General features: G+C 64.9%; 49 protein-coding genes, 1 tRNA gene and 2 pseudogenes (1 of these 52 running past the window's edge). 30 read left to right on the forward strand and 22 right to left on the reverse strand.

Features of this window, described 5'->3' with window-relative positions:
- Positions 1–102: 102 nt before the first annotated feature.
- The 3 genes from AC066S_RS20135 to AC066S_RS20145 form a co-directional block, all read right to left on the reverse strand.
- Positions 103–3,165, reverse strand: coding sequence for an efflux RND transporter permease subunit (locus tag AC066S_RS20135; protein ID WP_478270442.1), 3,063 nt, complete (start codon positions 3,163–3,165; stop codon positions 103–105).
- Positions 3,166–3,243: 78 nt separating this feature from the next.
- Positions 3,244–4,359, reverse strand: a complete 1,116-nt coding sequence (locus AC066S_RS20140) for an efflux RND transporter periplasmic adaptor subunit (RefSeq protein WP_235885074.1) — start codon at positions 4,357–4,359, stop codon at positions 3,244–3,246.
- Complete coding sequence (locus tag AC066S_RS20145; protein WP_478270443.1) at positions 4,356–5,876, reverse strand: efflux transporter outer membrane subunit; 1,521 nt, start codon at positions 5,874–5,876, stop codon at positions 4,356–4,358. Before AC066S_RS20145 ends, AC066S_RS20140 begins: the two co-directional genes overlap by 4 nt.
- A 167-nt stretch (positions 5,877–6,043) precedes the next feature.
- Here AC066S_RS20145 and AC066S_RS20150 point away from each other — a divergent pair, with 167 nt between their 5' ends.
- From AC066S_RS20150 to AC066S_RS20160, 3 genes are all read left to right on the forward strand, one after another.
- Entirely contained in the window at positions 6,044–6,751 is a 708-nt protein-coding gene (locus AC066S_RS20150; RefSeq protein WP_478270444.1) for a TetR/AcrR family transcriptional regulator, read from the forward strand.
- 219 nt (positions 6,752–6,970) lie between these two features.
- Entirely contained in the window at positions 6,971–7,786 is an 816-nt protein-coding gene (locus tag AC066S_RS20155) for a helix-turn-helix domain-containing protein (RefSeq protein WP_126257877.1), read from the forward strand.
- A gap of 114 nt (positions 7,787–7,900) precedes the next feature.
- The gene (locus AC066S_RS20160; RefSeq protein WP_478270445.1) at positions 7,901–8,878 is read left to right on the forward strand and encodes a Bug family tripartite tricarboxylate transporter substrate binding protein; all 978 of its coding nucleotides are present in this window, start codon (positions 7,901–7,903) and stop codon (positions 8,876–8,878) included.
- Positions 8,879–8,918: 40 nt separating this feature from the next.
- Here the strand turns inward: AC066S_RS20160 and AC066S_RS20165 are convergent, their stop codons facing one another.
- Positions 8,919–9,626 carry a GntR family transcriptional regulator gene (locus tag AC066S_RS20165; protein WP_126257875.1) on the reverse strand — a complete coding sequence of 236 codons (708 nt, stop codon included), beginning with the start codon at positions 9,624–9,626 and terminating at the stop codon, positions 8,919–8,921.
- 267 nt (positions 9,627–9,893) lie between these two features.
- Between AC066S_RS20165 and AC066S_RS20170 the strand changes: the two genes are divergently transcribed.
- From AC066S_RS20170 to AC066S_RS20195, 6 genes are all read left to right on the forward strand, one after another.
- Entirely contained in the window at positions 9,894–10,880 is a 987-nt protein-coding gene (locus AC066S_RS20170; RefSeq protein ID WP_126257874.1) for an ABC transporter ATP-binding protein, read from the forward strand.
- Between the two features lie 45 nt (positions 10,881–10,925).
- Positions 10,926–12,215, forward strand: coding sequence for an ABC transporter substrate-binding protein (locus tag AC066S_RS20175; protein ID WP_135169260.1), 1,290 nt, complete (start codon positions 10,926–10,928; stop codon positions 12,213–12,215).
- Between the two features lie 5 nt (positions 12,216–12,220).
- Positions 12,221–13,174 carry an ABC transporter permease gene (locus AC066S_RS20180; protein WP_126257872.1) on the forward strand — a complete coding sequence of 318 codons (954 nt, stop codon included), beginning with the start codon at positions 12,221–12,223 and terminating at the stop codon, positions 13,172–13,174.
- A gap of 3 nt (positions 13,175–13,177) precedes the next feature.
- Complete coding sequence (locus AC066S_RS20185; RefSeq protein ID WP_028141148.1) at positions 13,178–14,056, forward strand: ABC transporter permease; 879 nt, start codon at positions 13,178–13,180, stop codon at positions 14,054–14,056.
- Between the two features lie 20 nt (positions 14,057–14,076).
- The gene (locus tag AC066S_RS20190) at positions 14,077–14,808 is read left to right on the forward strand and encodes an aspartate/glutamate racemase family protein (protein WP_478270576.1); all 732 of its coding nucleotides are present in this window, start codon (positions 14,077–14,079) and stop codon (positions 14,806–14,808) included.
- Positions 14,809–14,986: 178 nt separating this feature from the next.
- Entirely contained in the window at positions 14,987–15,481 is a 495-nt protein-coding gene (locus tag AC066S_RS20195) for a hypothetical protein (RefSeq protein ID WP_478270446.1), read from the forward strand.
- Positions 15,482–15,667: 186 nt separating this feature from the next.
- Here the strand turns inward: AC066S_RS20195 and AC066S_RS20200 are convergent, their stop codons facing one another.
- From AC066S_RS20200 to AC066S_RS20220, 5 genes are all read right to left on the reverse strand, one after another.
- Positions 15,668–16,024 (reverse strand): hypothetical protein, encoded by a 357-nt coding sequence (locus tag AC066S_RS20200; RefSeq protein WP_478270447.1) that lies wholly within the window; start codon positions 16,022–16,024, stop codon positions 15,668–15,670.
- 104 nt (positions 16,025–16,128) lie between these two features.
- Positions 16,129–16,446, reverse strand: a complete 318-nt coding sequence (locus AC066S_RS20205; protein WP_126257868.1) for a hypothetical protein — start codon at positions 16,444–16,446, stop codon at positions 16,129–16,131.
- Positions 16,447–16,586: 140 nt separating this feature from the next.
- A complete protein-coding gene (locus AC066S_RS20210; RefSeq protein ID WP_478270448.1) occupies positions 16,587–18,278 on the reverse strand; it encodes a PAS-domain containing protein in 1,692 nt (563 codons plus the stop codon).
- A gap of 113 nt (positions 18,279–18,391) precedes the next feature.
- Positions 18,392–18,922 carry a gamma carbonic anhydrase family protein gene (locus tag AC066S_RS20215; RefSeq protein WP_135169254.1) on the reverse strand — a complete coding sequence of 177 codons (531 nt, stop codon included), beginning with the start codon at positions 18,920–18,922 and terminating at the stop codon, positions 18,392–18,394.
- An 85-nt stretch (positions 18,923–19,007) separates the two neighbouring features.
- The gene (locus AC066S_RS20220) at positions 19,008–19,337 is read right to left on the reverse strand and encodes a DUF6949 family protein (RefSeq protein ID WP_126257865.1); all 330 of its coding nucleotides are present in this window, start codon (positions 19,335–19,337) and stop codon (positions 19,008–19,010) included.
- Positions 19,338–19,559: 222 nt separating this feature from the next.
- Here AC066S_RS20220 and AC066S_RS20225 point away from each other — a divergent pair, with 222 nt between their 5' ends.
- The 4 genes from AC066S_RS20225 (at position 19,560) to AC066S_RS20240 (ending at position 26,260) form a co-directional block, all read left to right on the forward strand.
- A complete protein-coding gene (locus AC066S_RS20225) occupies positions 19,560–20,267 on the forward strand; it encodes a hypothetical protein (protein ID WP_126257864.1) in 708 nt (235 codons plus the stop codon).
- 315 nt (positions 20,268–20,582) lie between these two features.
- On the forward strand, positions 20,583–22,406 hold the full coding sequence (locus tag AC066S_RS20230; RefSeq protein WP_478270449.1) for a caspase family protein: 1,824 nt from the start codon (positions 20,583–20,585) through the stop codon (positions 22,404–22,406).
- Between the two features lie 96 nt (positions 22,407–22,502).
- Entirely contained in the window at positions 22,503–24,329 is a 1,827-nt protein-coding gene (locus tag AC066S_RS20235) for a caspase family protein (RefSeq protein ID WP_478270450.1), read from the forward strand.
- A 116-nt stretch (positions 24,330–24,445) separates the two neighbouring features.
- Positions 24,446–26,260 carry a caspase family protein gene (locus AC066S_RS20240; protein WP_478270451.1) on the forward strand — a complete coding sequence of 605 codons (1,815 nt, stop codon included), beginning with the start codon at positions 24,446–24,448 and terminating at the stop codon, positions 26,258–26,260.
- Positions 26,261–26,342: 82 nt separating this feature from the next.
- On the opposite strand, the pseudogene AC066S_RS20245 reads toward AC066S_RS20240, so the two are convergent.
- The 3 genes and pseudogenes from AC066S_RS20245 to AC066S_RS20255 form a co-directional block, all read right to left on the reverse strand.
- Positions 26,343–26,432 (reverse strand): annotated as a pseudogene (locus tag AC066S_RS20245) (DUF3126 family protein); the annotation flags it as partial.
- A 26-nt stretch (positions 26,433–26,458) separates the two neighbouring features.
- Positions 26,459–27,127, reverse strand: coding sequence for a substrate-binding periplasmic protein (locus AC066S_RS20250; RefSeq protein ID WP_478270452.1), 669 nt, complete (start codon positions 27,125–27,127; stop codon positions 26,459–26,461).
- Between the two features lie 265 nt (positions 27,128–27,392).
- Complete coding sequence (locus tag AC066S_RS20255; RefSeq protein ID WP_135169248.1) at positions 27,393–28,247, reverse strand: AraC family transcriptional regulator; 855 nt, start codon at positions 28,245–28,247, stop codon at positions 27,393–27,395.
- 240 nt (positions 28,248–28,487) lie between these two features.
- On the opposite strand from AC066S_RS20255, the gene AC066S_RS20260 reads away from it, so the two are divergent.
- The 3 genes from AC066S_RS20260 to AC066S_RS20270 are packed head-to-tail and all read left to right on the forward strand — an operon-like array spanning position 28,488 to position 32,235.
- Entirely contained in the window at positions 28,488–30,614 is a 2,127-nt protein-coding gene (locus AC066S_RS20260; protein WP_478270453.1) for a molybdopterin-containing oxidoreductase family protein, read from the forward strand.
- 2 nt (positions 30,615–30,616) lie between these two features.
- Positions 30,617–30,922, forward strand: a complete 306-nt coding sequence (locus AC066S_RS20265) for a ferredoxin family protein (protein WP_091889461.1) — start codon at positions 30,617–30,619, stop codon at positions 30,920–30,922.
- On the forward strand, positions 30,919–32,235 hold the full coding sequence (locus AC066S_RS20270; RefSeq protein WP_478270454.1) for an FAD-dependent oxidoreductase: 1,317 nt from the start codon (positions 30,919–30,921) through the stop codon (positions 32,233–32,235). The genes AC066S_RS20265 and AC066S_RS20270 overlap by 4 nt, the downstream gene beginning before the upstream one ends.
- A 27-nt stretch (positions 32,236–32,262) precedes the next feature.
- Here AC066S_RS20270 and AC066S_RS20275 read toward each other — a convergent pair whose 3' ends face one another.
- Together AC066S_RS20275 and cysE are read right to left on the reverse strand one after the other, a co-directional pair.
- A complete protein-coding gene (locus AC066S_RS20275) occupies positions 32,263–32,481 on the reverse strand; it encodes a DUF3126 family protein (protein ID WP_007602550.1) in 219 nt (72 codons plus the stop codon).
- Positions 32,482–32,613: 132 nt separating this feature from the next.
- The gene (gene cysE, locus AC066S_RS20280) at positions 32,614–33,438 is read right to left on the reverse strand and encodes a serine O-acetyltransferase (RefSeq protein ID WP_135163171.1); all 825 of its coding nucleotides are present in this window, start codon (positions 33,436–33,438) and stop codon (positions 32,614–32,616) included.
- A 285-nt stretch (positions 33,439–33,723) separates the two neighbouring features.
- Here cysE and AC066S_RS20285 point away from each other — a divergent pair, with 285 nt between their 5' ends.
- Positions 33,724–35,079 carry a hypothetical protein gene (locus AC066S_RS20285; RefSeq protein ID WP_478270455.1) on the forward strand — a complete coding sequence of 452 codons (1,356 nt, stop codon included), beginning with the start codon at positions 33,724–33,726 and terminating at the stop codon, positions 35,077–35,079.
- Positions 35,080–35,568: 489 nt separating this feature from the next.
- Here the strand turns inward: AC066S_RS20285 and AC066S_RS20290 are convergent, their stop codons facing one another.
- Positions 35,569–36,666, reverse strand: coding sequence for a helix-turn-helix transcriptional regulator (locus AC066S_RS20290; RefSeq protein WP_126257856.1), 1,098 nt, complete (start codon positions 36,664–36,666; stop codon positions 35,569–35,571).
- Between the two features lie 245 nt (positions 36,667–36,911).
- A complete protein-coding gene (locus tag AC066S_RS20295) occupies positions 36,912–37,325 on the reverse strand; it encodes a hypothetical protein (RefSeq protein WP_126257855.1) in 414 nt (137 codons plus the stop codon).
- A 107-nt stretch (positions 37,326–37,432) separates the two neighbouring features.
- Here AC066S_RS20295 and AC066S_RS20300 point away from each other — a divergent pair, with 107 nt between their 5' ends.
- Positions 37,433–38,368, forward strand: a complete 936-nt coding sequence (locus tag AC066S_RS20300) for a LysR family transcriptional regulator (protein ID WP_126257854.1) — start codon at positions 37,433–37,435, stop codon at positions 38,366–38,368.
- A 6-nt stretch (positions 38,369–38,374) separates the two neighbouring features.
- On the opposite strand, the pseudogene AC066S_RS20305 reads toward AC066S_RS20300, so the two are convergent.
- From AC066S_RS20305 to AC066S_RS20320, 4 genes and pseudogenes are all read right to left on the reverse strand, one after another.
- Positions 38,375–38,538: pseudogene (locus AC066S_RS20305) on the reverse strand (alpha/beta fold hydrolase); the annotation flags it as partial.
- 16 nt (positions 38,539–38,554) lie between these two features.
- The gene (locus AC066S_RS20310; protein WP_126257853.1) at positions 38,555–39,193 is read right to left on the reverse strand and encodes a cation efflux transmembrane domain-containing protein; all 639 of its coding nucleotides are present in this window, start codon (positions 39,191–39,193) and stop codon (positions 38,555–38,557) included.
- 99 nt (positions 39,194–39,292) lie between these two features.
- A complete protein-coding gene (locus AC066S_RS20315) occupies positions 39,293–40,048 on the reverse strand; it encodes an alpha/beta fold hydrolase (protein ID WP_126257852.1) in 756 nt (251 codons plus the stop codon).
- A gap of 37 nt (positions 40,049–40,085) precedes the next feature.
- On the reverse strand, positions 40,086–41,222 hold the full coding sequence (locus AC066S_RS20320; protein ID WP_126257851.1) for a hypothetical protein: 1,137 nt from the start codon (positions 41,220–41,222) through the stop codon (positions 40,086–40,088).
- A gap of 308 nt (positions 41,223–41,530) precedes the next feature.
- Between AC066S_RS20320 and AC066S_RS20325 the strand changes: the two genes are divergently transcribed.
- Together AC066S_RS20325 and AC066S_RS20330 are read left to right on the forward strand one after the other, a co-directional pair.
- Positions 41,531–41,776, forward strand: a complete 246-nt coding sequence (locus tag AC066S_RS20325; RefSeq protein WP_007602543.1) for a zinc-finger domain-containing protein — start codon at positions 41,531–41,533, stop codon at positions 41,774–41,776.
- 19 nt (positions 41,777–41,795) lie between these two features.
- Positions 41,796–42,998: an FAD-dependent monooxygenase gene (locus tag AC066S_RS20330; RefSeq protein ID WP_135169243.1), complete on the forward strand. Its 1,203-nt coding sequence runs from the start codon at positions 41,796–41,798 to the stop codon at positions 42,996–42,998.
- An 18-nt stretch (positions 42,999–43,016) separates the two neighbouring features.
- Here the strand turns inward: AC066S_RS20330 and AC066S_RS20335 are convergent, their stop codons facing one another.
- Positions 43,017–43,451: a twin-arginine translocation pathway signal gene (locus AC066S_RS20335; protein WP_135169242.1), complete on the reverse strand. Its 435-nt coding sequence runs from the start codon at positions 43,449–43,451 to the stop codon at positions 43,017–43,019.
- Positions 43,452–43,623: 172 nt separating this feature from the next.
- Between AC066S_RS20335 and AC066S_RS20340 the strand changes: the two genes are divergently transcribed.
- The 3 genes from AC066S_RS20340 to AC066S_RS20350 all read left to right on the forward strand — a co-directional run bounded on the left by AC066S_RS20340 (position 43,624) and on the right by AC066S_RS20350 (position 46,907).
- Positions 43,624–43,712 (forward strand) — tRNA-Leu (locus AC066S_RS20340).
- Between the two features lie 276 nt (positions 43,713–43,988).
- Positions 43,989–45,449 (forward strand): hypothetical protein, encoded by a 1,461-nt coding sequence (locus AC066S_RS20345; protein ID WP_478270456.1) that lies wholly within the window; start codon positions 43,989–43,991, stop codon positions 45,447–45,449.
- Between the two features lie 207 nt (positions 45,450–45,656).
- Entirely contained in the window at positions 45,657–46,907 is a 1,251-nt protein-coding gene (locus tag AC066S_RS20350) for a multidrug effflux MFS transporter (protein ID WP_478270457.1), read from the forward strand.
- A 279-nt stretch (positions 46,908–47,186) separates the two neighbouring features.
- Here AC066S_RS20350 and AC066S_RS20355 read toward each other — a convergent pair whose 3' ends face one another.
- Positions 47,187–48,794 (reverse strand): ABC transporter substrate-binding protein, encoded by a 1,608-nt coding sequence (locus AC066S_RS20355; RefSeq protein ID WP_126257846.1) that lies wholly within the window; start codon positions 48,792–48,794, stop codon positions 47,187–47,189.
- A 269-nt stretch (positions 48,795–49,063) separates the two neighbouring features.
- Here AC066S_RS20355 and AC066S_RS20360 point away from each other — a divergent pair, with 269 nt between their 5' ends.
- The 7 genes from AC066S_RS20360 to AC066S_RS20390 all read left to right on the forward strand — a co-directional run.
- Entirely contained in the window at positions 49,064–50,194 is a 1,131-nt protein-coding gene (locus AC066S_RS20360) for a M20/M25/M40 family metallo-hydrolase (RefSeq protein ID WP_126257845.1), read from the forward strand.
- A gap of 242 nt (positions 50,195–50,436) precedes the next feature.
- Positions 50,437–51,378 (forward strand): ABC transporter permease, encoded by a 942-nt coding sequence (locus AC066S_RS20365; RefSeq protein WP_164718637.1) that lies wholly within the window; start codon positions 50,437–50,439, stop codon positions 51,376–51,378.
- 21 nt (positions 51,379–51,399) lie between these two features.
- Positions 51,400–52,287: an ABC transporter permease gene (locus AC066S_RS20370; RefSeq protein ID WP_478270458.1), complete on the forward strand. Its 888-nt coding sequence runs from the start codon at positions 51,400–51,402 to the stop codon at positions 52,285–52,287.
- Between the two features lie 135 nt (positions 52,288–52,422).
- Entirely contained in the window at positions 52,423–54,072 is a 1,650-nt protein-coding gene (locus AC066S_RS20375; RefSeq protein WP_126257843.1) for an ABC transporter ATP-binding protein, read from the forward strand.
- A 283-nt stretch (positions 54,073–54,355) separates the two neighbouring features.
- Positions 54,356–55,861, forward strand: a complete 1,506-nt coding sequence (locus AC066S_RS20380) for a M81 family metallopeptidase (protein WP_126257842.1) — start codon at positions 54,356–54,358, stop codon at positions 55,859–55,861.
- 13 nt (positions 55,862–55,874) lie between these two features.
- On the forward strand, positions 55,875–57,047 hold the full coding sequence (locus tag AC066S_RS20385) for a M20 aminoacylase family protein (RefSeq protein ID WP_126257841.1): 1,173 nt from the start codon (positions 55,875–55,877) through the stop codon (positions 57,045–57,047).
- Positions 57,040–57,671, forward strand: partial view of an amidase gene (locus AC066S_RS20390; RefSeq protein WP_478270459.1) — the 5' end (the start) only. The gene runs 790 nt beyond the window's last position; 632 of the gene's 1,422 nt are visible here — the first part of the coding sequence; the start codon lies at positions 57,040–57,042; the stop codon falls past the right edge of the window. The genes AC066S_RS20385 and AC066S_RS20390 overlap by 8 nt, the downstream gene beginning before the upstream one ends.

Consider the following 57,671-nt stretch of genomic DNA (forward strand, 5'->3'; position numbering starts at 1 on the left):
GACAACAGGTTACGCGACCCGGTCACATCCCCACCCCTCCCCGTCCCAGACCGGTTCGCGCGCGGCCAGCCATCCCCCAATGGCTGGCCGCAACTTTTTGGGCTATGCCGGCGCGGCCTCGGCGGCAGCCGGAGCCGCAGCCGACCGCGCGATCAGGGCGTAAGCAACGGGCACCACGAACAGCGTGAACAGCGTGCCGATCGACAAGCCGGTCGCGATGACGAGCCCCATGTTGTAGCGCGACACCGCGCCCGCCCCGCTCGCGGTGATCAGCGGAACGACGCCCAGCACCATCGCCGCGGTGGTCATCAGGATCGGCCGCAGCCGGATCGTCGCGGCCTCGATGATCGCGTCCGTCGCCGGCTTGCCCTCCAGGCGCAATTCGTTGGCCACCTCGACCATCAGGATGCCGTGCTTGCTGACGAGGCCCATCAGGGTGAGCAGCCCGACCTGGGTGTAGATGTTGAGGCTGGCACCGCCGATGCCGAGGCTGATGAAGATCAGGGCGCCGGCCAGCGACATCGGCACCGAGATCAGGATGACGATGGGATCGAGGAAGCTGTTGAACAGCGCGGCGAGCGCCAGGAAGATGATGATGACGGCGAAAGCGAACGTCGTGACGAAGCCGCCCGATTCCTGTTCGAGCTGGCGCGAGGCGCCGCCGTAGTCGATCGTATAGCCGACCGGCAGGGACTTCGCGATATCCTTGAGCGTGGCGAGCGCGCTGCCCATCGACACCGTCGGCATCGCGACGCCCGAGATCGTCGCCGCATTGATCTGCTGGAAGTGGTTGCGCGACTGCGGAACGGTCCTGTTCTCGAGATGCGCGACGGTCGACAGCGGCACCATCGAATTGTCGCTCGCCTTGATGTAATAGCCGAGCAGCTGATCGGCGTTGAGCCGCTCGTTCTGGCGGACTTGCGGAATCACCTTGTAGGAGCGGCCGTCCAGGCTGAAATAGTCGAGATAATTGCCGCCCAGCATGGTGGCGAGCGACCCGCCGAGGTCGCTCATCTTGAGGCCGAGGTCGCCGGCCTTGTCGCGGTCGAAGGTGACCATTGTCTGCGGCTTGTCGACCTTGAGATCGGTATCGAGGAAGATGAACTGGCCGCTCTTCAGCGCCTGCAACATGAAATTGCGCGAGACTGTGTCCAGTTCGTCGTAGGAGCCGGTGGTGCCGATCACGAACTGGATCGGAAGGCCGTTGCTGCCGGGCAGCGGCGACGGCTGGAAAGCGACCGTGCGCGTGCCGGCGATGGTGTTGAGCAGGTTCTGGAAGTCGGGCTGAAGCGTCTTCGTCGTCAGCGCGCGCTGCTCCCACGGCTTCAGCACCCAGCCGCTGATCACCTGCGTCGAGGTGTCTATCTGGAACACGGTGGCGGTCTCCGGCCGCTTGGCGATGAGGTCGTAAAGCTGCCGGCCATAGAACTGCCGTTGCTCCAGCGTCGCCGACGGCGCTGCGGTCGTCAGGGAGAGGATGACGCCCTGATCCTCGTCCGGTGCGAGCTCGCTGGTCGAGGTCGCATAGAGCCAGGGAATGCCGGCGAGCAGCAGCAGCGCGAACACGGCCACGACCGGCTTCATCGCGAACACGGCCTCCAGCCGACGCCGATAGGCGCTGGAGAGCCACTCCAGCACGTGATCGATCCGTCGCACCAGGCGCGCTTCCCAATGGGTCGCGTCGCGCTCGGTCCGGCGCAACAGCCAGGCGCAGTTCATCGGCGACAGCGTCAGCGCGATCACCGCGGATACGGTGACGGCACCGGCGAGCGTGAAGGCGAATTCGGTGAACAGCGCACCGGTAAGGCCGCCCTGAAAGCCCACGGGCACGTAGACCGCGATCAGCACGATGGTCATGGCGATGATCGGGCTCGCCAGCGCGCGGGCGGACTGGATCGCCGCCTCGACCGGCGACACGCCTTCGTCGATCAGCCGGTGCACGCTCTCCACCACGATGATGGCGTCGTCGACGACGAGACCGATCGCCAGCACCAACGCCAGCAAAGTCAAGAGGTTGATGGAGAAGCCCATCAGCAGCATCAGGCCGAACGTGCCGATCAGCGACAACGGGATGGCGATGACGGGGATCAGCACGGAGCGCCACGAGCCCAGAAACAGGAAGACCACGGCGATCACGATCACCACCGCTTCCAGCAGGGAGTGGATGACTTCGCTGATCGAGGAATTGACGAAGTCGGTGGAGTCGTAGAGCACCTCGCCGACCAGGCCGTTCGGCAGCTGCGCCTTGATATCGGGCAGGATCGCCTTCACACCGTTGATGACGTCGAGCAGATTGGCGGTCGGGGCCGCCTGGATGCCGATATAGACCGCGGTCTTGCCGTTGAAGCGCGTCTCGCTGTCGTAATCGTCGTTTCCGAGCGTGACGTTGGCGACGTCGCGCAGCCGGATGATCGCGCCGTTGACGGTCTTGACCACGAGGTTGCGGTACTGCTCCAGCGAATGCAGGTTGGTCGAGGCGGCGAGATCGACCTGCACCAGCCGACCCTTGGTGGCGCCGAGGCCGGAGATGTAATCGTTGCCGGACAGCGCGGTTGAGACGTCGCTCGCGGTGAGGCCATAGGCGGCCAGCTTGTCGGGATCGAGCCAGGCGCGGAGCGCGAACTTCTTGGCGCCGAGGAGCTCGGCGGTCTGCACGCCGGTGACGGCCTGGAGCCGCGGCTGCACCACGCGCGTCAGATAGTCGGTGATCTGGTTCGGCGCCAGCACGTCGCTGGCGAAGCCGATATACATCGCATCGATGGTCTGGCCGACCTTGAGCGTCAGCGTGGGCTGCTGCGTGCCGGTCGGAAACTGGTTCAGCACCGAGTTGACCTTGGCGTTGATCTCCGTCATCGCCTTGCCGGAATCGTAGTTCAGGCGCAGATTGACCGTGATGGTGCTGGAGCCCGTGACGCTATTCGACGTCATGTAGTCGATGCCGTTGGCCTGGGCGATGGCATTTTCCAGCGGCGTCGTGATGAAGCCGGCGATGATGTCGGAATCGGCGCCGGCATAGGTCGTCGACACCGTGACGATGGCGTTCTGGGTACGCGGATATTGCAGGATCGACAGCGTCGTCATCGAGCGCAGGCCGAGCACCAGAATGAGGGCGCTGACGACCAGCGCCAGGACCGGCCGGCGGATGAAGATATCGGTGAAGCGCATCTTGTCCTGAACTCGTTTCTCGCCACTCGTTGTTGCGGTATCGGCCGCGCCGTCGCCAAGCCTACTGATCGACCAAGTCTACTGATCGACGATGTTCGGCGCGGCTTCCGCCTGAGGCACGTGTGAATTGTCGATCTTCACCGGACTGCCGTTGCGCAGCTTCAGCTGGCCGGCGATGACCACGGTCTCGCCCGGCTTGATCCCATCGTTGACCGCGACGCGATCGCCCTTCGCGGGCCTCGTCTTGACGAACATCTGCCGCGCGGTGCCCTGCCCGTCATGGAGTTCGTCGACGAGGTAGACCAGATCGCCGTAGGAATTGCTGACGATCGCCGTCAGCGGCACGGTGACGACCTGCTCGGGCTTGCCGACCGCGATCTCGACCTTTGCGAACATGCCCGGCAGCAGCCGGGCCTCGCCGTTGCGCAAGGTGGCGCGAACCTGGACGTTGCGGCTGGCGGAATCCACCTTGGCATTGATCGCGGTGATCTGCCCGGTGAAGCGCTCGGCCGGGAAGGCATCGACTGCGACCGACACGTCTTGCCCGATGCGGATCGAGGCCAGCGCCTGCTGCGGCAGGTAGAAGTCGACATAGATCGGATCGAGACTCTGCAGCGTGACGATGCTGGTGCCGGCGGAGAGATACTGGCCGAGATCGACGGCGCGGATGCCGAGGCGCCCCGAGAACGGCGCCTTCAGCGACTTCTGCTCGAGGAGAGCCTTCTGCTGCTCCACCAGGGCCTGGGCGTTCTTCAGGTTCGCCTTGTCGCTGTCGACCGTCGCCTGGCTCACCGCATTGAACTTGATCTGCTCCTCGTCGCGCTTGAGCACGATGGCGTAGTTCTCGGCCGTGGCCTGCAACGAGCGGAGCTTGGCGACGTCGTCGGTCGCCACCAGCGACAACAGGGTCTGTCCCGCCGCGACGCTGTCGCCGGAGGTGAATTCGATGCTCTGCACGATACCGGCGACCTGCAGCGCGAGATCGGCGCCGTTCACCGCGCGCAGCGAGCCGACCGCGCTCAGGCTCGACTGCCAGGGCGCGTTGGCGGCCATCACGGTGGAGACGGTCTGCGGCGGATTGGCCATCGCGCCGATCGCCTTCCTGATCATGATCTCCTTGAAGGTCTGGAATCCGTACAGGCCGCCGAACAGGATCGCCATCCCGCACAGCATGATTGTCATCCGCTTCATCATCGCAACGCGTCCTCGGTCTTCTTGTCGGTGCCGGCGAAGTACCCGGCATTGGCGCGCGGCAGCGCGTCCGGTGTCTCGTCCATGCGATTCCACCATCCGCCGCCGAGCGCCTGGAACAGCGCGGCGGTGTCGGTGAAGCGGGTGGCCTGCGCCTTGATGCGCGACACCCGCGAATTCAGGTAGGATTGCTGAGCGTTGATGACGTTGGCGTAGGGCACCGCCCCGGTCTTGAACTGCTCGACCGCCATCGCCAGGCTGTCCGCCGTCGCCTTCTCGGCCGCGGCCTGCGCCTTCAGCGTCGCCGCGTCGTACTGGATGGCGCGCAGCGAATCCGCGACGTTCTGGAACGCGGTCACGACCGTGCTCTTGTACAGCGCGAGATCCTGCTCGAACGCCGCCACATCGGCCTCCTTGGTGTGGTACAGCGTGCCGCCGTCGAAAATCTTCTGGCTGACGCTGGAGGCGGCGCTCCAGACGATCGTGTCGGGCGAGAACAGCCGCTCGGGGCCGCTGGCGCCGTAGCTGCCGGAGAGCGTGAGCTGCGGCAGCAGGTTGGCGATGCCGACGCCGACTGTCGCCGTCGCCTGATGCAAGGTCGCCTCGGCTTGGCGGATGTCGGGGCGCTGCCGCACCAGCGCCGAGGGCAGCGACACCGGAAGCCGTGGCGGCAGGCGCAGCTCGGCGAGCCTGAGATGCTCGCCACGATCCTGGCTCGGCAGCCGCCCGAGATAGGCCATCAGCTGATTGCGTTGCTGCGCCAGCTGCTTCTGGAGCGGCGCCAGCGTCGCCCTCGACTGTGCCAGCGTGGCTTCCTGCGACAGCACGTCGGACTTCGAGATCGCGCCGATTTCGAACTGGTGCTGGATGCGTGCGAGCTGGTCCGACTCCGCCTTGATGATCTCCTCGGTCGCGAGGATTTGATCGCGCAGCGAGGCATCCGTGATCGCGGCCGTCACCACGTTGGCGGTCAGCGCCAGATACGTCGCTTCGAGCTTGAACCCCTGATAGTCGGCCTGGGCTTGCAGCGCCTCGACCTGCCGTCGCGTGCCGCCCCAGAGGTCGAGCGCGTAAGACACGCTTACGGACGCGTTGTACAGCGTATAGGTCGAGCCTTGCGCGGGCCATTGTCCCGACTGCGCCGTCGTCACCCGGTCGCGCTCCGCCGAGGCGCTGCCGCTGACCTGGGGAAACAGGCCGCCCTGCTGCGCCAACGCGTTTTCCCGTGCGTAGCGCAACGCGAACTGCGCCGCCTGCACGTCGGGATGGTTGCGGATGGCCTCTTCGACGAAGGCGTTGAGCTGCCGCGAGCGGAATAGCGCCCACCAGGCGCCGGGAATGTCCCTGCCTGTTTCGAAGCCCTGAGAATTGCCGCCGGGCACCGGCGCACTCGTGGTGGCGGCGGGACGCTGCTCGCGCGTGTAGCCGTGCACCAGGGGGCCGGCCGGCGACCCGAAGTCCGGGCCGACGGCGCAGGACGCCAGCAGAACGCCGCAGAGCGAGACGCCGGTCCAGGCCACGGCCCGCGCCGGGCGCCGCCCTCCCGCGATGAAGGGGACGAGTCCGGATCTGCCAGAAAGAGGAGCTGCCAAAGAACTAAACCGTTTAGTTTTTTCCCGAATGGCTGTATGCTGCGCGTTGGAACCAAAAGTCAAGTCGTAGAGTTACCGGGTTCATGACAACAACAGTGCATAAGACGCAGACGCGAGAGACCAGAGAGCCGGCCGATGCAAGTCAGAAGCCGCGCGCTCTCGCGAAGCACCGCCAGATTCTCGACAGCGCCCGCGTCCTCTTTCTCGATCAGGGCTTCGACGCCACCAGCATGGACGCGATCGCACGCGAGGCCGGCGTGTCGAAGGCGACGCTCTACGTCCATTTCGACGACAAGGACGATCTGCTGCTGGCGCTGGTGAGCGAGGAGTGCAAGCGCTTCGGGCCGAAGACGCTATGGCGCGACCACGGCGGCAGGATCGATCTCCGGGCGGAGCTCCACGCCATTGGCACGACGTTCCTCGAAGCCTTTCTCGACCAGCGCGGGCTTGCCGTGCACAGACTCGTGATGTCCTGCGCCTCGCGCCATCCGCGCGTGGCGGAAGTTTTCATGAAGTCGGGACCGGAGCGCTGCGACACCGAAATGGCCGCCTTCCTGCGTGCAGCGCAGGCCCAGGGCCTTCTCGACATTCCCGACATCGGCATGGCCGCGACGCAATTTCTCAGCCTGATTCAGGGCAAGGAGATCCTGAAATGGACGCTCTCGATGAAGGCGCCGAGCCCGGCCCGCCATCGTGCGCTGATCGAGAATGGTATCAACGTGTTTCTCGCGGCCTATGAGCGACGTCCCACCGCCGTGAAGCAGACGCGGCGAAGGCCGGCGAAGGCACCTGCACGCCGCTAGGAACGAGACAACAGGTTTACGCGACCCGGTCACATCCGCACCCCTCCCCGTCCCAGACCGGTTCGCGCGCGACCAGCCATCCCCCAAAGCCAGCCGCAACTTCTTTGGCGCCTTGTCACGCAGGATAGGAGTGGCCGCCTCACCAGCCGGAACGGCGCTGTTGACTAGTCCGCCGGTTGCTTCATTGGGTAATGGCACAGGCAATCACGAGGAACTGCCATGACGTCGTTCCGCCCCGTCATCGCGTTGTCCAGGGGTCTCGAAGTCCTGCGGGTGATCAACCAGGAACGGCAGTCGACCGTCGGCTCGCTGCACAAGGCGACAGGGCTGAACAAGGCAACGATCGTCCGCATGCTCGAGACGCTGGAGCATGAAGGCTATGTGATGCGTCGTACCGAGCCGGCCAGCTACGCGCCCACGGGACGGGCGCTGCTGCTCAGCGCGGGCTATGACGAGCCCACCTGGATCGGCGGCATCGCCGAACCCATCCTCAACAAATTCCGCAAGCAGATCCACTGGCCCTCAGACATTGCCGTGCTCGATCAGGAATCCATGGTCATCGCCCACACGACGCGGGTGGACGGGTCGCTGCTGTTCAGCCGGCCGCCGGGTTTCCGCTTTCCTGTTCTGGGCACCTCGATGGGGCGCGCCTATCTCGCCTTCTGCGAGCCAGCCGAGCAGGAACGCATCGCCGCACGTCTTGCCCTCAGCCCAGAGCCCTGGAACGATCTGGCGCGCAACCCCGACAAGCTCGCCAAGACGCTGCGCACGATCCGCAAAGCCGGATTTGCGGTCATGGACGACAGCTACAGCCGCAGCATCTTCGGCGGCGCGGTCTGGGCGCTTGGCGTTCCCGTTGCGCTTCCGAACCGGCTGTTCGGCAGCATGAACGTGATGATGCTGCGCGAAGCGGTCACTCCCGAGGACGGCATACGCCGCTTCGTGCCTCAAATGAAGAAAGTCGCCTCCGCACTGGCGGAGGCGCTCGGCGCCAAGCTCGCCGCACCAGGCACGTCATCCCTCCGCCGCAAGTAGCCATTTCATACAGTGAAACGATATTTTGATTTCTTGACGCACTCTCCACCCCATGTGACACCTCGGTCCGGCGGCTGCGCTGCCCAATGACACAGGGAAAAGGGGGAAGCCGAAGTGTGGACATCCACGAGAATTCTGGCGGCCGCAATTGCATGCCTGACGCTGGCTGCCACTGAGACGGCTTGGGCCGACGCCTGGCCGACCCGGGCGATCAGGATCGTCGTCTCCACGCCGCCAGGCGGCATCACCGATGCCTTCGCCCGCGCCTACGGCGATTACATCTTGCAGAAGCTTGGGCAGCCCGTGATCGTCGAGAACAAGACCGGGGCCAGCGGCGCGCTGGCGGCGCAATTGGTGAAGGACTCGCCACCGGACGGCTACACGCTGATGTACACGATCTCGTCCACCCTGCTCGGTAACCGGTTGCTGCTGAAATCGCTGGCCTATGATCCCGACAAGGATTTCACCATCGTCGCGCTCACGCCTTCGGGCCATCTGCCGCTGGTGGTCCATTCTGCCACCAATGCAAAGACGATCGAAGAGTTCGTCGCTTATGCGCGGCACAACAAGGTCACGGCCGGCTCATACGGGATCGGCTCGTTCGCGCACATTGCGATCGCCGAACTCAACCGCCAATTCGGTCTCGACATTTCCATCGTGCATTACCGCGGCGAAGCGCCGATGTGGCAGGATTTTGCCGCCGGGGTGATCCAGGCGGCCGTCGGGAGCTATCAGGCCGCGCTTCCGGTGCTCGATACCGGCGTCGGCCGCCCGATCGCCGTGCCGACACCGGTGCGCATGAAGAAGCTGCCCGAGACCCGGACGTTCGCCGAGCAAGGCGTCACTGGGAATGTCTTCCAGCTCACGAGCTTTACCGCGCTGGTGGCGCCTGCGGCGATGCCAGCAGACCGGATCGACCTGCTCGCCAAGCTGATGGTCGAAGGCGGCAAGACGGAGCGCGTGCAGAAGCTGCTCGATGCCTTCGGGGTCGACTCCCCGGCAATGGATCGCGCATCCTCGATTGCGCTCTACCAAAAGGAAGGGCCGGTCTGGCTCGACTCGATCAAGACTCTCGGGTTGGAGCCGCAATAGATTCCCGCACCGTCACTCCCGCGGCCTGCGCCGTTGTCGCTCACGCACCGAGCACGTCCGCGAGCCGCAGCTCGTCGGGCACGGGGTCCTTCAGAAACAGCTCGGCTTCGATCTCGTCCAGATGCGACAGCATCTGCGCGCGCGCGGCCTGCTTGTCGCGTTTGCGAATCGCGGCGACGATGCCGGCGTGATGCTCGGTGCCGCAGGCCGGCGTGTCGTGGCGGCGGTAGAGCAGGATGATGAGCGAGGAGCGCGCGATCAGCTCCTTCAGGAAGCCGAGATAGATGCTGTGGCCGCTCATCTCCGCGACCAGACGGTGAAACTCTCCGGAGAGCCGGACCGAGGCTCGGGCATCGCCGCGCAGCTCGGCCTCGCGTTCCTCGGCAAGATGCTGCTGGAGGCGATCGATCCAGTCCGGCGTCACCGCATCGATGGCGTGATCGACGATGGTGGGCTCGATCAGGCGGCGCGCCTCGAACACTTCGCGGGCATCGGCCGGCGTCGGCCGCGCGACGAAGGCGCCACGGTTCTTCTCGATGTTGACGATGCCCTCATGCGCGAGCTGCTGAAGCGCGGTGCGGACCAGCGTGCGGCTTGCGCCGTAGATCTCGCCGATCTCGTCCTCGCCGAGCTTGGTGCCCGGCAGCAGACGATGCTCGAGGATCGCGGCGGTCACACCCTCCCGGATGCGGCTGACGCGATCGTTCGCATCGGGCGCGTCGGATTTGCGGCGGGGCTTGGCGGCCATGAGTCCGAGATTGGGCTTGAGTGCTCGATCGACGACATTCGCTTTCGAATGTTAGTCGACGAGCTGTATGCAATCACAGGCGAAAGTTTATACAATCCTCGCCCGTTTTGTGTGCAGACGGCTGCACACAGAGCGGGCGGGACCGAGGCGCCGGATTCGATCTAACGATCTGACTCCGCTGCACAGTTTCGCAATTCGACCGGCAAGGCGGCGGTTGGCACGGACCTTGCGGAGAGAGCGGCAGCACCGCCCCTCCTTGGACACGCCATGGCCACTCCCGCCGCTCTCGAACTGGTCGCCGTCACCAAGCGCTATGACACGACGCTGGCGGTCGACACCGTCAATTTGAAGATCCCGGCCGGCACCTATTGCTGCCTGCTCGGTCCGTCCGGCTGCGGCAAGACCTCGACCTTGCGCATGATCGCGGGCCACGAGGCCGTCAGCGAGGGCGACATCATCCTGGGTAGCCAGAACGTCACCGACCTGCCGCCGGCCGAGCGCGGCACCGCGATGATGTTTCAGTCCTACGCGCTGTTTCCGCATCTCTCCGTGCTCGACAACGTCGCCTTCGCCCTGAAGATGCGCGGCATCGACAAGACGACGCGCCACAGGCGCGCCGGCGAATTGCTGGAGCTGGTGGCGATGAGCCAATATGCGGGCCGGCTGCCGGCGCAGCTCTCCGGCGGCCAGCAGCAGCGCGTCGCGCTGGCCCGCGCGCTGATCACCGAGCCGCAGATTCTCTTGCTCGACGAGCCGCTTTCCGCCCTCGATCCGTTCCTGAGGGTCAGGATGCGCGGCGAGCTGAAGCGATTGCAGCGCGAGCTCGGCATCAGCTTCATCCAGGTCACCCACGGCCAGGAAGAGGCGATGGCGCTGGCCGACCACATCGTGGTGATGAACCACGGCCGGATCGAGCAGCAGGGCACGGCCCGCGACATCTTCCACCATCCCCGCACCGAATTCGTGGCGCGCTTCATCGGCGGCCACAACGTGCTCAGCGACGCCGGCAAGCTCATCGCCGTGCGCGCCGATCAGCTCGGCATCGCGCCGTTTGCTGACGGCGCCTTCGGCGCGCCGGCGCTGCTGACCCAGACCGAGTACCAGGGCTCCTACATCGCCGTCTCGCTCACGCTCGACGACGGCACCGCCCTGTTCTCCCACGTTCCCGAAGCCACTTTCGACGTCCACCCGTTCCGTCCGGGCGATCGCGTGCTGGCGACCTGGGATCCCGCCAAGGCGCAACGCCTGCAATAGCGCCCTTCATCTTGGAACATGTGCAACACTAGAGGAGTGAGGGAAATGACCGAGACGACCAGGAAGACCGGCCTCAACCGCCGTACGCTGCTCAAGGGCACCGCAAGTCTTGCCGGCCTCGCCGCCGGCTCCGGCGCCATCACCGGCTTTCCCTATGTGAAGTCGGCCGATGCCAAGGTGCTGCGCTATCTCGGCACCGCCGTGAACGAGGGCGACGACATCGCCAAGCAGTGCCTGAAGGACACCGGAATCAAGATCGAATACATCACCGCGACCACCGACGACGTCACCAAGCGCGTGATGACCCAGCCGAACTCCTTCGACGTGCTGGACACCGAATATTTCTCGCTGAAGAAGATAGTGCCGTCGGGCAACATCCTTGCGCTCGACGCCAGGAAGATCAAACAGTTCGACAACATCACGCCCGTCTTCACCAAGGGCGAGACGCCCGGCGGCAAGAAGATCGGCGGCCAGGGCACGGCACCCTGGAAGGTGCTTTACCTCGAAGGCAAGGACTCCAAGAAGTTCGCGACGTCGGCGACCGAATTCGTGACGCTGATCCCGACCGTCTACAATGCCGACACGCTCGGCATCCGGCCCGACCTGATCAAGCGGCCGATCAGTTCCTGGTCCGAGCTGCTCAACCCCGAATTCAAGGGCAAGGCCTCGATCCTCAACATCCCTTCGATCGGCATCATGGATGCCGCGATGGTCGTTGAAGCCTCCGGCAAGTACAAATATGCCGACAAGGGCAACATGACCAAGGACGAGATCGATCTCACCATGAAGGTGATGACCGAGGCCAAGAAGGCCGGCCAGTTCCGCGCGTTCTGGAAGGACTTCAACGAAAGCGTCAACCTGATGGCTTCGGGTGAGACCGTGATCCAGTCGATGTGGTCGCCGGCGGTCACCAAGGTGCGCTCGATGGGAATTCCCTGCACGTTCCAGCCGCTCAAGGAAGGCTATCGCTCCTGGGCCTCCGGCTTCTGCGTCTCCAAGGGCGTCTCGGGTCCCAAGCTCGAATGGGCCTATGAGTTCGTGAACTGGTTCCTGTCCGGCTATGCCGGCGCCTATCTCAATCGCCAGGGTTACTACTCCGCCGTGCTCTCCACCGCGAAGGCGCATATGGAGCCCTACGAGTGGGCCTATTGGATGGAGGGCAAGCCGGCCGAGAAGGACATCAAGGCGCCCGACGGCTCGCTGCTCGAGAAGGCAGGCGCGGTGCGCGACGGCGGCTCCTACGAGGACCGCATGGGCGGCGTCGCCTGCTGGAACGCCGTGATGGACGAGAACGACTACATGGTCCGCAAGTGGAACGAGTTCATCGCGGCGTAACTGACATGTCGGAAGAAGTCCTGCAACAGGCAGCCCCGGGCTTGATCCCGGGGTCAGGCACAGCGCGCGCCGCCAAGCCGACGCGCCTGTCGCCGTCCTTCATCTCCTGGCTTCAGGCCGGGCCGATGATGCTGGTGTTTCTCGCCTTCTTCCTCATTCCGCTCGTCTTCGTCGTCATCGTCTCGTTCTGGGACTACAACGAGTACCAGCTGCTGCCGGCTTTCTCCGGCCGCGGCTACACCGACACGTTCGAGGGCTGCATTGCGCAGCTGCCCGATCTCTGCACCATCGGCAAGACCTATCTGAAGACGCTGAAGCTCTGCTTCATGGTGTGGGCGATCACGCTGTTCATCGGCTTCTGGGTTGCCTATTTCCTCGCCTTCCACGTCAAGTCCAAGACCTGGCAGATGGGCTTGTCGCTGCTCTGCACGATCCCGTTCTGGACCTCCAACGTGATCCGCATGATCGCCTGGATTCCGCTGCTCGGGCGCAACGGCCTCGTCAACTCGGGCCTGATGAAGACGGGCCTGATCAACCATCCGATCGAATGGCTGCTGTTCTCCGAATTCTCCGTCGTGCTGGCGCTGGTCCACCTCTTCACCTTCTTCATGGTGGTGCCGATCTTCAACTCCATGGTGCGCATCGACAAATCGCTGATCGAGGCCGCCTATGACGCCGGCGCCACCGGCTTCCAGACGCTGGTCAACGTCATCATACCGCTCGCCAAGCCGGGCATCGTGATCGGCTCGATCTTCGTCATCACCATCGTGATGGGCGACTTCATCACCATCGGCGTGATGGGCGGCCAGCAGATCGCCGCGGCCGGCAAGATCATCGAGACGCGGGTCAACGCACTGCAGTTCCCGGCCGCCGCCGCCAATGCCGTGATCCTGCTCGCGATCACCTTCCTGATCATCACCATGATGTCGCGCATCGTCGACATCAAGAAGGAGCTGTAGAGCATGAAGGAAGGACGCCCGCGCTCTTTCTACGTGCTCGCGATCTTCTTCGCGGCCTACGTGCTGTTCCTCTACGGCCCGATGATCGCGATCTACGTGCTGTCGTTCCAGGGGCCGCAGGGCGGCCTCACCTTCCCGATGAACGGCGTGTCGACCTTCTGGATCGCAAAGCTGTTCCAGGGCACCGGCATCGTCGATCTCGGCGCGGCCTTCCGCCGCTCGCTGCTGCTCGGCATCATCGTGATGATCGTCACCGTCGTGCTGTCGGTCGCCGCCGGCATGGCCTTCCGCAGGAAGTTCAGGGCGCAGAGCATCCTGTTCTACTCGGCGATCGCGAGCCTGATCGTTCCCTCGATCATCACCTCGCTCGGCATCTCCCTCGAATTCCGCATCATCGACGACCTGATCAAGGCGCACTGGAACGAGAATTTCGAAACCTCGATGGGCCTGCTCACCTCTGGACTCGGCGCGCACCTGACCTGGACGCTGCCGTTCGGCCTGCTCATCATGTTCGCGATCTTCAACCGCTTCGACCCGCGCCTCGAGGAAGCCGCGCGCGATCTCGGCGCCACGCCATGGCAGACGTTCCGCCATGTCGTGCTGCCGATCATCCTGCCGTCCGTGATCGGCATCGGCCTGTTCGGCTTCACCCTGTCCTGGGACGAGCTCGCGCGCTCCAGCCAGGCGATCGGGGCGGTGAACACGTTGCCGCTCGATCTCCAGGGCCTCACCACCACGGTGACGAACCCCGACATCTATGCGCTCGGCACCGTGATTTCGGCCGTCTCGTTCACGGTGATCACCCTTGCGCTCGGCACCATCCACATGCTCAACAAGCGGCAGGCGGCCAAGGGCTCGGACGCCGGCAAAGGGCTCGTCTGACAAAGGACTTGTCTGATCCGATGCGGCTGCACGTCGTCAATCCCAACACCACCGCGTCGATGACGGCGAAGATCGCCGCTGCGGCGCGCAGCGTCGCCCTGCCCGGCACGGTGATCGACGCGCGGCAGCCGACGATGGGCCCGGTCTCGATCGAGGGATTTTACGACGAAGCCTTCGCCGTGCCCGGCATGCTCGGCTGCATCCGTGAGGCCGACCGCGACGGTGCGGACGCGCACATCATCGCCTGCTTCGACGACACCGGCCTCGATGCCGCCCGCGCCGTCGCCAAAGCGCCGGTGATCGGAATCGGCGAGGCCGGCTTCCACATGGCGAGCCTGATCGCGGCGCGCTTTGCCGTGGTGACGACGCTCGGTGTCTCCATCGTGCCGATCGAGCACAATTTGCGGAAATACGGCCTCGCCGATCGCTGCGCCCGCGTCCGCGCCGCCGAGGTGCCGGTGCTGGCGCTCGAGGCGCGCAACACGGACGCGCTCGCGAAGATCTCCGCGGAGATCGCGGCCGCGGTCCGTGACGACCGCGCTGACGCCATCGTGCTCGGCTGCGCCGGCATGGCCGATCTCGCCGCCGAGCTCGCCGCCACCCACGGCCTGCCCGTGATCGACGGCGTCGCGGCGGCGGTGACGCTGGCGGAATCACTGGTGCGGCTTGGCCTGAAGACCTCCCGCCTCGGCCCCTACGCGGCACCGCGGCCGAAGACCTATTCCGGACCGTTTTCGCCGTTTCAGCCTTGATTCCCAAGCCGGAGCGAAGCCTCCGAGGCCCCAAGGCCTGCTGATTGCTGGTTTTTTGGCCTTTAGCCTCTTTTTGGACCCATTCCTTGCCGACACGTAACGTTTTCGGGACGCCCCGGCCGCCTCAGCGCTGCCGGTCTTCGCCACTCACCAAGTTTCAATTTGGGTTTTGTCAGCGATGATCGATCTCGCCCAGGACACACCGTCCAATCCGCTTTTTCGTCTCGGCGCCCAGCCCATCGCGCTGACCGCCGCCGCGCTCCTGCTCCTGATCGCCGGCGTCACCTCGATCGCGATCTGGCGTGCCTATACCGGCGCCGCACCTGAGACCGACCGGGTGGTGGCATCGCGGCAGCTTCAGGCGCGGACCGCCCAGGCCTCCGAGCAGCTGGTCGAGAAGACCAAGGGGCTGGAAGCGACCCAGCAGGAATCGATCGACCAGCTCCAGGTGGTGCAGGATCAGCTCCAGACGATGAAGCGGCTGATGGCGGCGCAGCAGGCCGACACCAAGCGTCTTGCCGAGCAGGTGGCATCGCTGAACGAGTCCATCGACGGCCTGCGGCAGTCATTCGCCAGCGCGCGAGCCACCGACGTCGAAGCGCCCGCGGTTACCCGCAGGAAACCGGCGCGGCACCGCGTCCAAGCCAGCGCGCGCAAGCGCTCGCGCGGCTGAGCCGCCACAACGCGACTAATTTTCTCGACTTGTGAACTGGATCACATTCGCCGGTATGATTCCGCGCGATGCTCCCGGCTACCGGATGGCGTGAGCCGATTTCAATGTCCGGGGCTGGCAAGGTCGTTGACGGTATACTGCGTCAACGGCCTTGTTTTTTGGTCGGTCAGTCTCTCGTCGAGGACGCTATTCGCAGACATCCACACGGCGGATACGCCAGCCCGCGGGCGTCATGACGCGCTTCCGCGCGACGTAGCAGCCGCCATAACCATCGTTGTAGCCGTAGCCGGTACCATAATAGTAGGAATCGCCGTAATAGGGGTAGCCGTAGCCGTAATAGCCGCCGTAGAAACCGGCGCCGGCAATGCCCGCCCCGATTGCCACTCCAGGCCAGAAGCCGCCGCCGCGCCAATGGCCGCCATGGCCCCAGCCGCCGCCATGACCCCAGCCGCCATGTCCGAATCCCCGCGCCTGGGCCGCCTGCGGCACTGACAGCCCGACCGCCGCGACGGTCATCGCCGCCATCATCATCCTGCGTAACATCACTCGATCCTCCGCGTGGACACGCTCCACGCTTCAAAGCGGGATCAAGCTAACGTCACTTCGGCATTCCGGACAGCCACGCTGCCTCACTTCCGCGCGAGCCCTCAGCAGCCGCGGCAGATGCTCTTGAGCTTCTTGTCGAGCATCCGATTCTCGGCATTCACGGCTGCATCAGCCGCGCCGCTTGTGCCGGAGCCGGTGGTTACTCCTGCGCCCGGCCCTGACGACTGAGCCGTGCCGAGGCTGTTGGTGCCGGGCGGCGGGGCCGGCGAATTGGCGACACCTCCGGCCGATCCTGCCGCGCCGCCGCTCGACCCGGCAGAGCCGCCGGTGGCCTGCGCGAAGGCCACGGCCGGCATCGCCGCGAGCGCGAAGATCAGGATCAGGGTTCTTGTCGAGACGGCTACAGGCGATGCTGCCATCGAGAATTCTCCTTTACCGGTCAACCGCCGCGGCGGAGTCCAGTTCCGGAACAAATGCCGTCACATCAGCTTGAGCGGGCATGATCGGGGCGCGCCAATCCGCGGACGCCATGCAGCGCTCCGGCGGGGTGCGCCGATGCTTATGCCGCCGCCGCCGTCTCGGTCCGGTCCTCGACCATGGTCACGAACATGTGGGAGTCTTCGCTGGCGCTGCCCACCTGGATCCGGCGAGCGCAGATGACGCGGCGCCCTCGCGCGGGATTGTCGATGGTGTCGACGATCGGCTCGAGCTGCTGCTTCTGCGCGAGGAGCTGCTGGTCGCGCCGCTCGATCAGTTCAGCCGCCTCCGCGGAGAACAATTCCCGCGCGGTCTTGCCGATGATCTCGCCGCGCGTCATGCCGATCATCTTCTCGGCGGCCTTGTTGACGAAGACGTAGCGCAGATTGCGCGCGTCCTTGGCGATGATGCCCTCGGCCACGTTCTCGATGATGGTGGCGAGGAAGCGCTCCATCCGCTCCAGAATGCGCTCGCGCTGACGCTGTTCGGTGACGTCCTCCTGCACCGAAACCCAGCCGCCGCCGTCCATCGGACGCTCGTAAATCTTGATGGTGCGTCCGTCGTTGAGGGATATCTCGTAGACCGTCGGCTCGCGCCTGGCGATCCTGCCGAGAACCGCTGCGAGATATTTCGCGACGTCGCCATCGAACAGCCCGCTCTTGACCCGGTGCTGGAGGATTTCCTCGAGGGTGGATCCGGCCTGGATCGTCTCCGGCAGATTGTAGATCCGCCGGTAGTTCGAGTTCATCGCCACCACATTGGCCTTGCCGTCGAGCATGATCAGGCCCTGCGGCATGCTGTTGATCGCCGCCGAGAGCTGCCACTTCTTGGCCTGGTACTTGTCGTTGAACTTGTCGCGCTCGGTCATCGCGGCGTCGCGCGCCTGGGCGGTGCCGAGCTCGAGCTCCTCGAGCTCGAAGATGCGTGCGACGGCGTCGCGGAAGTTCTGCACGGCGCGCGCAAGACGTCCGATCTCGTCGTGACGGCCGAAATGCGGCACCTCGCTCTTGACGTCGCCTTCCGCGATCCGGTCGGTCGCCTGCGTGATCTCGGCCAGGGCGCCGACGACCGAACTGCGCATGACGACGACGTTGAGCGCCGCCAGCATCAGGGCGGCAAGTCCGAGCGCGAACAGATAGGCCGCCGCATAGCGGTTGTCGTCGGCGAGCTCGTCCGCCTCGCGGGCGCGCTGCTGGTAGATGCGCTCGAGCGCCTCGATATCGCTGTTGAGCTTGCTGCGCACGTTCCGGTTGGCGTCGTTGTCGCCCCATTCGCGCGCCGCTGCCGGGCTGATCTCCACGCCGCGCCGGACCAGCTCCTGGCGGAAGTCGATGAACTGGATGATGCGCTGGCGGAAGCCCGCGAACAGCTGGGCGTCGTCCTTGCCGACGTTCTTCTCCATGCTCTTCAGGGCCTCGGCGAGCTCGCGGTTGCGCCGGACCAGCCCATCCGCGAACTGCTTCGCCGCGCTGCGATCGGCCGACATGTAGATGCCGCGCGAATCCATCACGATGGCGTAGATCAGCGCATTGATCCGCCCGACGCCGATCGCCGCCGCGGCGGACGAGGCGTGCATGTGACGATAGGTCGTCTGCAACCGCACGGACTGGACCGACATCACCAGGAGGAAGGTGGTGACGATCGCAAGGAAGGCGGCAATGCTGTAGACCTTCTCGGCGACCGTCAGCGTGTCGGCTCCGCGCGCGAGTCTTACGAACTTCTTCAATAGATTGGTTCCGGCGCCAAAGCCGGATTCCAGCGCCGTCGCATCCATGGCGCCGCTCCTCCTGGTTGAAAACGCTGAACGATAAGCGTGATCGCGCTAGCGGAGGATTAAAGTCCCAGCCTGTATTTTTACGGTGCGGAACCGTGCCGCGCGGGCTTCTCTTAACCGATCCGCTTCAGGCCTTTCGTGAAGCGCGGACCGTTGGCCACGTAGAATTTCGCCGCGCCCCCCATCTTCTGCACCTGGGCGTCGTCGAGCGTGCGGAGCACGCGGGCCGGCGCGCCGATGATCAGCGAGCGTTCGGGAAATTCCTTGCCCTCGGTGATGACCGAACCGGCACCCACGATGCTGTTACGGCCGATCCTGGCGCCGTTCATCACGATCGAGCCCATGCCGATAAGCGCGCCGTCCTCGATGGTGCAGCCATGCAGGATGACGTTGTGGCCGACCGTGCAGTTCCGGCCGACGACGAGCGGAAAGCCGAGATCGGTGTGGCAGGTCGAGCCATCCTGCACATTGGCGCCCTCGCCGATCTCGATCCACTCATTGTCGCCGCGCAGCACGGCGCCGAACCAGACGCTCGCGCCCGGTTTCAGGCGCACCCGGCCGATCACGGTCGCGGTCTCCGCGATGAAATAATTGCCGTCGGCGGGAAGATCGGGCGCCTGCCCGTCGAGCTCGTAGATCGCCATGAAGGTCTCCTGTCACGTCGACCTCAGCCATAGCGAAACGGCGGCGAAGAGGCAAAGGAACCGGCGCGGGCGATCCGGCCGGGCGTCAGCCCAGAACGCCGGCCGCGCGCAAGGTCATCAGGAAGAAGGTGCCGCTCATCATGCTCCAGAACCCGGCGATGAGGGTTGCCATCATCACGAACTCGGCGCGGCGGCTTTCCAGCCGCCGGCCGCGCAGCGTGTTGCGCATGATGATGAAGGGGGCGGCGAACACCAGGAACGGCACCGCCGCGAAGGTCTTCGGCGCCACGCCGTCCTGCAACAGGCCGAAGCCGGCGGGGCGCTGCGCCAGCGCCTGGTATCCGTTCACGAGCGCGCCCGCGAGCGCGAACCCAATGCAGATCGAGAAGAAAGTGTTGAGAGCTTCAGGTGTCATCGGAACGGTCCGCCCTTACGCAACGCCACCGCCTTCCTGTGACAAAGAGTGCCGGTTAACGCTACATTATCCTTAAGGGAAGGTTAACGCCGCCGCCTGTTCCGCGCAGGGCCGTCCCCGCTCCGCCGCAGCCGGGAACGCTGCGCGAAATCGCGGCCGCGTGGCATATTCGCCGCTGATTCGTCGGCCACCGGCCGACGTCCGGATCTCTTGCGCTAGCTCATGACGGTGTTTTCGGAAGCCCCCTTCAGGTCCCCCCGCACGCGCACCCGGGCGCATGTCGTCCCGATCGTGCTCGGCGGCATTGCCGCGGCCGGCGCGGTCGCGCTGGTCGCCTATTTGCTGTGGCCGACCTGGGGCCCGCGCGGCGCGAACGCCCCGGACAAGCTGCCGGTGAGCGTCGGCGGCACGCTGTTCAACCTGCCCGTGAACGCAATCCGCATGAAGATCCAGCGGCACTCCGGACCGCAGGAGCGCATCGATCTCGACTTCCTCTATCCCTCGCTGGAGCCGCCGGGCGCACCCAAGCACGTCACTGCCGACACGGTGGAAGCGGCGGTGCAATCGATCGACCGCATCTTCCTGTCGATCGCGGCCCATCACGATGCGCTCTCGCCCGAGCAGCGAACAGCAACGATCTATCCGCGTTACCTCGACAAGGCCGCCGCCCAGCCCGCGGACGGCCTCACCATGCGGATGTTCCGCAACGACACGCCTTACGGCAGCGAGGACCTCTATTCCGCGGCAAGCCCCGCACTCACTGCGCGCTGCACGCGCGATGGGGCGACGCCGGGCATGTGCCTGTCGGAGCGCCGCGTCGGCGGCGCCGACCTCACCTTCCGCTTTCCGCGCAGCTGGCTGTCGCAATGGCACGACGTGGCGGACGCGATGGACCGGTTGACCGTGCAGTTGCGCGGGCCGAAGGGGTGAGCGAGGCTCGCTGCTCTGCCGTGGGATCGGCTGGGCTGGTGCCCCCAAAACAAAAACTGCGAAAACAACCCCATGCACAGTAGCCAAGCATCGGCAGCATCTCGCATTTTCGTATTTTTCGAAATGCCGTTGACCCGTCGGGCAAATCAGGAGCGCAATGGGGTCAAAAGGAGGTCGACCTAACGCGGTTGCGCATCTTCCGCCGGGACCGGAATTGCCCGGATCGCCGCACCGATGTGTGACTGATATCACTGATCATAGATTGCACTTGGTCATACTGCGAGTAATCTGACGCTATTGCATTCGGGGGCTGGAATGCGGCTTCGGCTATTTGTTTTGTTGATTGTTGCGAGCTGGTTCGGGACCGGCGCTGCGCTGGCCGAAAAGCGCGTCGCGCTCGTCATGGGCAACTCGGCCTACAAGAACGTGGCGAGGCTGGCGAACCCCGCGAACGATGCCGCCTTGGTCGGCGGCATGTTCAGGAAGGCGGGGTTCGATACCGTCGACGTCAAGCTCGACCTGAACGTCGTCGACATGCGCAAGGCGCTGCGCGAATTCGGCGGCAAGGCCCGCGAGGCCGATGTCGCGGTCATCTACTACGCCGGCCACGGCATCGAGCTTGACGGCACCAATTATCTGATCCCGACCGACGCCGCCCTGGAGACCGATACCGACGTTCTGGACGAGGCGTTTCCGCTCGACAGGGTGCTGTTTGCTATCGAGCCGGCCAAGCAGCTCCGGCTCGTCATTCTGGACGCCTGCCGCGACAATCCGTTCGCCAAGACGATGAAGCGCACGATTGCCTCACGTGCCATCGGACGCGGCCTTGCCAAGGTCGAGCCGGCCAGCCCGAACACGATGATCGCCTTTGCAGCGAAGGCGGGCTCCACCGCCTCGGACGGCGATGCCAGGAACAGCCCATTCGCCACCGCTCTGGTCGAACGCCTGCCGATGCCGGGCCTCGATCTGCGCAAGGCGTTCGGCTTCGTGCGCGACGACGTGCTCAAGACCACCGGCTACAAGCAGGAGCCCTATGTTTACGGTTCGCTCGGTGGCGATGACGTTTCGCTCGTCCCTGCCAAACCGGCTGCCGCCGGGCCGCAAGCCAACCCGGACAGCGAAATCCGACGCGATTACGAATTGGCGCTCCAGCTTGGCACGCGCGATGTGTGGACCGCTTTTCTCAATCGCTATCCGAGCGGGTTCTATACCGATCTGGCAAAGGCACAGCTAAACCGGATTGCTGCCGAGGATGCGCGCGCTGTGGCCGCCGAGAAGGCCAGGCAGGCCGAGGACGAGAAGGCAAGGCTCGCGGCCGAGCGGGCCAAGAAAGCCGAGCAGGAGAAAGCCGCGGCGGCCGCCAAGGCCGCTGAGGATGCCAAGAAAGCGGCGGAGAAGGCCAAGCAGATCGAAGAGGCCAAGGCGGCCGCCGCCGAACAGCGGCGGAAGGACGTCGAAGCCGCAATGGCGAAAGCTCTCGCCGACAAGCAGGCCGCCGAGAAGGCGCTTGCCGACAAGGCCGCTAACGAGCTGGCTGCAAAGCAAGCAAATGATGAGGCGCAGGCCGAGCAGAGAGTCGCAGCGGTAACCCCAGCTCAATCATCGCCCAGTCTCTTGCCGCAGGAGACCGCAAAGCTGGTTCAGTCCGAGCTGCGCCGCGTGGGTTGTCTGGCGGCATCGGCAGACGGCGAGTGGAATGCGTCGTCACAACGTTCGCTGACGCTGTTCAACCAATATGCGGGAACGAAGCTCGACCCCAAGCTCGCGAGCTTCGAGGCGCTCGACGCCATCAAGGCCAGGCCGGGCCGTGTCTGTCCACTGGTGTGCGATCACGGCTTCAAGGCCGATGGCGACGCTTGCGTGAAGATCGCCTGCCGTGCCGGCTATCGCGTCAACGACGACAACGAGTGCCAGAAGGCGCCGGACAAGAAGCCGGTCCCGAGCCGCGAGGATGCCAAGAAGAAAGAATTGGAGCGGAAGCAAACTGAAGTTACACCCACGAAGCCGCAGGCGTCTGGCCAAATCATTTGCAGTACATCAGGCTGTCGGCCGGTGAGGCCCGGCTGTCGCATCTCAATCCAGAAGTATGGCTCCGCAGTCTCCATGGTAGGAGGGGGGCAAGCGGAAGTGTGCGACTAAGCGGCGGCAGAGAGGCAGTGTGATAAACATCACTGAGCGCAGATTGCGTTTGGCCATCCTGCGAGTAATCTGACGCTATTGCATTCGGGGGCTGGAATGCGGCTTCGGCTGTTTGTTTTATTGATTGTTGCGAGTTGGTTCGGGACCGGCGCTGCGCTGGCCGAGAAGCGCGTCGCGCTCGTCATGGGCAACTCTGCCTACAAGAACGTGGCGAGGCTGGCGAACCCCGCGAACGATGCCGCCTTGGTCGGCGGCATGTTCAGGAAGGCCGGGTTCGATACGGTCGACATCAAGCTCGATCTCAACGTCGCCGAGATGCGCAAGACGCTGCGCGATTTTGGTGGCAAAGCCCGCGAGGCCGACGTTGCGGTGGTCTACTATGCCGGTCACGGCATCGAACTCGACGGGACCAACTACCTGATCCCAACCGATGCGACGCTCGAGACCGACAGCGACGTCCTCGACGAAACGATTGCGCTGGACCGCGCCATGTTCGCAGTCGAGCCCGCAAAGCAGCTCCGCCTGATCATCCTCGACGCCTGCCGCGACAATCCGTTCGCCAAGACGATGAAGCGCACGATTGCCTCACGTGCCATCGGACGCGGCCTTGCCAAGGTCGAGCCGACCAGCCCGAACACGATGATCGCCTTTGCAGCGAAGGCGGGCTCCACCGCCTCGGACGGCGATAAGAACAGCCCGTTTGCCACAGCTCTGGTCGAACGCCTGCCCACGCCGGGGCTCGACCTGGGCAAGGCCTTTCGATTCGTTCGCGATGATGTGCTCAAGACCACCGGCAACAAGCAGGAGCCTTTCGTGTACGGCTCGCTCGGCGGTGACGACGTGGCCCTGGTTCCGGCCAAGCCGGTCGCGACCGGGCCGCAAGCGAATCCCCAAGATGCAGTTCGCCGCGATTACGAGCTGGCGCTGCAGGCTGGTGATCGCGACGCATGGGAAGCGTTCCTCCAGGCCTATCCCGAGGGTTTTTACGCGAACCTTGCGCGGGTGCAATTGAAGAAGATCGGGGCCGAAGATGCCCGCGCCCTCGCAGCAGAGAAAGCCAAGCAGGCTGAAGACGAGAAGGCGCGGCTCGTGACAGAGCGCGCCAAGAAGGCTGAGCAGGACAAGGCTGCAGCCGCCGCGAAGGCTGCCGAAGATGCCCGCATTGCGGCCGAGAGGGCCAAGCAGGTCGAGGAGGCCAAGGCGGCGGCCGCCGAGCAGCGCAGGAAGGATGCAGAAGCAGCCGTCGCCAAGGCGCTGGCCGACAAGCAGGCTGCCGAAAAGGCGCTGGCCGAGAAGATTGCAAACGACAAGGCAGCTGCCGATTTGGCGAAACAGGCGGCTGAGAAGGCCCAGCGTGACGGTGAGCAGAAGGTCGCGGCCGTGGCCCCGACCCAGTCGCCGCCCTCTCTCTCGCCGCAGGAGACCGCCAAACTGGTGCAGTCAGAACTGCGCCGCGTGGGCTGTCTCGCGAGCAATGCGGACGGTGACTGGAATGCGTCATCGCAGCGCTCGCTGGCCCTGTTCAACAAGCATGCCGGCACGAAGTTCGACGCCAAGCTCGCGAGCTTCGAGGCGCTCGATGCCATCAAGGCCAAGCCGGGGCGGGTCTGCCCGTTGGTGTGCGACCGCGGCTTCAGGGCCGATGGCGATAATTGCGTCAAGATCGCCTGCCGCGCCGGCTACCGCGTCAATGACGACAATGAATGCGAGAAGGTCCAGGACAAGAAGCCCGTGGCGACCCGAGATGACTCTAACCCGCGAGATGACGAGCGGAAGAAGACCGAAGCCGCGCCGTCGAAGCAGACGACAGGGCAAATATTCTGTAATAACCTTGGTTGTCGTCCAGTTCGGCCGGGCTGCCGACTTGAGAGACAGGGTGTTGGCGGCATTACTGGCATCACTACGCACGAGATCTGCAACTGAGGACGAGTTCTCCATGGCTCGCATGGCCGCGGCGAAGCGTGATTGACGCCACTGATCGCAGCTTTGCATTCGGCCATTCAGCGATTAATCTGACGCTATTGCATTCGGGGGCTGGAATGCGGCTTCGGCTGTTTGTTTTATTGATTGCTGCGAGCTGGTTCGGGACCGGCGCTGCGCTGGCCGAGAAGCGCGTCGCGCTCGTCATGGGCAACTCGGCTTACAAGAACGTGGCGAGGCTCGCGAACCCCGCGAACGATGCCGCGCTGGTCGGCGGCATGTTCAGGAAGGCCGGGTTCGATACGGTCGATATCAAGCTCGATCTCAACGTCGCCGAGATGCGCAGGGCGCTGCGCGATTTTGGTGGCAAAGCCCGCGAGGCCGACGTTGCGGTGGTCTACTATGCCGGTCACGGCATCGAGCTCGACGGGACCAACTACCTGATCCCAACCGATGCGACGCTCGAGACCGACAGCGACGTGCTCGACGAGACGATTGCGCTGGACCGCGCCCTGTTCGCGGCCGAACCCGCCAAGCAGCTGCGCCTGATCATCCTGGACGCCTGCCGCGACAATCCGTTCGCCAAGACGATGAAGCGCACGATGGCCTCGCGCGCCATCGGACGTGGCCTTGCCAAGGTCGAGCCGACCAGCCCGAACACGATGATCGCCTTTGCGGCCAAGGCGGGCTCGACCGCCTCGGACGGCGATGCCAGGAACAGCCCGTTCGCCACCGCTCTGGTCGAACGCCTGCCGATGCCGGGCCTCGATCTGCGCAAGGCGTTCGGCTTCGTGCGCGACGACGTGCTCAAGACCACCGGCTACAAGCAGGAGCCCTATGTGTACGGCTCGCTCGGCGGCGATGACGTACCGCTGGTTGCAGCGAAGCCAGTCGTCGCGGGGCCGCAGGCCAACCCGGACGCCGAAATCCGACGCGACTACGAACTGGCGCTTCAGCTGGGTACGCGTGACGGATGGACGGCCTTCCTCAATCGCTTTCCGAGCGGCTTCTATTCGGATCTCGCCAAAGGCCAGCTGAACAAGATCGCGGCCGAGGCAACCCGCGCCGCCGCGGCGGAAAAGGCCAGGCAGGCCGAGGAGGAGAAGGCCCGACTGGCATCCGACCGAACCAAGAAGGCCGAGCAGGAGAAAGCAGCAGCGGCCGCGAAGGCCGCTGAGGACGCAAAGGCAGCGGCGGAGAAAGCCAAGCAGATCGAGGAAGCCAAGGCGGCGGCCGCCGAGCAGCGCAGGAAGGACGCAGAAGCGGCTGTCGCCAAGGCCCTGGCCGACAAGCAAGCTGCCGAAAAGGCGCGCGCCGACCAGATTGCGAACGACAAGGCCGCTGCCGAGCTGGCTGCAAAGCCAGCAAATGACAAGGCGCAGGGCGAGCAGAAGGTCGCGGCAGTTACCCCAACTCAATCGTCGCCCAGTCTCTCGCCGCAGGAGATCGCAAAGCTGGTGCAGTCGGAGCTGCGCCGCGTCGGCTGTCTGGCGGTCGCTGCCGACGGCGACTGGAGTGCGTCATCGCAGCGCTCGCTCACGCTGTTCAACAAATATGCGGGAACGACCTTCGATGCCAGGCAGGCGAGCTTCGAGGCGCTCGACGCCATCAAGGCCAAGCCGGGCCGGGTCTGCCCGCTGGTGTGCAATCACGGATTCAAGGCCGACGGCGACGCCTGCGTGAAGATCACCTGCCGCGCTGGCCACCGTGTCAACGATGACAATGAATGCGAAAAGGTGCAGGACAGGAAGCCGATTGCAACTCGCGATGATGCCAACAAGCGGGATGCGGAGCGGAAGCAGATCGAATCCAAACCAGCGAAGCCTCAGACGAGCGGACAAATATATTGCGCGGCCACGGTGGGTTGTCGCCCCGTTCGCCCCGGCTGCCGGCTCGAGCAGAAGGGCTCGTCCAACGTCGAGGTCTGCAACTAGCTCGATCGCAACTCCGAGGCCCTCCGCGGAGGGCTTGCTGGATTGCTTCGCTTCGCTCGCAATGACGTGGAGAGAGTGACTGCTCCTGATCGACGAGATCGTCTTCGAGGATCGCCATCTGGAGCTGGAACGAACGAACGACGTTCTTGTCGTCGACGAACAGCACGCGGATACTTCCTCCCAAGCCGCCGTGCAAGCTCACTGTCTCTTCAGCTCTTCCCGGACCTGCTGGCGAATGCGCTCCAGCAGGCCCTCCGCCTTCATCTGTCTCAGAACCACGGCCAAGCGCGTCCCCAGCTCTGCATGCCTTTTGTTCAAATAGGGGTAGAGCGGGATCGGATTTCCAAACGTCAACAGCGGACGGATCGAGGTGACATTCTTGAATTCGGCCCCGTAAAGCGCGTTATTTATGGAGACGTCGAGATCGCAATAGAAGTCGACCCGTCCAGCCAGCAGCATTCTTACTCCGATCTCCTCGGTCGAAATAGTCGACAGGCGCTCGGCCGGGACCAGCGGCGACAATGAACGCTGGCACAGCTCGACTCCGCGGCGATAGATGCCGCTCCAGTTCGTCGCCTCAAGATCCGCCAGGCGCTGCAAACTGAGCTCCGGCCTGCTGACCCAAAGTCCGAACACCACATCGTAGATCGGCTCTTCGACCCTCACCTGCTCGGGGTGCGAATCCGCGTAGGCAAACACGCGCAGGAACTGACCGTCCACGGCGCCGGAATCCACCATCACGGTCCCGCGCTGCGCCGGCATGGTGATCACCTCGATCGGAATGCCGAGTCGTTTGAACGCCTCCTCATAGGTCTGTCGCTGCCATTTGCCCTCAAAAGTGCTCTCCGATTGGTCGGTCGCCATCACGAACGGACGTGTCGGCTGCGATCGAACGTGCGAGGGCAGCGCGGCGCACAAGGCGAAAAGGCCCACGAGGAGATAACGTCCGCCCTGATGGCTGCGACCAAAGGCAAGCCAGCATCGGATGCGGTGCTTTGCCCGAACCGCGTGTCGTGGTTGGGATCCTGCTGTCATTTTGCGGCGAGGACCTCGCGGATCTCTTGCGACAGGTCCGATTTTCGATACGGTTTCTCAGCCTGATCGACGATCGCCCCCCTCCCCGACGGCGGCCTCAGTCCCGAATCTTCTGCGCCCGATACAGGCTCGGCGTCGTCCCGACCGCCTTGCGGAAGGCGCGGTTGAAATTGGCCTGCGACGAAAATCCCGTGGCGTAAGCAATGTCGACCAGCGGACGATCGCTGGTCGACAAGAGGTTCCTGGCGAGGTCGAGGCGCTGCCGGCTGACATATTCATGCGGCGCCGCGCCGGTCGCCGCCTTGAAGCTGCGGGAGAAATGCGCCGGGCTCATGCACGCCACCGACGCCAGATCCTTCACCGTGAAGTCTCGATCGACGGACGCCGCGATGAATTCCGTCACGCGCGACAGCCGCTTGGCATCGAGCGGTTTCTGGACGGCATGGGATTGCTTCAGACGGACCGAGGTGGCCGAATAGCTGTGCACCAGATGAGCCGACAGGGCCCGCCCCAGGCTCTCGATCAGGAGGCGGCCGGTCGAGGTCTCATGTTCGAGCTCGCCGAGGATCCGGTCCGCGACGTGCTCGATGAAGATGTCCTGGTCGATGCTTTCGTAGCGGATCGACATTCCGGACGGGTCGATGTCGAGATCCCTGAGCATGGTATCATCGAACGGCTCGCCCGGCAGGAAGACATGCAGGCATTCCTGCATCGGGTTCTCGACGCGGATGAAATCCTCGCGGATGCCGGCCGGACAGAGCCACACGGTGCCCCTCCTTGCGAAGGTGCGCTGACGCATGCCGGCGCCCTCGCGGTCGACCACCGAGTTGCCGCGGAGCAGGATCGCGATCTCGGTGTCGCGCGGCAATTGTGGCGGCAGATCACCCGGATCATGGCTCCACCGCTCCGCGAGCAGGTGCGACCAACGCCGCTCGTTGGATGTCTGAAGCATTCTGCCGGTAACATATTTATCGACAGAATTGCCGAGCATACCCATCGTGTCTCTCCGTCAGATAACGCGATGTGCAGGTAAAGGTAGTGCCGGTTCCAGCAATTAGCATGCCAGAGACCGGCCCGGGCGTCCACCGGCCGAGAGCAGGCTGGGACAACAACACCGCACATTTTGAGAAGCCAGGCCGGGCCCGACCACCGCATCCTTCGGATTGCCTCAAATCAGGAAGCGGAGAGTTCCATGGCAAGGACCACGGTCATTGGCGCGTGCCCCCACGATTGCCCGGACACCTGCTCGATTCTGACCACGGTCGAGGACGGCAAGGCCATCGCCGTCCGCGGCAATCCCGACCATCCGTTCACGCGCGGACGGCTTTGCGTCAAGGTCAACAACTACGAGGAGCGTGTCTACAGTGACAAGCGCGTGCTGTATCCGCTCAAACGCGTCGGACCGAAGGGCACCAGTCAATTCCAGCGGATCTCCTGGGAGGAAGCCCTGGCGACCATTGCCTCGCGCTGGACATCCGTCATTGCCGAGCACGGTGCGCAGGCAATCCTGCCCTACAGCTATCTGGGCACGCAGGGCGTCATCAACGGGCTGAACGTCGGCGATCCCCTCTTCAACAAGCTCGGCGCGACGGTTCTGGAGCGCACCTTCTGCGATTCCGGCTCTTGCACCGCGTACATGATGACGATCGGGCACACGCCGGGGGTCGATCCCGAGAGCTTCGTGCACTCGAAGTACATCATCCTGTGGGCCTGCAACACGCTGAGCACGAACTCGCATCACTGGCCGTTCATCGAGCAGGCGAAAAAGGCCGGTGCCAAGCTCGTGGTGATCGATCCCGTCCGCACCCGCACCGCGCGCCTCGCCGACTGGCATATTCCGATACGTCCCGGCACGGATGCTGCGCTGGCGCTTGCGATGATCCACGTCATCATCAAGGAGAATCTGGTCGATCGCGACTATATCGACAAATACACCGTGGGTTACGACGAGCTGGCCGAACGGGCGTCCAGCTACACAGCCGAATTCGCCTCGCAGGAAACCGGCATTCCCGTCGACGACATCGTCAAGCTGGCGCGGGAATATGCGACGACACCTCCGGCCGTCGTCCGCATCGGCGTCGCGGTCGAACGGCATGCCGGCGGCGGTCAGACCGTGCGCGCGATCGCCTGCCTTCCGGGACTGATCGGCGCCTGGAAGCACGTCGGCGGCGGGCTGCTCCAGCTCCCGATCTGGGCGTTCCCGGTCAGATGGGACGTGCTGATGCGTCCCGATCTCCAGCCGGAGAAGATGCGCGTGCTCAATTCCTGGCGCCTCGGAGCGGCGCTGACGGGCGAACTCGGCTTCGATCCGCCGATCAAGGCGCTGTTCGTCTACAACGCCAATCCAATGGCGATGGTGACCGAACAGGGCAAGCTCGAAAAGGGATTGGAACGCGAGGATCTCTTCACCGTGGTCAGCGAGCACTTCCTGACCGACACCGCCAAATACGCCGACATCGTTCTGCCCGCAACCACGCAGCTCGAGCAGAAGGACATCATGTTCTCCTGGGGGCATCTCTATCTGTCGTACAACAACCAGGCGATCGCGCCGCTCGGCGAAGCCGTGTCCAATACCGAGCTGTTCCGCCGGCTCGCACGCGCGATGGGCATCACCGACCCCTCCTTCTTCCGGAGCGACGACGAGATCATCGAGGCCTCCCTCGACTGGAGCAGCCCGGTGCTCGCAGGCATCACGCTCGATGACGTCAAGGCCAAGGGCTATGCGCGCCTCAACATGCCCGCGCCGGCCGACTGGGCGCCGCACCGCGAGGGCAATTTTCCGACCGCATCGGGGAAGTGCGAGTTCAGCTCGACCATCGCCGCCGGCGGCAACTTCGTGGTGCCGCTGTTCCGCCAGGGCTACAATGGCGATCAGGACGCGACGCCGGTCGATCCTCTGCCCCACTACATCCCGCCGAACGAGAACCCGCGCACCGCGCCCATGCTCGCAACGCGCTATCCGCTCAGCCTGATCTCGCCGAAGAGCCACGCCTTCCTGAATTCGAACTACGGCAACCTGCCGGCGCAGACCGCGCAGGCGGGCGAGGAACAGGTGGTGCTCCTCAATCCGGACGATGCGGCACAGCGTGGCATCGTCGCGGGCGCGCCGATTCGCGTGTTCAACGACCGTGGCGCGTTCGAGGCCTTCGCGACCGTTTCGGCCGACGTCATGCCGGGTGTGGTGGTGGCCCCGTCGGGCTACTGGCAGCGGTCCAATCGCAGGGGCGCGACGGTTCACGTGCTGACGCCTCCCGCCTTCGCCGACCTCGGCCGTGCCCCGACATTCTCGGACATCCTCGTTCAGGTCAGCGGGGCCTGACGATGACATATGTGGTCACCGACAATTGCCGCGGCTGCCGGTACACCGAATGCGTCACCGTCTGTCCCGTGGAGTGTTTCCACGTCGACGACACCATGACCTACATCGATCCGGAAAACTGCATCGATTGCGGTGGCTGCGCGCCGGCTTGCCCGGTCGGCGCGATCGAGCCCGACTATCGCCTCGCCGCGGACAAGAAGTACTGGATCGACGTCAACCGCAAGCGCGCGACTGAAACTCCCGTCATCAGTGCGCGCCTGCCGGCCCTGCCGGGGGCCGATGAACGCAGGCAGGCGCTGGGCCGATGACGGCGTCCGCTGCAAACGAAAACCGCATCGCCGTCGTCGGCAGCGGACCGAGCGGCTTCTACACCACCGAGGCCCTGTTGCGCTCGGGCGTGCCCTTGACTGTCGACATGTTCGAACGGCTCCCGGTGCCGTACGGGCTGGTGCGGTTCGGCGTGGCTCCCGACCATCCGAAGCTCAAGCAGGTCACAACGGCGTTCGACCGGATCGCCGCAATGCCCGGGTTTCGCTTCATCGGCGGCGTGACCATCGGAGACGACGTCACGATCGACGAGCTGCGCGAGGCCTATGACGCCGTCGTGCTGGCGACGGGCGCCGAACTGAGCCGGGCGCTCGACGTCCCCGGCGAAACACTCCCGGGCAGCCACACGGCGGGCGATTTTGTCGCGTGGTACAACGGGCATCCGCAGTTTGCGGATCTGCGGTTCGATCTTCATCATGAGACCGCGATCGTCATCGGCCATGGCAACGTCGCTCTCGACGTGGCGCGCATCCTCGCCAAGACCGCGGACGAGCTGCGCCGGACCGACATCGCGCGTCACGCGCTCGACGTGCTGGCTGAGAGCCGGATCCGCGAAATCCACGTCGTCGGCCGCGGCGGACCGGCGCAGGCCAGGTTCACCGCAAAGGAATTGCGTGACTTTCTCGAACTCAACACGTGCGACACATGCGTCGACATGCGCAACGTCAGCTCCGATGAATTCGAGCCGCGATCTCCCGGCGATCCGGAGCTGACCGAAAAATTGTCGTTGCTGCGCGCGTTCTCGCAGGCCGCCGTGACGAAGCCGCGGCGCTGCGTTTTTCGATTTCGTCTGTCACCCGTCGCGCTCCGCGGACGAGACCGCCTGGAGGCCATCGCGTTCAAGCAGGAAGCGGGCGCTATCGAGGACATCGCATGCGGCCTCTCGCTCAGCAGCGTCGGCCGGAAAACCACGCCGGTGGCTGGGGTTCCCTATGACGCGCATCGCGGCGTGCATGCGAACGTCGACGGACGTGTCGCGGTCGATGGTTCGGTGATCGAGGGCCTCTATGTCTGCGGATGGAGCAAGCGCGGGCCGAACGGCACGATCGGCACCAATCGCGGCTGCGGGATTGCGACCGCAGAGGCCGTCCTGGCGGATATCACCCATCGACGGCCGCGCTCGGACACGCCTGACGCACTGCTTGCGTGCCTGACCGGCCGCGTCGCACGCATCGTGAGCTATCCGGATTGGCGCACGATCGACGCGGCCGAGAAGCGCAGGGGAGCCGTGCTGGGCAAGCCCCGGGAGAAGTTTGTCACGATTCCCGACATGCTCGCCGCAATGGATGCGTAAACTCCGAGGCGCTGCCGGGCGCCTGCTCTATTCCTGATCGACGAGATCGTCCTCGAGGATCGCCATCTGGAACTGGAACGAGCGATCGTCGTCCTCGTCGTCGACAAACAGGACGCCGATGAATTCCTCGCCGATATAGACTTCGGCGGAATCGTCCTTCTTCGGCCGCGGCACGACGCGGATCTTGGGATTGCCGAATACGCGCTTCAGATACGCATCTAACTTTCTGACTTCTTTGACGTCCACGGCAAGTCTCCGATCGAAATTGGTCGGCGGGTTTTAGGACGAGACGCGACGAACCGCCAGCATGAATTGCCAAAGAATTTTGGGGATCGAAAGGGCCGGAAAATCCGGCCCTTGGCAACGTCAAGGGCCTTCTCAAATCCCCATGGCGTTGATCATCTGATCCATGGTGCGCGACGGCTCGGCGCAGCCGGCCTCCCCGACGATCTTGGCCGGCACGCCCGCGACCGTGACGTTGTGCGGCACCGGCTTGACCACGACCGAACCCGCGGCGATGCGCGCGCAATGGCCGATCTCGATGTTGCCGAGGATTTTTGCGCCGGCGCCGATCAGCACGCCGTGGCGGATCTTGGGATGACGATCCTCGTTCTCCTTGCCGGTGCCGCCGAGCGTGACGCCGTGCAGGATCGAGACGTCGTCCTCGATCACCGCCGTCTCGCCGCAGACGAAGCCGGTGGCGTGGTCGAGGAAGATGCCGCGGCCGATGCGCGCGGCGGGATTGATGTCGGTCTGGAACACCGCGGAGGCGCGGCTCTGGAGATAATACGCGAAATCCTTGCGGCCCTTGAGATAGAGCCAGTGCGCCAGGCGATGGGTCTGGATCGCGTGAAAGCCCTTGAAGTAGAGCAAGGGATCGATGAAGCGCGAGGTCGCGGGATCGCGGTCATAGACGGCGACGAGATCGGCGCGGAAGGCGTTGCCAAGATCGGGTTCGTCGCGCAGCGCCTCGCCATAGGCCTGGCGCACCAGCTCGCCCGACAATGCGGAGTGATCGAGCCGTTCGGCGACACGGTGAACCACCGAGTCTTCCAGGCGGCTGTGATGCAGCACCGACGAATAGATGAAGGTCGCAAGCTCCGGCTCGCGACGGACGATATCCTCCGCTTCGCCCCGGATCCGGTCCCAGATCGGATCGAGCGATGCGAGCTTTCCTCCCGGATTGACCTGATGCACTGCCATTGATTTGCTCTTTGGATTTGCTCTTCGAGTGGGCTCGTTTGACCGGTTCTATAGCATAGTCTAGGCGGTAAAGTCCTGACCGGCTTGCCTGAGAGTGAACAGCACCTTGCCCCTCGAAGCGCACCAAGACGTTGAAACACAACGATTTCTTCGGACGCCCGGGAGCGAGGTCGGCTCAAGGTGGTCAGAGTTTTGCCAAATTCAAGCCGGGCTGCGTCAAACTATTGGTGAATTCTCTCCGAGCCGCTATTGCGAGCATGGTCCGAAGCGAGGGCGGGAGCGGATTTGAGCATCACCACCGATCAATTGCGCGCGCGCGCCGCGGGCTCGCTTTGGCTGCGTCTGGCGGCGGTGGCCCTGCCCCTCCTGATGATCGCGCCGGCGCTCTGGAACGGCTACCCGCTGCTGCAATGGGATACCGGCGGATATCTGGCACGCTGGTACGAGGGTTATCTCGTTCCCAGCCGCTCCACGGTGTTCGGGCTCTATCTGCATTATGGCGAGAGTTTCGGTTTCTGGATCAACCTCGCAGTCCAGTCGCTGGCGACGCTGTGGCTGCTGCAGCTCACCCTTCGCGTGCTCGCGATGATGCAGACCTTTCGCTTCGTCGCGATCAGCCTCGGCCTGATCGTTTCGACCGCGCTGCCCTGGCTTGCGAGCATGCTGCTCACCGACATCTTCGCCGGGCTCTCCGTGCTGTCGCTGTTCCTGCTGATTGTGGGCGCAGGCCGCACCTCGACGATCGAGAAGATCTCGCTGTTCGTCTTCACCGCCTTTGCCGCGGCAACCCACAGCGCCACGCTGGGCGTGCTGCTCGGCCTTTGCGCCATCGGCTGGATCGCACGGCCGTTTCTAAGGCAGCGCCTTCCGCTGGCCGGATTGGCGCAGGCGAGCCTCACCATCGTGGCGGGCGGGCTGATGCTGGTCTCGGCGAATTACGCGCTGTCCGGCAAGCTGGCCTGGACGCCCGGCGGCTACGGCGTCGCCTTCGGCCGCATGATGCAGGACGGCATCGTCGCGCGTTACCTTAGCGATCATTGCCCACGCGAACGCTACAAGCTCTGCCCCTATCGCAACGAGCTGCCGGCGAGCGCCGACGAGTTCCTGTGGGGCAACAGCATGTTCAACACGCTTGGCCGCTTCGAAGGCATGAACGATGAGATGGGTTACATCGTCGTGCAGTCGATCAAGGATTATCCGGCCTGGCAGGCCGGCGCGGCCCTGCGGGCGATGGGCCAGCAATTGCTGCATGTCGCGACCGGCGAAGGCACCAATGGCTGGATCCCGCACACCCGCGGGATCATCGAGCGCTACATCCCCGCGCAGGCCGCGCCGATGCGCGCGGCGCGGCAGCAGAACTGGCAGCTCGACTTCACCGCGATCAACTGGCTGCACGTGCCGGTGGCGCTGGCATCGATGCTGGCGCTGCTCGCACTGCTCGGCCACGCACTCGCAAGCCGCCGACTGGACGATTTGACATTGCTGGCGGCGACCGTGACGCTGGCGCTGCTCGGCAACGCCTTCATCTGCGCCGTGATCTCGGGCCCGCACGACCGCTACGGCGCGCGGATGGTGTGGGTTGCGACCTTCGTGGTGCTGATGGCCGTAACGCGTCGCTTTGGCGACGACATCAAAGCGTGAGGGAATTGGAGTGAAGCGTCGTCGCGGTTGGTTTCATCCGCGCAGCGATCGCGTTCCTCGAAACGGAACAGCCAGCCAAGCCCAGGCGCAACCTCAATAATGGCCTCGCTATACGGGAAGCCGCGACCGATAGACCGTGGTTAGAAGCAGCATGAAAAGCGCTCTTTCAGCCTGGTACTTCGCGGCAGGACGACTTGATTCCCGCCCCTGCGCCGCGACCGCTCCCTGGCTGGTGCAGACGCTCCAGGCCCATCGTCTTCGCCTGCGCTGCACCAGGACCACCTCGAATATCGGAAACTCCGGTCTGACCATTGCTGCCGCTTCTCGCCCAATATCCACTAAACAAACTTGAACCCGGAGGATTGACTTGTGTCTTCACCCATTTGGGTGAAGCGGGAGTTTGCGCCTACCGGGGCAAAGTCTGATCGAGACCATCGCGTGTAAGATCAGGCCGGGCGATGAGGGGATATGTCCGCCGATGGAAACAGTCTAGCCGCCGCGCAATGCCTTGCCGGCGAGCAAGCTGACGAGCTCCTGCTGACGGGACAGGCCGGTCTTTGAAAGCACGGCTTTGAGCTGCGAGCGAACTGTCTCTCGCGCAACGCCGATTGTTGCTGCGAGTGCATCGATCGATTCGGCCTGTGCAACGCCACGTGCGACCTGGGCCTCTGCCGGCGTCAGGTCGAAAAGCCCTTGCAGGACTTCCGCACTCGGTACAGCGCCGCGATCGACCGGGGTCACGACGAGCATGAAGGTGGCTCGCGTGAAGATATCGCGTGCCAATCCGCGCACCGGGATCACATGCAGGACCATCGGTACGCGATCCATCGCCGCTGCGATGGCAACGGACTTAACTACCCGATTGTTGCCAAGCAACGGCGTCCCCACTGCTGCCAGGAACAACTCGTCCGCGGCAGCATCGGTCAAAGTCAGCCGCTCGGCGCGGTCGTGGAACAGCGACGGCATCAGCGCTTCGAACAAGCCGTTCGCCGCGAGCAATCTGCCGCGTTCGCGCAATATCGCTCCGGGCAGCCCGATCGCCTGCAACGCATCGGCTTGCGCGCGCGCGTGCTCGAAACCAAGCCGGCTTGCAGTCAGGGACGCCCGAGCCAGATGCGGCCTCAAGTCATCGAGGAACGAGACGACGTCGCGCGGCACCGGTCCATTGTCCTGATGTCGCGGCATGACGATCGCGATCGAATCGCCACTCGGTATCGGGATGATTGTCCCGGCCCTGTAGCCGATCCCATGCCTGCGGTAGAAATTGCAGTACACTTCATTGGTCGCAATCTCCTCGTCCGACAGGAGGTCTCCATCATTGAGGAAGCCGGCGTAATTGAGAGCGGCGGCACGCGGCAGCAACGGATCGCGCTCACTCCATCCCTCCTTCAGGAAAAGGGGCATGGTCTGGTTGAAATTATTGGAGTTGACCGCACTGATATAGCCGTCGCGTACTGCGAAAAGCAGGCCGCCATTCCCGCCGATAGCGATACCGATTTCACTGAGGACCTCGGGCCACAATGACGGTATCAGCCCGGCCTCGTAGATGCGATCAATCAGACGATCGAGATGCCCAGATCCACTCATGTGCAGTGCGAAGGAGCCAATGGCGCAATTATAGCTGGATGACCAAGGGACGCAATCAGCCCCGTGGAAATACGGTGACAGTGCACTAATCTCCGCACGGCGCGGCTATCCGGAGCGCTGATCAGCGCCAACTTTGTGCACGGTCACCGCAATGGAGCATGCCAGCAGGTGCTCGAAGACAGATCCCGGATCACTGAAGCTGAAGCTCCCTTGAGGCGAATGCGCAGGCCCTCGCCTCAATGCGTTCACATCGCCTTGGCGAGCGCGAACAGCCGGAAATCCTCGAGCGCCGCGTGCCGGTGCGGGGCGACTTCGCGCCGGTAGGTCTCGGTGTCGACGATCGAGCGGAAGGTGGCGAAATCGCCGTATTCATTGATCGCCGCTTCGTCCCAGCGTTCGCCTGGCGAGCCGACGAGGCTCGTCAAGACGGGGCCAGAGAACATCCGCGCAAGCGGCTTACCGGCCGCGAGACGCCGGAATGCGGGCCTGTAGCGTTCATCGAAGGCTTCGCGGCCCGTACAGGGCGCGGCGTCGAACCCGTCCTCGTAACGCGCCTGCGCGCGGTAGCGTAGCAGATTGAGCATATAAACCGGCTGGCCGGCTGGAATCGCCCGCTCGGCGGCGTCGAGGGCTTGCAGAGTGATTTCGATAGGGTTCATGGGACTTCCCGCGTTTCCAGCGCCGCAGAATGCGCGCCGACGCTCCCTAGCTAGCCGTTCGGGGGCGGCTCTTGTAGTGACTGAACAGCCATGATTATGTGGACACCATGTCCACAACGGCTTTGCCTCCCGATCTCTCGCGTCTCCTCGCCTTCGTCCGCGTCGTCGAGGCGGGCTCCTTCGCCGAAGCCGCTCGCCGGGCGGGGACGACCACCTCGGCGATGTCCAAGGCGATCGCCCGCTTCGAGAAGGCTCACGGGTTGCGGCTGTTGCATCGCTCCACCCATTCGTTGGCGCTGACCGCAGAGGGCGACAGGCTGATGACGGCGGGACGCGCATTGGCCGAAAGTCTCGCCCGTGTCCAATCCGCGCTCGGCGAAGTCGCGCGCGACGATGGCGGACGGGTGCGCGTGACCGCCCCCGCCTCGTTCGCGCGCGCCTGCATCCTGCCGCGACTGCCCGCGTTCCTGCGGGAACGGCCGGAAATCGAGATCGAGGTCAAATTCCGCAACGAGATTCTCGATCTCGCGGCGGAAGGCGTCGACGTCGCGATCCGCTCAGGGCCGCTCGACCGCGCGCCCGGCCATCAGGCGCGGCGGCTTTGCACGTTCTCCTGGATCGCCTGCGCCTCGCCCGCCTATCTGAACGCGCGCGGCGCGCCGGCCACGCCCTACGAGCTTTCCGCGCACGACCATGTCGGCTTCCGGAATCCCGCGAGCGGTCAGATCCTGACCTGGCGCTTCGCCGACCCCCGCGGCAAAGGACCCATTCGCGTCACGCCCAAGCCCAAGCACATTTGCGACGACGCGCATGCTTCGCTCGCTCTGATGGCGAATGGGTTTGGAATCGGTTGGGGGCCGGCGTGGCTCGTCAACGAAGACCTTCGCACCGGCCGGCTGGTCGAAGTGCTGGCGCCATGGCGCGCGCCTGGAGAACCCCTGTGGATGCTGCGCACCTCGGGCCGCCGCCCGCCCCTGCGGACACAGCGCGTCATGTCATTCCTCAACACGCTTCCCGCCGCGTTCAGCGACAAGGCAGCGTGAAGCGACTCAGCCGCGGCGGGAGAGGAAATCGAGCACGCCGTCTTGTAGACCTTGCCGCCAACCGCGCGCATGTGGTCGCGGTTGGGAATGTCGAGCACCTCGGAGCCAGGGATGATCGCACCCAGTGCGCTGGCGGAGCCGGCGACATCGTCGGTCGAGCCGTTTCTTATGCACTCCGGCAGGAGGCTACTCGGCGGGTGCACTCAACGGTCGGCGCATCTCTTGCAGCGACTGACGGAGAATTTGCATCGCTGAGGAAAGGAACAGACCCGCCATCAGCGCCGCGACAATCAGGTCAGGCCATTTCGAGGCCGTGAGCCAAACGGCTCCCGCCGCGATCATAACGGCGACGTTGCCGATGGCATCGTTCCGCGAGCACAGCCAGACCGACCTTACGTTGGCGTCACCATCCTTGTACTTCATGAGCAGTAGGACGCTCGTGACGTTTGCCGCCAACGCCAGGAAGCCTACGGCACCCATGATCTCCGCTTGCGGAATGCCAAGGATTAGCACGTGATAGGCCGTCGATCCAAACACCCACAAGCCCATCAGGAACAGAGATAGTCCCTTGAACAAGGCTGCCTTGGCGCGGGTGATCGCCGACGTGCCGATAGCGGCAAGGGTGATGCCGTAGGTCAGAGCGTCGCCTAAGAAATCCAGCGCGTCCGCTTGCAGCGCCTTCGAGCCAGCCAGATGGCCACCGCCGGTTTCAACGATGAACATCCCGGCATTTATTCCGATGACCAACCAGAGCCGTCGCCTGTAGTCCGCGGAAAGACCTTCGAACCTTGCTTCACTGCCGCAGCAACCACCGCAACCAGACATATGGCGCCTCCGCTTTGGGTGAATATGGGAGAATTTGCGGGAACGCGCAATATTTCAGGGTCATTGGACAACAACCTCATCGCCTCAGACCGCATGGCCTCAGCCGCGGCGTGACAGGAAATCGAGCACGCCGTTCTTGTACACCTTGTCGCCGACCGCGCGCATGTGGTCGCGGTTGGGAATGTCGAGCACTTCCGAGCCGGGGATGATCGCGCCGAGCGCGCTGGCGGAGCCGGCGACGTCGTCGGTCGAGCCGACCGCGATCAGCACCGGTACGTCGATGCGCGCGGCTTCATCCCTGGTCATGAGGTCGCGCGTGCCGCGCAGGCACGCGGCGAGCGCACGATGATCGGAGCGGGTCTGGTCGGCGAAGGCACGGAAGGTGCGCCCCACGGGATCGGTGACCTCGTCCAGCGAGGGCGCCTCGAGCGCTTTCGCCACGTTCTCGCCGGGCCCGGTGCCCTCGATCAGGCCGCCGATGCCGATGCCGCCGAGGATCGCCGAGCGCAGGCGCTGCGGCTCGTTGAGGGACAGCCACGCCGCCATCCGCCCGCCCATCGAATAGCCCATGATATCGGCCTGCGGGATGGCGAGATGATCCATCAGCGCGAGCACGTCGCCGGCCATCACCGGAATCGAATATTGCGCGGGCTCGTACAGCTTGGCGCTGTCGCCGTGGCCGCGATTGTCGAGCGCGATGACGCGGCGGCCGTTCTTGCGCAGCTCCGAGACCCAGGTCGGATAGACCCAGTTCACGTTCTTGCTGGAGGCAAAGCCGTGCACCAGGATGATCGGATCGCCCTCGCCTTCGTCGAGATAGGCAATTTCAACGGCGCCGTTTTGAAAGCTCGGCATCATCAGTTCCGTGAGGTCTTGAGGGGAATGGTTGATCTTAGGCCGTGGCGGCGGCGTTCGCCAGAGCGGCTTCGGCCGCGATCTGCGCCCGGCGCAGCCTGCGCGCCCTCTTGCGATCGCACCAGGCCTGGGTCAGGCGCTCGGTGGTCGCCTTGATGGAGGAAAGAAGACCGAACAGCGTCAGCATCGCGCCGAACAGCCACATCGCCAGATCGAAGGCGCCGCCGATCAGCAGCAGCGCGCCGCGGCCGAACAGCTTCATGATCGCACGCGTCTTGCTGCCTTGCGCTTCCGCAAGCCGCGCCGCACGCGCGACATCCTTCGGACCTTCGGCGATGCGCAGCGTATCCATCGCCCCGCGCGTGCCGGTCTTCCCGGCGACGCGCGTGACATCCTTGCCGAGCCGCACCAGCGCGCCGGCCTTCTCGGCCCGGAACGCGGCCTTGATCGCGCTCACCGTCTCGCCCGGACGGAACACCGATCCCTTGGCGACCGCATTCCGGAGCATCGGCGTATCGACGACCTCGCGCGCGGAGCGGCCGGCCCATGCGGCGAGCCCCTCGCCGAGCCGCCCGACCTTGCGCGCATCCTTCACCAGCGTCAGTCCGGCGCGCACCGGCGCCGCGCCACCGGCGGACACGTAGGTTGCCGCCGTCACCGCAAGGCCGGCGGCCGCAAGCCCGAGCACGAGGCGATCGGTGTCCTCGCCCATCGCGAGGTGCTTGCCCTCCCGGACGATGTCCCTGATGTCGCCGAACACGAAGAGATCGCCGGCCACCGTTCCCGACAGGCTTGCGACGTCGTCGGCATTGCCGGTGACGAGGCCGGTGGCAAATCGCTTGGCAAATTGCGAAGTGGAATTCTCGGCCTTGACCGCATCGCCGACGCGGCTCAGGAGGTCGTCCGGCAGCGCGATGTTGCGATCGCGCGCCAGCGCGACGAAACTGTCGGCGAGATCGGCATCGCCCGCGGCGAGCGCGGCCTCGATGTTGTCCTGAACCACCCGGTCGTTCTGCCGCAGCAGCGCATCGAGCTTCAGCTCGGACAGCACGGCCGGATCGTCCTGGGCGGCGAGGATGGCGCCGGCCTCGCGGGCATGCGGCGCGATCTGCACGAGCATGAAGCCGCACGCCGCGATACCGGTCAACGCTGTGCTGATTCGCAGCCACTTCATGTGGAAAAGCCTGGCGGTCCTGAGGGTCGTTTGCGCCTGATGAGTCGTCTTTCGCCGCAATTGCGCTCGTCCACAGACATAGTATGCCAAAATTGCGACACAACGTCCCCGACGAAAGAAGGGCTTCTCTCAGGCCTCAAGATTGTGTCGAATTTGCATGAGCAAATGAGCATGGGGCGATTGCGGAGCTTTCGGTTCCGCCGGACTAGCAATCATCTGCACCCGCCAGTATGGTCCGCGGCGCCTTAAAGATGCCGCGTCAGTTCTTGATTGTGTCTGCCGCCATTGCCACTCCAGGATGAGTTACGATGTCCGACCATGTCGTCCCGCACTTCCACAACGATGCCGGTGTCCCCGTCATCGAGATCGGCTCGCAAGAGTTCATGTGCGTGGGCGCCAACCCTCCGTTCGACCATCCGCATGTGTTCCTCGACCTCGGCAACGACAACGAGATCATCTGCCCCTATTGCTCGACGCTGTACCGCTTCGCCGCCGACCTGAAGGCGGGCGAAGCCCGCCCGCCGGAATGCGTCCTGAAGGATAAGGTGGCCTGACCGTCTCCGTCGGCCTGGGGTGGCGCTCTCCCGAACGATTGTCATCGCCGGTGCCGGCATCGGAGGACTGACGGCCGCGCTGGCGCTCGCGGCGCGCGGATTCCGCATCGTCGTGCTGGAAAAGGCCGAGCGCCTCGAGGAAGTCGGCGCCGGCCTGCAGCTCTCCCCCAACGCCAGCCGCGTGCTGGTCGAGCTCGGCCTCACTGAGCGCCTCAAGCTGCGCGCCGTCGTCCCGGAAGCGGTCTCCATCATGAGCGCACGGGCCGGCGGCGAGCTGCTGCGCATGCCGCTCGGCGAAGCCGCCTCGCTGCGGGCCGGCGCCCCCTATTGGGTGGTGCACCGCGCCGACCTGCAATCGGCGCTGGCCGCCGCCGTTGCCGATCATCCCGATATCGACCTGAAGCTGGGCGCGACCTTCGAGGACGTCGCGCCGCATGCCAAGGGACTGACGGTGGTCCATCGCAGCGGCACGATCCGCCGCAGCGATCTCGCCAGCGCCCTGATCGGCGCCGACGGCATCTGGTCGACGGTGCGCCAGCATCTGTTTCCCGAGGTGCAGCCGCGCTTCTCCGGGCTGATCGCCTGGCGCGGCACGCTCGATGCTACGCAACTGCCGAAGGACTACACCGCGCCCCGAGTGCAGCTCTGGATGGGACCGAATGCCCATCTGGTCGCCTATCCGATCGCCGGCGGACGCCAGATCAACGTGGTCGCGGTGCTGCCGGGGACCTGGAACAGGCCCGGCTGGAGCACGCCCGGCGATTTTCGCGAGGTGATGGAGGCTTTCGCCGCCCCGCACTGGCCGCCGTCGGCGCGGATGCTGCTCGCCCCGGTCGACAGCTGGCGGAAATGGGCGCTGTTCGGCGTGCCCGACGGCTGTCCCTGGAGCAAAGGGCCGGTGGCACTGCTCGGCGATGCCGTGCATGCGATGCTGCCCTTTGCAGCCCAGGGCGCCGGCATGGCGATCGAGGATGCTGCGGTGCTCGCCCGTCATCTGAGCTTTGAAGCCGCCGAGAGCACCGCGGGCATCACTGCTGCGCTGAAGCAATACGGCCGTGCGCGCGAGGCGCGGGTGCGGCGGGTGCAACGGACCGCGCGGCAGCAGGGCCGCATCTATCATCTCAGCGGGGCGCTGGCGATCGCGCGCGATCTGGCGATCCGCACGCTCGGCCCCGACCGCATGCTGGCGCGGCAGGACTGGATCTATGGCTGGCGGCCGTGATGCGACACGCTCGCGGTCTCAGCGTGCCGTTCTGCCGGATTTCGGAGCAGGCTTGACGGCTGCGGCCGGCGCAGCTGCGGGCTGGGCGGGCGGTGCCGCTGCCTCCATGTCGCTCTCGCGGCATCTGTTCCTGCGCCAGGTCTCTTCGAGCAGCTTCTGCTGGCCTCGCGCGGCGACGTAATCGTTGCGATAGGCGAGTTCTGCGACGACGACGCCCCCCGCCCCGGTCTCGGCCTTCGCCATCAGCCGCTCGAGCTCATCGATGCGGTTGACGAGATTCTTGCGTTCGGGTGCAAGTTGCTTGCAATCCCAGAGATCATAGCGGGCCGGATCCACGAAGGCCGGGCTGATGGTGTCGCTGACGCTCGCGCAGCCGCCGAGCGCCGCGCCGAGCAAGCCCAGCGCAAGCGGTCCGCGCCCGGAGCGACAGCGGGAGAGAAACGAAACAGGCATGAAGGATGAATAGTCCCCGTGGATGAGAATGCCTAAAGCAATAACACATGTCCGGATTGAGGCTTTGCCTTGTGCCGCCGGCTCGCTTAGAGAAGAACCGTCCCCCGGTTGCGCAAAGCGCCAATTCCAGACGGCCGGTGATGGACTTAAGTGTTTGATCTCGTTGGATCAAGCGGGCATGGCGGAATTGGTAGACGCAAGGGACTTAAAATCCCTCGGTGCGCAAGCGCTGTGCCGGTTCGACCCCGGCTGCCCGCACCACCAGATCTGACGCTCGCCCAGCCGCCGCCAGCAAGCCCGCAGCCCATGATGCGCGCCGGGCACGCAACCGTTCATTTACCAAGCCGCCCTTCCGCGTGCGGAACGCGGGCGGCGCGACCGGCCTTTACTCCACTTTAGATCGTCTTCGCCTAAAGCGAGCGATGTCTGCCCCATCGATGCAGACCCAGGGACACGCAGGGCCTGGAGCGGCTGGCTTCGATGGTGAGAGCTCCGATGGACGCGCGTGAAGATTGGTCCCGGTCCAGGATTGGCGGAATGCAAGCGGCGCCCGCACCTCACCTGCACGGGGTCGAGGTCTACGTCTTCCTGATCGCCTTCCTCGCCGTATTCTACCTGTCGAACGGACCGCTTCTGCTCGGCCATTACGATCTGGGTTGGCACCTCGCCGCCGGAGACTTGATCAGGCAGCGGGGCGAAGTGCCCTTGCAGGATCCGTGGGCGTTCACCGTCGGCGACAAGCGATGGTACAATCTGTCCTGGCTCTGGGACGTGATGGCCAGCGCGCTGTACCAGCAGGCCGGCCTTGCCGGGATCGTCCTCATGGTCGTCGCCTGCGGCGCGGTCATCGCCGGCTATCTCGCCTTCTGCGGTCTCGGCAGCGGCGCTTCGGCCCCCGCGGTCTGCATTGCGGTGTTCGCCGCGTGCCTGCTCTATCCCTGCTACGAAGCCTCGCCCAACATGTATCTGGCGGCATCGCCGAACATCGCGACCATGTTGTTCGCGGTGGTATTTTACGGGGAATGCCTGCTGCGGCGGCGATGGTTCCTGTTGCCGCCGATGATGATCGTCTGGGTCAATCTGCATGGCGGCTTCATGCTCGCCTTTCCGATCCTCGGCGTCTTCGCCGGCGTCGCCTTGCTGCGGCGGGACTGGACAGGCTTTCGCAACTTCTGCCTGGCGGGCGTCGGGTGCTTCATCGCGATCTTCGTCAACCCGCTGGGATGGCACGTCTATGACGGCGTGACGGCGACGCTGGGTCATTTCGTCCAGGCCGATATCAGCGAATGGCGGTCCTATTTTCACAACGTGGAGCTGCCGGGGAGCCTTCCCGGCATCGCCTATGCGCTGACATTCGTGGCCCTGGAGCTGCGCTACCGAAACTCCACGCGCGTTCCGCTCGAGGCGCGCGTGCTGGCGTGGCTCTTCCTGGTTCTGGGTCTGTATCAGTTCAGATACACCGCGTTCTTCTTCATCTTCGCGAGCGTCCCGATGGCGCTTCACATCGACCGGCTGCTGCCGAAGCTCCGGAGCTTCGAGGTCCGGCGCGCGATGCTGGCGGCAGGCGTCGTCGGTGTCTTGTTGCTGCCCGTCACGTTCATGCAGGTGAGACCGGCGGTGGCATTGCCCGACATGCTCTCGGAGGAGGATGCCCGCTATCTCGCGGCGCACAGCTCGCGCGGGCACCTGCTGAACCACTGGAACGTCGGCGGGCTCCTGATCTTCAGAACCCAGGGATCGGTGCCGCTCTTCGTCGACGGCCGGGCGGCGACCGCCTACCCCGACGCGTTGCTGCGGGACTATCTCGCGCTGGTCCGGTGGGACATCGACGCGGCGACCTGGGACAAGGTGATCGGCAAGTACAAGATCGATGCGGTGCTCTGGATCAGAGCACATGACCAGCTGCGGCACTTCCTGGTCGGCGAGAGGGGCTGGAAAGAGGAATATACCGGCGCGTATGTCAGCCTCTACACACGGCAAGAGGCCGCTTCCAGGTGAGATCAGCCCTGCCTCGGCTCGCGCAAATCGCGAGCTGGCCGACCCGTCGATGAACACGCCCGCGACCGATGCCAGGGTCGGCCCGAAGGGCTGACCGCTCACCAATTCTTGTCCGCACCTGCTCCGCCTGCCAGCCATCCCGAAACATGGGTTGTGCAACGCAGCATCGGCGGCCGATAAGGCCCTTGAAATCGAGAGGTGAGCTTCTTGTCTGACGTCAATGCCGACGATTGGGTGTCCGCGGGACACCGCCCCATGCGCTTTCCGGAATTCGTCATCGTGATCGCGTCCATCATGGCGCTGAATCCGCTCGCGATGGACATGATGCTGCCGGCGCTGCCCAATATCGGGGCCGCCTTTCAGATCCCCGTCGCCAACCATCTCCAATTGGTGCTGTCGATCTTCCTGATCGGATTCGGCGCCGGCCAGTTCGTCATGGGGCCGCTGTCGGACCGCTTCGGCCGCCGGCCGGTGCTGCTCGGCGGCATGGCCGTCTATGCGATGGCGAGCGTGCTGGCGGTCGCAGCGCCCTCGTTCGAGACGCTGCTGCTCGCCCGCGCGCTGCAGGGACTGGGCACCTCGGCAACGCGCGTGATCGCGACCTCGATCGTGCGCGACTGCTATGTCGGCCGCCGCATGGCGAGCGTGATGTCACTCGCCATGATGGTGTTCATCGCGGTGCCCGTGATCGCTCCCTCGTTCGGACAGGCGGTGCTGCTGGTGACGGCGTGGCGCGGCATCTTCGTGGTGCTGATGCTGTACGGCCTGCTCGCGCTCGCTTGGTGCGTGCTGCGACTGCCTGAAACCCTGCCGGAGTCCGAGCGAAGGTCGCTGGCGCCTGCCGACGTGCTCTCGGCGTTCCGGCAGACCGTGACCAACCGCCAGACCATCGGCTATGCCACGGCGGCCGGCAGCGTCATCGGCGCGCTGTTCGCTTATGTCTTCTGCGCCCAGCAGGTCTTCACCGACATCTATCACCTCGGCCAATACTTCCCGCTCGCCTTCGCTGCGATCGCAGCCGGCACCGCGATTGCCGGCTTCCTCAACGCAAGGCTGGTCGGGCGGCTCGGCATGCGCGTGATCTCGCACGGGGCACTGACGCTCTACACGGTCGTATCCGTCGTGATGCTGCTGACCGAGAGCCTCGGCATGCTGCCGCTGAGCCTGTTCATGGTGCTCTCGGCCCTGATGATGTTCTCGTTCGGCATGATGGTCGCGAACTTCACCGCGCTCGCCATGGAGCCGCAGGGCCACATCGCCGGCACCGCCTCCTCGCTCTACGGCTCGATCACGACGCTGATCGGCATCGTGGTCGGCATGGCGATCGGGCAGAGCTTCGACGGCACGCTGCTGCCGTTCTCGGTCGGCTTCTTCCTGTCGACGCTTGCAGCGCTCGCGATCGTGCTGGTGGTCGAGAAGGGACGGCTGTTCAGGCCGCATCATCGCCCCAACGCCTGAGGAACTTCCCGGACCTCTCGATGTTGTACTGCAGCAATCGAAGGGATCGGTGAGATGGAACAAGAGAGCAGAGCGGGTCAGCCCGCGTGGGAAACCGAGCGGCCCGCCCCGGCGGAAAGATCCGAGGAGCGGCCGGACCGAAGCCTGCCATTCGCAAGTGAGGGCCTTGAGCAGGTGCGCGACAGCCACTGCTGATTGAGACCGATATCGTCACATAGAAAAAGGCGCCGCGGTTCCACCCGCGGCGCCGTTCGCTTTTTGGGGCGCAGGCGCGGTCGCCTACTCCGACTTGTCGACGCTCCAGAACACCGGCGTCGCGGGACCGTCGAGCACGCCGTTCAGCGACTTGCGCCAGCCGCTCGCGATGAGATACTGCCCCAGCGGAATGTAGATCACCTGCTCATAGGCTTGCTTCTGGATGTCGGCCGCGATCTTTTTCTGCTCGTCGAGCGAGGACGCGCGGACGAAAGCGTCCTTGAGCTGCTCGATCTTGGCGTCCTCCGCCCAGCCGAACCAACCTTTCTTGCCCAGGCCGCTAATCGAGAGATTGGCGATCGGGTTGGACACGTCGGCCGCGACCCAGTTGGTGAAGAACATGTTCCAGCCGCCTTCCTTCGGCGGCTTCTGGCTGGCGCGGCGGCTCACCACGGTCTGCCAGTCGGTCGCCTGCAGATCGACCTTGAAGCCGGCCTCGCGCAGCAGCTGGGCCGCGACGATCGGCTGCGCCTTCAGCGTCGTGACGTCGCCGGGGGCCATGATCACGATCGGCGTGCCGTCATAGCCGGACTCGGCGAGCGCCTTCTTGGCCTCCGCCATGCCGTTGCCCTTCACCAGGGTTTCGGAGCCGACATCGGTCGCGAGCGGCGTGTCGCACACGAAGAACGCGCCGCAAATCTTCTGATACTTCGCATTGCCGACCAGCGCGTCGAGCACGTCCTTCTGGTTGATCGCCAGCAAGGCAGCCCGCCGCACCTTCACGTTGTCGAACGGCGGATGCAGGAAGTTCATCCGGCCGAGCGTCTGAAAGCCGAACTTGTTCAGGACCTCGATCTTGAGCTCCTTGTTCGCTTCCAGCACCGGCAACATGTCGAAGGGCAGGTTCTCCATGAAGTCGATGTCGCCCGACTGCAGGGCATTCACCGCGGTCTGCGCGTCCGGCATGGTGATCCATTCGACGCGGTCGACCTTCGCCACCTTGCCGCCGGAGGTCCAGCTCGCCGGCTCCTTGCGCGGCACGTAGTCGGTGTTCTTGACGTAGACCGCCTTCACGCCCGGCTGGAATTCCGAGGCCACGAACTTGAAGGGACCCGAACCGATCTGCTCGGGAATCTGCTTGTCCGCCGGCGTCTCGGCGAGACGCTTCGGCATCATAAAGGCGACGCGCGAAGAGGGTTTTCCGATGGAGTCCAGCACGAGGCCGTAGGGCTCCTTCAGCTTCAGCGTGATGGTCTTGGCGTCGGTCGCCTCGATGCTCGCGGTGAAGTCCATGAGCTTCTGGCCCATGCCGTCGACCGCGGCCCAGCGCTTGAGCGAGGCGACGCAGTCTTCCGCCGTCACCGGCGCACCGTCATGCCACTTCAGGCCGTCGCGCAGCGTGAAGGTGTAGGTGAGCTTGTCGTCGGAGACCTTCCAGTCCGCCATCTGCGGCTGGACCTTGAAGCTCGAATCGGTGGCCACCAGCGTGTCGTAGACCATGTAGCCGTGGTCGCGCGTGATGTAAGCCGTGGTGAAGATCGGATCGATGATGCGCAGATCCGAATGCATCACCGCCGTGAGCGTCTTGCCGGCGGCAAGCACTGGCGAGGCCAGGCCGACCGAAAGCGCGACGACCGATAGCGCGAGTTTGGAGGCGAACGCGCGAGGCCCCCGGCGCATGAAGTTGAACATGGAAAGTTTCTCCTGACGTGAAACTGTTCAAAGGCAGATTATTGATTGAGCATCCGGTTCGTTCCTTGGGCGAACTAACCCCATGCAATGCCTTTATCTTTTCGAGACTTGCAGACCGTGCCGAGCGCGTCAATCCGGTTTCGTCGCAAGCCCTTGCCGCGTGCGCACGGGCTCCACAATGATCGGTTTAGCACTACAACACTCTCCGCTCGTCCTGCCGCGCCGATGCAATGCGCGTTCCACCTTTCGAAGCTTTGAGAGACATTGAGATGAATCCAGCCAATCTTCCCTTCGATTCCGAGGCAATGCTCGAAGGCCTGCGCACCTGGGTGGAATGCGAGAGCCCGACCTGGGATGCCGACGCCGTCAACAGGATGCTCGATATCGCAGCGCGGGATATGGCCATCATGGGTGCGACGATCGAGCGCATCGCAGGCCGGCAAGGCTTTGGCGGCGTGATCCGCGCGCGCTTTCCGCATCCGAAACAGGGCGAGCCCGGCATCCTGATCGCCGGACACATGGATACCGTCCACCCGGTCGGCACCATCGAGAAGCTGAAATGGCGGCGCGAGGGCAACAAGTGCTACGGCCCCGGCATCTACGACATGAAGGGCGGCAACTACCTTTCGCTGGAAGCGATCCGGCAGCTGGCGCGCGCATCGTTCACCACGCCGCTACCGATCACCGTGCTGTTCACGCCGGATGAGGAAGTCGGCACGCCCTCGACACGCGACATCATCGAGGCGGAAGCCGCGCGCAACAAATATGTGCTGGTGCCCGAACCCGGCCGTGCCGACAACGGCGTCACCACCGGACGTTACGCCATCGCACGCTTCAATCTCGAGGCGACGGGCCGGCCGAGTCACGCCGGCGCGACGCTGTCGGCGGGGCGCTCGGCGATCCGCGAGATGGCGCGGCAGATCCTCGCGATCGACGCAATGACGACGGAGGACTGCACCTTCTCGGTCGGCGTCGTGCATGGCGGGCAATGGGTCAATTGCGTTGCCACCACCGCCACCGGCGAAGCGCTCTCCATGGCCAAGCGGCAGGCCGATCTCGACCGCGGCGTCGAGCGGATGCTGGCGTTGTCAGGCACGACCAACGACGTCAGCTTCAAAGTGACGCGCGGCGTGACGCGCCCGGTGTGGGAGCCGGACCCGGGCACGATGGCGCTGTATGAGAAAGCGCGCGGCATCGCCAAATCTCTCGGCGCGGAATTGCCGCATGCAAGCTCCGGCGGCGGCTCCGACGGCAACTTCACCGGTGCGATGGGGATCCCGACGCTCGACGGCCTTGGTGTGCGCGGCGGCAACGGCCACACGCTGGAGGAGTATATCGAGGTCGAGAGCCTTGTTGAGCGCGGTCGTTTGATGGCCGGATTGCTGGCGACGCTGGAGTGACGGTGCTTACCGTCATTCCGGGGCGGCGCGAAGCGTCGAACCCGGAATCTCGAGATTCCGGGGTCGCGCCTGCGACGCGGCCCGGAATGACAAAGCTCGAAGGGCCTACACCTCCCCAAAACAACTGACCGCACTGCAAAAACTGTGGCCCAGATGGCACGGGAATTGCTGAAATGTTAGGCTGGTGGCAGAACAGATCCTCGTTCGCTGCCCCGATTTGACTCTAATCTGACGGATCCAACTTGCTCGGATATCTCCTTCGCCGAATCCTCGCCGCCGTGCCCGTGATGGGCGTCGTCGCGCTGTTCGTCTTCCTCCTGCTCCGCCTCACCCCCGGCGACCCCGCCGCGATCCTCGCCGGCGACAATGCGACGCCCGAGCGGCTGGAGCGCATCCGCACCTCGCTCGGCCTCAACGAGCCGCTGATCGTGCAGTTCATCACCTGGGTCAACAAGCTGCTGCACGGCGATCTCGGGACCTCGCTGATCTCCAATCTGCCTGTGATGAAGATGATCGGCCAGCGCGTCGAGCCCTCGATCTCGATCGCGCTGTGCACCATCATCCTCGCCGTGATCGTCGCGGTTCCCCTGGGCGTGATCGCGGCGTGGAAGCATGGCACCTGGATCGACCGTTTCGTGATGGGGCTGTCGGTGCTCGGCTTCTCGGTGCCGGTGTTCGTGGTCGGCTACATCCTGATCCAGATCTTCGCAATCGAGCTGCGCTGGGTGCCGGTGCAGGGCTTCCGCAGCATCTTCAACGGCTTCGGGCCGTTCTTCGAGCGCATGATCCTGCCGACCTGCGCGCTGTCCTTCATCTACATCGCGCTGATCGCGCGCATGACGCGCGCGGCGATGCTCGACGTGCTCGGCGAGGATTACGTGCGAACGGCGCGTGCGAAAGGCATCAACGAGGTCGCCGTGATGATGCGCCACGCGCTGCGCAACGCCGCCGTGCCCGTGATCACCGTGATCGGCACCGGCTTTGCGCTGCTGATCTCCGGCGTCGTCGTCACCGAGAGCGTGTTCAACATTCCCGGCATCGGCCGCCTCACCGTCGATGCGGTGCTGGCGCGCGATTATCCGGTGATCCAGGCGATGATCCTGCTGACCTCGCTGATCTATGTCGTCGTCAATCTTCTGATCGACGTCGCCTACACCCTGCTCGATCCCCGGATCCGGTACTGAGGCAAGGATTGAAGAACAAACATGTCGGTCGAAACCCTTCCCCAGTCGTCCATTCCGATCACCTCGCCGCTGCGACCGCGCTTCGGCTTCCTCACCTCGACGCCGATCATCGCCATGGCGACGGTCCTGCTGGCGCTGATCGTGCTGGTCTCGATCCTCGCGCCGCTGATCGCGCCGTATGACCCGATCCAGCTCTCGCCGTCGCAACGGCTGAAGCCGTCGTCCGCGCAATTCCTGCTCGGCACCGACGCCTATGGTCGCGATGTGGCCTCACGCGTCCTCTATGGCGGCCGCATCTCGCTGCTGATCGGCATCGGTTCGGCGATCCTGTCGATCGTGATCGGCCTCGCGATCGGCCTCGTCTCCGGCTTCTTCAAGCTGGTCGATGCCGTGCTGATGCGTGTCATGGACGGCCTGATGGCGATGCCGAGCATCCTGCTCGCGATCGCCGTGGTGTCGCTGTCCGGTGCCAGCCTCTGGACCGTGCTGATCGCGATTACCATCCCCGAGATTCCGCGCGTCGCGCGCCTGGTGCGCTCCGTCGTGCTGTCGGCGCGAGAGGAACCTTACGTCGAGGCGGCGATCTCGGTCGGCTCGTCCCTGCCGAAGATCATGTGGCGGCACCTGATGCCGAACACGGTCGCGTCGCTGATCGTTCAGGGCACCTATATCTGCGCCAGCGCCATCCTCACCGAGGCGATCCTCTCCTTCCTCGGCGCCGGCATCTCGCCGGAAACGCCGACCTGGGGCAACATCATGGCCGAGGGCCGCCAGTACTTCCAGATCAAGCCGTCGCTGATCTTCTGGCCGGGCCTCCTGCTCTCGATCGCCATCCTGAGCATCAATCTGATCGGCGACGCCGCCCGCGACGCCCTCGATCCGCGCATGAAGCAGCGGGAGGGGAAGTGAGACAAGCAGCACGGTCATTCCGGGGCGCGCGCCTTGGCGCGAACCCGGAATCCATTTCACCACGCGAATTGCGGCCCAATGGATTCCGGGCTCGCGACTTCGTCGCGCCCCGGAATGACGGCGGAGAGAATTGACGTGACCAACATCATCCTCGACATCAACAACCTCGTCGTCTCCGTCGGCAAGAAGCCGGGCGGACCGAAAATCATCGATGACATCTCGATCCAGGTGCGCGAGCGCGAGACGCTGTGTCTCGTCGGCGAAAGCGGCTCGGGCAAGTCGGTGACCTCGCTCACCACGATGGGCCTGCTGCCGAAGGGCACGCTGGTGCCCACCGCCGGCAGCATCAGGCTGGTCGGCGAGGAACTGCTCGCCGCCACCGACCGCCGCCTGCGACAGCTTCGCGCCACGCAGATGGCGATGATCTTCCAGGAGCCGATGACCGCACTCAATCCGGTGGTACCGGTCGGCCGTCAGATCGACGAGGTGCTGCGCGCGCACACCAGCCTCGACGCCAAGGCGCGCAAGAAGCGCATTCTCGACATGATGGAGCAGGTCCACCTGCCCCAGGTCGAGCGCATCTTCGCCTCCTACCCGCACCGGCTCTCCGGCGGCCAGCGCCAGCGCATCATGATCGCAATGGCACTGGTGCTGGAGCCGAAGCTGCTGATCGCCGACGAGCCGACCACCGCGCTCGACGTCACCACGCAGAAGCAGATCCTGACCCTGATCCGCGAGCTGCAGCGCGATCACGGCACCGCGGTGCTGTTCATCACCCATGACATGGGCGTGGTCGCCGAAATCGCCGACCGCGTCGCGGTGATGCGGCAGGGCCGGCTGGTCGAGACCGGCCCGCTCGACACCGTGCTGCGCAATCCCACCATGGAATACACGCGCAATTTGCTCTCCGCGGTGCCGAGCCTGGTGCCGCGCGCGGCGCGACCCGAGACCAAGGAGCCGGTCGTGCTGGAAGCCAACGAGCTCAGCAAGGTCTATAAGGAGCGCGCCTTCTTCGGCAAAGGCCGCGAGGTCGTTGCCGCCGACAAGGTGACGCTGACCCTGCGCAAGGGCCGCACGCTCGGCATCGTCGGCGAAAGCGGCTCGGGCAAGTCGACGGTGGCGCGCTGCATCGTGCGCCTGATCGACCCGACCTCCGGCGGCGTCCGCCTCGCCGGCCGCGAGATCGCCGACATCTCGCGGCGCCTGCTGCAGCCGCACCGGCAGAAGATCCAGATCGTGTTCCAGGACCCCTACCGCTCGCTCAACCCGCGCATCACCGTGGGCGAGAGTATCGCGGAGGGCCCGGTCAATTACGGCGTGGCGCATGCCGACGCGATGAAGCGGGCACGCGAATTGCTCGAGCTGGTCGGCCTGCCCGCCGATGCGGTGTCGCGCTATCCGCACCAGTTCTCCGGCGGCCAGCGCCAGCGCATCGCCATTGCCCGCGCGCTCGCGCTCGATCCCGACGTGCTGGTCGCCGACGAAGCGGTCTCCGCGCTCGACGTCTCGGTGCAGGCGCAGGTGCTGGAGCTGCTCGACGAGATCCAGACTCGGCTCGGCATCGCCATCCTGTTCATCACCCACGATTTGCGCGTCGCCGCGCAAATCTGCGACGAGGTCGTGGTGATGCAGCACGGCCGCGTCGTCGAACAGGGTCCCGCCGCCCAGGTGCTGACGCATCCGAAGCAGGCCTACACCAAGGCGCTGCTCGACGCCGCACCGGGGCGAGGCTGGGATTTTGCGAACTTCCGGCCCGTGGCGGAAGGTGTGGGGGCCACACTGTAACTCTATCCGCTGTCATTCCGGGGCATCGCGAAGCGATGAGCCCGGAATCCATCGGACAGCAAACTCTGTAGCGCCATGGATTCCGGGCTCGCGCCCGAGTGGGCGCGCCCCGGAATGACGGTGGATAGAGTCCGCGCGCCCCGGAATGACAGCGGAGTGTGGAGCGCATCCGCAGCATTCCCAAAACAGCTTGAGGCCATGCACGGCGCGAGTGCTTCCCGCCTTGCTCTCTCCTTCGCGCCAAGGCTAACGTCGCGCACTTTCCAACGCTGGACTTGAATTGATGACACGTATCGCCGTCGGCGGCTTCCTGCACGAGACCAACACTTTCGCTCCCACCAAGGCGACCTTCGCCGACTTCCAGCATGGCGGCGGCTGGCCGGCGATGACTGAGGGGGCCGACGTGCTGAAGGTGATGCGGCGCATCAATGTCGGCCTCGCCGGTTTCGTCGACAGCGCCGAGGCCAACGGCTGGGAACTCATCCCGACGATTGCTGCCGCTGCGAGCCCCTCCGCGCACGTCACCGAGGACGCCTTCGAGCGCATCGTCAAGGTGATGGTCGACGGCATCGCGGCCGCGGGCCCGATCGACGCGGTCTATCTCGACCTGCACGGCGCGATGGTGACCGAGCACCTCGACGACGGCGAAGGCGAGATCCTGGCGCGCGTGCGCCGCGTCATCGGCAAGGACGTTCCGCTGGTCGCCAGCCTCGACCTCCACGCCAACGTCACCCCCGAGATGATCGAGCATGCCGACGCGCTGATCGCCTACCGCACCTATCCCCATGTCGACATGGCCGAGACCGGCCGCGGCTCTGCGCGACATCTCGCGCTGCTGCTGAAGACGAAGCAGCGCTTCGCAAAGGCGTTCCGGCAATTGCCGTTCCTGATTCCGATCAGCTGGCAATGCACCAACGACCAGCCCACCAAAGGCATCTACGAAAAGCTCGCCGCCCTGGAGAGCGATGCGGTTCCGACGCTCTCTTTCGCGCCAGGCTTTCCCGCCGCCGACTTCCGCGATTGCGGGCCGAGCGTGTTCGCCTATGGCACGACGCAAGCGGACGCCGATCGCGCCGCGGATGCGATCGTGAGGCTGGTCGAAAGCCACGAGGACGATTTCGACGGCAAGATCTGGACGCCCGATGACGGCGTGCGCCACGCCATGGAACTTGCAAAGAGCGCGAGCAAGCCGATCATCATCGCCGACACCCAGGACAATCCCGGCGCCGGCGGCGATTCCGATACGACAGGCATGCTGCGCGCGCTGGTGCGCAACAGGGCGAGCGCGGCGACCGGGGCAATCTACGATCCGGAATCGGCCAAGGCCGCGCATGCGGCCGGCGTCGGCGCCACCGTGACACTGTCGCTCGGCGGCAAGTCCGGCATTCCCGGCGACGAGCCCTACACCGAGACCTTCGTGGTCGAAAAGCTCTCCGACGGCCGCTTCATCGCACCGGGTCCCTATTACGGCGGCCGCGAGATGGAGATGGGCCCGTCCGCAGCCTTGCGCATCGGCGACGTCCGCGTCGTGGTGAGCTCGTACAAGGCCCAGCTCGCCGACCAGGCGATGTACCGCTATGTCGGCATCGAGCCGACGCAAGAGAAGATTCTCGTCAACAAGAGCTCGGTGCACTTCCGCGCCGATTTCGAGCCGATCGCGGAGCAGCTGATGATCTGCGCCGCGCCCGGTGCGATGCCGGCCGACACCGCCTCCCTGCCCTGGACGCGCCTGCGTCCGGGCATCCGCATCAAGCCGAACGGCCCCGCTTTCACTCCTCCCTCACGCTGACCGGACAGGACACATGCCCACGATCGACCGCATCGACGGCTATGCCGACGAACTCACTGCCATCAGGCGCGACCTCCACGCCCATCCCGAGATCGGCTTCGAGGAAGTGCGCACCTCCGGCATCGTCGCCGACAAGCTCAAGAGCTGGGGCATCGAGGTGCACCGCGGCCTCGGCGGCACCGGCGTGATCGGCGTCATCAAGGGCAAGGGCTCGGGCAGCAAGCGCATCGGCCTGCGCGCCGACATGGACGCGCTGCCGATGGAAGAGAACACCAATCTGAAATGGAGCTCGAAAATCCCCGGCCGCTTCCACGGCTGCGGCCATGACGGCCACACCACCATGCTGCTCGGCACCGCGCGCTACCTCGCCGAGACCAGGAATTTCGACGGCACCGTGCACCTGATCTTCCAGCCGGCCGAAGAAGGCCTCGGCGGCGCCCGCGCCATGATCAAGGACGGCCTGTTCGAGAAGTTTCCCTGCGACGAGCTCTACGGCCTGCACAACGCGCCCGACCTCAACCATGGCGAGATCGCGATCCTGCCGGGCCCGGCGATGGCCAGCGCCGACTTCTTCGACCTGCGCATCACCGGCTACGGCGCGCATGGCGCGATGCCCGAGCGCTCCAAGGACGCCGTGATCATCGCGACCACGCTGGCGCAGGCGATCCAGACCATCGTCAGCCGCAACGTCGAGCCGCTGCAGGCCGCTGTGGTGTCGATCACCCAGATCCACGCAGGCTCCGCCTACAACGTCATTCCCGGCGACGCGCATCTTTGCGGCACCATCCGCACCTTCTCGAAGGAGGTCCGCGCCCTGGTCAGCGAACGCATCCGCACGATCTGCGCCGGCATCGCCAGCGCCTACCAGTGCGTGATCGACGTCGACATCCGCGACACCTTTGGCGTGCTGGTCAACCAGGTCGAGCAGTCCAAGGTGGTGGAGGAAGTCGCGCGCACCATCGTCGACCCCGCCAACGTGATCACGCGCGCCCAGCCCAAGATGGGCAGCGAGGATTTCGCCGACATGCTGGAGACCATTCCCGGCGCCTATTTCTGGGTCGGCCATGACGGCTCGGTGCCGGTGCACAATCCCGGCTTCGTGCTCGACGACAAGATCCTGCCGATCGGCGCCAGCATGTTCGCCCGCATCATCGAGACGCGGATGCCGGTGGGTGCCAATGCATAAGAAGCGTGCGGAAGAGGCGGTCACCTCGCTGCACGACCTGTCCGCGGTCGATCTGATCGCGGGCTATCGCGCCAAGCAATTCTCGCCGAGCGAGGTGCTGGAGGACGTGCTCGCGCACGTCGCGGCGTGGGAACCGCATCTGAAGGCGCTCTATGCATTCGATCCCGACGGCGCGCGCGAGGCCGCCAAGGCCTCGACCGCGCGCTGGACCGGCGGCGAGCCGTCCGGTGCGCTCGACGGCGTGCCCGTCACGGTGAAGGACAATATCGCGACCAAGGGCGTGCCGGTGCCGCTGGGCGCGGCCAGCGTCAAGCTGGTGCCGGCGGAGAAGGACGCCCCGCCGGCGGCGCGGCTGCGCGAGGCCGGCGCGATCATCTTCGCCAAGACCACCATGCCCGATTACGGCATGCTGTCCTCCGGGCTCTCCAGCTTCCATGCGCTGGCGCGCAACCCGTGGGACCTCGCCAAGAATCCCGGCGGCTCCAGCGCGGGCGCAGGGGCTGCAGCGGCGGCCGGCTATGGTCCCTTGCACCTCGGCACCGATATCGGCGGCTCGGTGCGCCTGCCCGCGGGCTGGTGCGGCCTCGTCGGCCTGAAGCCGAGCTTTGGCCGCGTGCCGATCGA

This window comes from Bradyrhizobium sp. CFUWI (assembly GCF_056429085.1).

Coding starts and splice junctions, on each gene's coding strand:
- AC066S_RS20205 (WP_126257868.1), bottom strand. CDS start 16,446: ATGGCAGCATCGCCTGTAGCCGTCTCGACAAGAACCCTGATCCTGATC.
- AC066S_RS20240 (WP_478270451.1), top strand. CDS start 24,446: ATGCGGCTTCGGCTGTTTGTTTTATTGATTGCTGCGAGCTGGTTCGGG.
- AC066S_RS20335 (WP_135169242.1), bottom strand. CDS start 43,451: ATGCCTGTTTCGTTTCTCTCCCGCTGTCGCTCCGGGCGCGGACCGCTT.
- AC066S_RS20135 (WP_478270442.1), bottom strand. CDS start 3,165: ATGCGCTTCACCGATATCTTCATCCGCCGGCCGGTCCTGGCGCTGGTC.
- AC066S_RS20320 (WP_126257851.1), bottom strand. CDS start 41,222: ATGAAGTGGCTGCGAATCAGCACAGCGTTGACCGGTATCGCGGCGTGC.
- AC066S_RS20385 (WP_126257841.1), top strand. CDS start 55,875: ATGCCCACGATCGACCGCATCGACGGCTATGCCGACGAACTCACTGCC.
- AC066S_RS20180 (WP_126257872.1), top strand. CDS start 12,221: ATGTCGGAAGAAGTCCTGCAACAGGCAGCCCCGGGCTTGATCCCGGGG.
- AC066S_RS20360 (WP_126257845.1), top strand. CDS start 49,064: ATGAATCCAGCCAATCTTCCCTTCGATTCCGAGGCAATGCTCGAAGGC.
- AC066S_RS20380 (WP_126257842.1), top strand. CDS start 54,356: ATGACACGTATCGCCGTCGGCGGCTTCCTGCACGAGACCAACACTTTC.
- AC066S_RS20325 (WP_007602543.1), top strand. CDS start 41,531: ATGTCCGACCATGTCGTCCCGCACTTCCACAACGATGCCGGTGTCCCC.
- cysE (WP_135163171.1), bottom strand. CDS start 33,438: ATGGCAGTGCATCAGGTCAATCCGGGAGGAAAGCTCGCATCGCTCGAT.
- AC066S_RS20140 (WP_235885074.1), bottom strand. CDS start 4,359: ATGATGAAGCGGATGACAATCATGCTGTGCGGGATGGCGATCCTGTTC.
- AC066S_RS20230 (WP_478270449.1), top strand. CDS start 20,583: ATGCGGCTTCGGCTATTTGTTTTGTTGATTGTTGCGAGCTGGTTCGGG.
- AC066S_RS20185 (WP_028141148.1), top strand. CDS start 13,178: ATGAAGGAAGGACGCCCGCGCTCTTTCTACGTGCTCGCGATCTTCTTC.
- AC066S_RS20155 (WP_126257877.1), top strand. CDS start 6,971: ATGACGTCGTTCCGCCCCGTCATCGCGTTGTCCAGGGGTCTCGAAGTC.
- AC066S_RS20210 (WP_478270448.1), bottom strand. CDS start 18,278: ATGGATGCGACGGCGCTGGAATCCGGCTTTGGCGCCGGAACCAATCTA.
- AC066S_RS20300 (WP_126257854.1), top strand. CDS start 37,433: ATGTCCACAACGGCTTTGCCTCCCGATCTCTCGCGTCTCCTCGCCTTC.
- AC066S_RS20200 (WP_478270447.1), bottom strand. CDS start 16,024: ATGTTACGCAGGATGATGATGGCGGCGATGACCGTCGCGGCGGTCGGG.
- AC066S_RS20260 (WP_478270453.1), top strand. CDS start 28,488: ATGGCAAGGACCACGGTCATTGGCGCGTGCCCCCACGATTGCCCGGAC.
- AC066S_RS20295 (WP_126257855.1), bottom strand. CDS start 37,325: ATGAACCCTATCGAAATCACTCTGCAAGCCCTCGACGCCGCCGAGCGG.
- AC066S_RS20370 (WP_478270458.1), top strand. CDS start 51,400: ATGTCGGTCGAAACCCTTCCCCAGTCGTCCATTCCGATCACCTCGCCG.
- AC066S_RS20270 (WP_478270454.1), top strand. CDS start 30,919: ATGACGGCGTCCGCTGCAAACGAAAACCGCATCGCCGTCGTCGGCAGC.
- AC066S_RS20165 (WP_126257875.1), bottom strand. CDS start 9,626: ATGGCCGCCAAGCCCCGCCGCAAATCCGACGCGCCCGATGCGAACGAT.
- AC066S_RS20215 (WP_135169254.1), bottom strand. CDS start 18,922: ATGGCGATCTACGAGCTCGACGGGCAGGCGCCCGATCTTCCCGCCGAC.
- AC066S_RS20265 (WP_091889461.1), top strand. CDS start 30,617: ATGACATATGTGGTCACCGACAATTGCCGCGGCTGCCGGTACACCGAA.
- AC066S_RS20290 (WP_126257856.1), bottom strand. CDS start 36,666: ATGAGTGGATCTGGGCATCTCGATCGTCTGATTGATCGCATCTACGAG.
- AC066S_RS20175 (WP_135169260.1), top strand. CDS start 10,926: ATGACCGAGACGACCAGGAAGACCGGCCTCAACCGCCGTACGCTGCTC.
- AC066S_RS20190 (WP_478270576.1), top strand. CDS start 14,077: ATGCGGCTGCACGTCGTCAATCCCAACACCACCGCGTCGATGACGGCG.
- AC066S_RS20345 (WP_478270456.1), top strand. CDS start 43,989: ATGCAAGCGGCGCCCGCACCTCACCTGCACGGGGTCGAGGTCTACGTC.
- AC066S_RS20225 (WP_126257864.1), top strand. CDS start 19,560: ATGACGGTGTTTTCGGAAGCCCCCTTCAGGTCCCCCCGCACGCGCACC.
- AC066S_RS20355 (WP_126257846.1), bottom strand. CDS start 48,794: ATGTTCAACTTCATGCGCCGGGGGCCTCGCGCGTTCGCCTCCAAACTC.
- AC066S_RS20170 (WP_126257874.1), top strand. CDS start 9,894: ATGGCCACTCCCGCCGCTCTCGAACTGGTCGCCGTCACCAAGCGCTAT.
- AC066S_RS20195 (WP_478270446.1), top strand. CDS start 14,987: ATGATCGATCTCGCCCAGGACACACCGTCCAATCCGCTTTTTCGTCTC.
- AC066S_RS20315 (WP_126257852.1), bottom strand. CDS start 40,048: ATGCCGAGCTTTCAAAACGGCGCCGTTGAAATTGCCTATCTCGACGAA.
- AC066S_RS20220 (WP_126257865.1), bottom strand. CDS start 19,337: ATGACACCTGAAGCTCTCAACACTTTCTTCTCGATCTGCATTGGGTTC.
- AC066S_RS20255 (WP_135169248.1), bottom strand. CDS start 28,247: ATGCTTCAGACATCCAACGAGCGGCGTTGGTCGCACCTGCTCGCGGAG.
- AC066S_RS20235 (WP_478270450.1), top strand. CDS start 22,503: ATGCGGCTTCGGCTGTTTGTTTTATTGATTGTTGCGAGTTGGTTCGGG.
- AC066S_RS20310 (WP_126257853.1), bottom strand. CDS start 39,193: ATGTCTGGTTGCGGTGGTTGCTGCGGCAGTGAAGCAAGGTTCGAAGGT.